50 protein-coding genes and 5 tRNA genes (2 of these 55 cut by a window edge) are annotated in these 57671 nt (G+C 55.1%); 31 read left to right on the forward strand and 24 right to left on the reverse strand.

The genetic code is table 11. The annotated features are described in order from the left end of the window. A protein-coding gene (locus P8S54_RS05125; protein WP_281443501.1) for an efflux RND transporter permease subunit crosses the window boundary here: on the forward strand, nt 1-1427 show its 3' portion. The gene continues 1672 nt to the left of window position 1, outside the view; 1427 of the gene's 3099 nt are visible here — the last part of the coding sequence; the start codon falls outside the window, past its left edge; it ends in the stop codon at nt 1425-1427. Nucleotides 1428-1461: 34 nt separating this feature from the next. Here the strand turns inward: P8S54_RS05125 and fdhF are convergent, their stop codons facing one another. Both fdhF and P8S54_RS05135 read right to left on the reverse strand, forming a co-directional pair. Then, entirely contained in the window at nt 1462-4260 is a 2799-nt protein-coding gene (gene fdhF, locus P8S54_RS05130) for a formate dehydrogenase subunit alpha (RefSeq protein ID WP_281443502.1), read from the reverse strand. Then, nucleotides 4257-5990, reverse strand: coding sequence for an NAD(P)H-dependent oxidoreductase subunit E (locus tag P8S54_RS05135; protein ID WP_281443503.1), 1734 nt, complete (start codon nt 5988-5990; stop codon nt 4257-4259). Before P8S54_RS05135 ends, fdhF begins: the two co-directional genes overlap by 4 nt. Before the next feature lie 317 nt (nt 5991-6307). On the opposite strand from P8S54_RS05135, the gene P8S54_RS05140 reads away from it, so the two are divergent. Next, complete coding sequence (locus P8S54_RS05140) at nt 6308-7222, forward strand: zinc ABC transporter substrate-binding protein (protein ID WP_281443504.1); 915 nt, start codon at nt 6308-6310, stop codon at nt 7220-7222. 52 nt (nt 7223-7274) lie between these two features. On the opposite strand, the gene P8S54_RS05145 is transcribed toward P8S54_RS05140, so the two are convergent. After that, the gene (locus tag P8S54_RS05145; protein ID WP_281443505.1) at nt 7275-7943 is read right to left on the reverse strand and encodes a phosphoglycolate phosphatase; all 669 of its coding nucleotides are present in this window, start codon (nt 7941-7943) and stop codon (nt 7275-7277) included. A 140-nt stretch (nt 7944-8083) separates the two neighbouring features. On the opposite strand from P8S54_RS05145, the gene P8S54_RS05150 reads away from it, so the two are divergent. Next, a complete protein-coding gene (locus P8S54_RS05150; protein WP_281443506.1) occupies nt 8084-9382 on the forward strand; it encodes an NAD(P)/FAD-dependent oxidoreductase in 1299 nt (432 codons plus the stop codon). Nucleotides 9383-9500: 118 nt separating this feature from the next. On the opposite strand, the gene rpe is transcribed toward P8S54_RS05150, so the two are convergent. Further along, entirely contained in the window at nt 9501-10202 is a 702-nt protein-coding gene (rpe, locus tag P8S54_RS05155) for a ribulose-phosphate 3-epimerase (protein WP_281443507.1), read from the reverse strand. 205 nt (nt 10203-10407) lie between these two features. On the opposite strand from rpe, the gene cysP reads away from it, so the two are divergent. The 5 genes from cysP (at nt 10408) to P8S54_RS05180 (ending at nt 14950) form a co-directional block, all read left to right on the forward strand. Beyond that, nucleotides 10408-11445, forward strand: coding sequence for a thiosulfate ABC transporter substrate-binding protein CysP (gene cysP, locus P8S54_RS05160; RefSeq protein WP_281443508.1), 1038 nt, complete (start codon nt 10408-10410; stop codon nt 11443-11445). 9 nt (nt 11446-11454) lie between these two features. Next, nucleotides 11455-12309 carry a sulfate ABC transporter permease subunit CysT gene (cysT, locus tag P8S54_RS05165; protein ID WP_281443509.1) on the forward strand — a complete coding sequence of 285 codons (855 nt, stop codon included), beginning with the start codon at nt 11455-11457 and terminating at the stop codon, nt 12307-12309. Further along, nucleotides 12309-13136: a sulfate ABC transporter permease subunit CysW gene (cysW, locus tag P8S54_RS05170; protein WP_281443510.1), complete on the forward strand. Its 828-nt coding sequence runs from the start codon at nt 12309-12311 to the stop codon at nt 13134-13136. Before cysT ends, cysW begins: the two co-directional genes overlap by 1 nt. After that, complete coding sequence (locus P8S54_RS05175) at nt 13133-14227, forward strand: TOBE-like domain-containing protein (protein WP_281443511.1); 1095 nt, start codon at nt 13133-13135, stop codon at nt 14225-14227. Before cysW ends, P8S54_RS05175 begins: the two co-directional genes overlap by 4 nt. A gap of 129 nt (nt 14228-14356) precedes the next feature. Further along, nucleotides 14357-14950, forward strand: coding sequence for a YajG family lipoprotein (locus P8S54_RS05180; RefSeq protein ID WP_281443512.1), 594 nt, complete (start codon nt 14357-14359; stop codon nt 14948-14950). 112 nt (nt 14951-15062) lie between these two features. Here the strand turns inward: P8S54_RS05180 and P8S54_RS05185 are convergent, their stop codons facing one another. From P8S54_RS05185 to P8S54_RS05195, 3 genes are all read right to left on the reverse strand, one after another. Then, a complete protein-coding gene (locus P8S54_RS05185) occupies nt 15063-15695 on the reverse strand; it encodes a thiopurine S-methyltransferase (protein WP_281443513.1) in 633 nt (210 codons plus the stop codon). A gap of 40 nt (nt 15696-15735) precedes the next feature. Beyond that, nucleotides 15736-16371 (reverse strand): TIGR04211 family SH3 domain-containing protein, encoded by a 636-nt coding sequence (locus P8S54_RS05190; protein ID WP_281443514.1) that lies wholly within the window; start codon nt 16369-16371, stop codon nt 15736-15738. 84 nt (nt 16372-16455) lie between these two features. Beyond that, complete coding sequence (locus tag P8S54_RS05195; RefSeq protein ID WP_009100748.1) at nt 16456-16785, reverse strand: DUF1820 family protein; 330 nt, start codon at nt 16783-16785, stop codon at nt 16456-16458. A gap of 211 nt (nt 16786-16996) precedes the next feature. Between P8S54_RS05195 and P8S54_RS05200 the strand changes: the two genes are divergently transcribed. The 3 genes from P8S54_RS05200 to P8S54_RS05210 are packed head-to-tail and all read left to right on the forward strand — an operon-like array spanning nt 16997 to nt 21075. After that, complete coding sequence (locus tag P8S54_RS05200) at nt 16997-18220, forward strand: carboxylate--amine ligase (RefSeq protein ID WP_281443515.1); 1224 nt, start codon at nt 16997-16999, stop codon at nt 18218-18220. A 30-nt stretch (nt 18221-18250) separates the two neighbouring features. Further along, nucleotides 18251-20293 (forward strand): hypothetical protein, encoded by a 2043-nt coding sequence (locus P8S54_RS05205; protein ID WP_281443516.1) that lies wholly within the window; start codon nt 18251-18253, stop codon nt 20291-20293. Nucleotides 20294-20322: 29 nt separating this feature from the next. Beyond that, nucleotides 20323-21075: a TlyA family RNA methyltransferase gene (locus P8S54_RS05210; RefSeq protein ID WP_281443517.1), complete on the forward strand. Its 753-nt coding sequence runs from the start codon at nt 20323-20325 to the stop codon at nt 21073-21075. A gap of 24 nt (nt 21076-21099) precedes the next feature. On the opposite strand, the gene mscK is transcribed toward P8S54_RS05210, so the two are convergent. Continuing rightward, complete coding sequence (gene mscK / locus P8S54_RS05215) at nt 21100-24456, reverse strand: mechanosensitive channel MscK (RefSeq protein ID WP_281443518.1); 3357 nt, start codon at nt 24454-24456, stop codon at nt 21100-21102. Between the two features lie 146 nt (nt 24457-24602). Here mscK and P8S54_RS05220 point away from each other — a divergent pair, with 146 nt between their 5' ends. The 4 genes from P8S54_RS05220 to P8S54_RS05235 all read left to right on the forward strand — a co-directional run bounded on the left by P8S54_RS05220 (nt 24603) and on the right by P8S54_RS05235 (nt 26718). Further along, nucleotides 24603-25634: a phospholipase A gene (locus P8S54_RS05220; protein WP_281443519.1), complete on the forward strand. Its 1032-nt coding sequence runs from the start codon at nt 24603-24605 to the stop codon at nt 25632-25634. Nucleotides 25635-25710: 76 nt separating this feature from the next. Next, nucleotides 25711-26043: a DUF883 family protein gene (locus P8S54_RS05225; protein ID WP_281443520.1), complete on the forward strand. Its 333-nt coding sequence runs from the start codon at nt 25711-25713 to the stop codon at nt 26041-26043. Beyond that, nucleotides 26043-26444: a phage holin family protein gene (locus P8S54_RS05230; RefSeq protein ID WP_281443521.1), complete on the forward strand. Its 402-nt coding sequence runs from the start codon at nt 26043-26045 to the stop codon at nt 26442-26444. The genes P8S54_RS05225 and P8S54_RS05230 overlap by 1 nt, the downstream gene beginning before the upstream one ends. Next, on the forward strand, nt 26416-26718 hold the full coding sequence (locus P8S54_RS05235) for a YqjK family protein (RefSeq protein WP_281443522.1): 303 nt from the start codon (nt 26416-26418) through the stop codon (nt 26716-26718). The genes P8S54_RS05230 and P8S54_RS05235 overlap by 29 nt, the downstream gene beginning before the upstream one ends. Nucleotides 26719-26828: 110 nt before the next feature. Here the strand turns inward: P8S54_RS05235 and P8S54_RS05240 are convergent, their stop codons facing one another. After that, the gene (locus P8S54_RS05240) at nt 26829-28013 is read right to left on the reverse strand and encodes an NAD(P)/FAD-dependent oxidoreductase (protein ID WP_281443523.1); all 1185 of its coding nucleotides are present in this window, start codon (nt 28011-28013) and stop codon (nt 26829-26831) included. Between the two features lie 185 nt (nt 28014-28198). Between P8S54_RS05240 and P8S54_RS05245 the strand changes: the two genes are divergently transcribed. Both P8S54_RS05245 and P8S54_RS05250 read left to right on the forward strand, forming a co-directional pair. After that, entirely contained in the window at nt 28199-29269 is a 1071-nt protein-coding gene (locus P8S54_RS05245) for an efflux RND transporter periplasmic adaptor subunit (RefSeq protein WP_281443524.1), read from the forward strand. Then, a complete protein-coding gene (locus tag P8S54_RS05250) occupies nt 29269-32409 on the forward strand; it encodes an efflux RND transporter permease subunit (protein WP_281443525.1) in 3141 nt (1046 codons plus the stop codon). The genes P8S54_RS05245 and P8S54_RS05250 overlap by 1 nt, the downstream gene beginning before the upstream one ends. A gap of 182 nt (nt 32410-32591) precedes the next feature. Here the strand turns inward: P8S54_RS05250 and P8S54_RS05255 are convergent, their stop codons facing one another. Then, nucleotides 32592-33017, reverse strand: coding sequence for a DUF3617 family protein (locus tag P8S54_RS05255; protein WP_281443526.1), 426 nt, complete (start codon nt 33015-33017; stop codon nt 32592-32594). 124 nt (nt 33018-33141) lie between these two features. On the opposite strand from P8S54_RS05255, the gene P8S54_RS05260 reads away from it, so the two are divergent. Beyond that, nucleotides 33142-33351, forward strand: a complete 210-nt coding sequence (locus tag P8S54_RS05260; protein ID WP_281443527.1) for a CPXCG motif-containing cysteine-rich protein — start codon at nt 33142-33144, stop codon at nt 33349-33351. Between the two features lie 22 nt (nt 33352-33373). Here P8S54_RS05260 and P8S54_RS05265 read toward each other — a convergent pair whose 3' ends face one another. The 4 genes from P8S54_RS05265 to P8S54_RS05280 all read right to left on the reverse strand — a co-directional run bounded on the left by P8S54_RS05265 (nt 33374) and on the right by P8S54_RS05280 (nt 37537). Then, nucleotides 33374-34216, reverse strand: coding sequence for an ABC transporter permease subunit (locus P8S54_RS05265; RefSeq protein WP_009100714.1), 843 nt, complete (start codon nt 34214-34216; stop codon nt 33374-33376). Further along, nucleotides 34213-35124, reverse strand: a complete 912-nt coding sequence (locus tag P8S54_RS05270) for an ABC transporter permease subunit (RefSeq protein ID WP_281443528.1) — start codon at nt 35122-35124, stop codon at nt 34213-34215. Before P8S54_RS05270 ends, P8S54_RS05265 begins: the two co-directional genes overlap by 4 nt. A gap of 31 nt (nt 35125-35155) precedes the next feature. Continuing rightward, nucleotides 35156-36337 (reverse strand): polyamine ABC transporter ATP-binding protein, encoded by a 1182-nt coding sequence (gene potA, locus P8S54_RS05275; protein ID WP_281443529.1) that lies wholly within the window; start codon nt 36335-36337, stop codon nt 35156-35158. 96 nt (nt 36338-36433) lie between these two features. Further along, nucleotides 36434-37537: a polyamine ABC transporter substrate-binding protein gene (locus P8S54_RS05280; RefSeq protein ID WP_281443530.1), complete on the reverse strand. Its 1104-nt coding sequence runs from the start codon at nt 37535-37537 to the stop codon at nt 36434-36436. A 330-nt stretch (nt 37538-37867) separates the two neighbouring features. Here P8S54_RS05280 and ahpC point away from each other — a divergent pair, with 330 nt between their 5' ends. Beyond that, nucleotides 37868-38431: an alkyl hydroperoxide reductase subunit C gene (gene ahpC / locus P8S54_RS05285; protein ID WP_009100710.1), complete on the forward strand. Its 564-nt coding sequence runs from the start codon at nt 37868-37870 to the stop codon at nt 38429-38431. Between the two features lie 224 nt (nt 38432-38655). After that, a complete protein-coding gene (gene ahpF / locus P8S54_RS05290) occupies nt 38656-40212 on the forward strand; it encodes an alkyl hydroperoxide reductase subunit F (protein WP_281443531.1) in 1557 nt (518 codons plus the stop codon). 89 nt (nt 40213-40301) lie between these two features. Here ahpF and moeB read toward each other — a convergent pair whose 3' ends face one another. From moeB to hemA, 5 genes are read right to left on the reverse strand one after another with little or no spacing between them, the layout of a single operon-like run. After that, the gene (gene moeB, locus P8S54_RS05295) at nt 40302-41057 is read right to left on the reverse strand and encodes a molybdopterin-synthase adenylyltransferase MoeB (protein ID WP_281443532.1); all 756 of its coding nucleotides are present in this window, start codon (nt 41055-41057) and stop codon (nt 40302-40304) included. 4 nt (nt 41058-41061) lie between these two features. Continuing rightward, nucleotides 41062-41562, reverse strand: coding sequence for an Lrp/AsnC ligand binding domain-containing protein (locus P8S54_RS05300; RefSeq protein ID WP_009100707.1), 501 nt, complete (start codon nt 41560-41562; stop codon nt 41062-41064). 32 nt (nt 41563-41594) lie between these two features. Then, a complete protein-coding gene (gene prmC / locus P8S54_RS05305; RefSeq protein WP_281444066.1) occupies nt 41595-42440 on the reverse strand; it encodes a peptide chain release factor N(5)-glutamine methyltransferase in 846 nt (281 codons plus the stop codon). Between the two features lie 17 nt (nt 42441-42457). Then, nucleotides 42458-43546: a peptide chain release factor 1 gene (prfA, locus tag P8S54_RS05310; protein ID WP_281443533.1), complete on the reverse strand. Its 1089-nt coding sequence runs from the start codon at nt 43544-43546 to the stop codon at nt 42458-42460. Continuing rightward, on the reverse strand, nt 43543-44853 hold the full coding sequence (hemA, locus tag P8S54_RS05315) for a glutamyl-tRNA reductase (RefSeq protein WP_281443534.1): 1311 nt from the start codon (nt 44851-44853) through the stop codon (nt 43543-43545). Before hemA ends, prfA begins: the two co-directional genes overlap by 4 nt. A gap of 223 nt (nt 44854-45076) precedes the next feature. Between hemA and P8S54_RS05320 the strand changes: the two genes are divergently transcribed. The 9 genes from P8S54_RS05320 to P8S54_RS05360 all read left to right on the forward strand — a co-directional run bounded on the left by P8S54_RS05320 (nt 45077) and on the right by P8S54_RS05360 (nt 52441). Beyond that, the gene (locus P8S54_RS05320; protein ID WP_281443535.1) at nt 45077-46852 is read left to right on the forward strand and encodes a tetratricopeptide repeat protein; all 1776 of its coding nucleotides are present in this window, start codon (nt 45077-45079) and stop codon (nt 46850-46852) included. Between the two features lie 75 nt (nt 46853-46927). Further along, nucleotides 46928-47590: a lipoprotein insertase outer membrane protein LolB gene (gene lolB, locus P8S54_RS05325; RefSeq protein ID WP_281443536.1), complete on the forward strand. Its 663-nt coding sequence runs from the start codon at nt 46928-46930 to the stop codon at nt 47588-47590. Between the two features lie 24 nt (nt 47591-47614). After that, on the forward strand, nt 47615-48475 hold the full coding sequence (gene ispE, locus P8S54_RS05330; RefSeq protein WP_281443537.1) for a 4-(cytidine 5'-diphospho)-2-C-methyl-D-erythritol kinase: 861 nt from the start codon (nt 47615-47617) through the stop codon (nt 48473-48475). 31 nt (nt 48476-48506) lie between these two features. Beyond that, nucleotides 48507-48581: transfer RNA gene (locus P8S54_RS05335), tRNA-Gln, on the forward strand. Between the two features lie 58 nt (nt 48582-48639). Continuing rightward, nucleotides 48640-49581: a ribose-phosphate pyrophosphokinase gene (locus tag P8S54_RS05340; protein ID WP_009100696.1), complete on the forward strand. Its 942-nt coding sequence runs from the start codon at nt 48640-48642 to the stop codon at nt 49579-49581. Between the two features lie 97 nt (nt 49582-49678). Beyond that, nucleotides 49679-50320, forward strand: coding sequence for a 50S ribosomal protein L25/general stress protein Ctc (locus tag P8S54_RS05345; protein WP_281443538.1), 642 nt, complete (start codon nt 49679-49681; stop codon nt 50318-50320). Nucleotides 50321-50530: 210 nt separating this feature from the next. Beyond that, nucleotides 50531-51112, forward strand: a complete 582-nt coding sequence (gene pth, locus P8S54_RS05350) for an aminoacyl-tRNA hydrolase (RefSeq protein ID WP_281443539.1) — start codon at nt 50531-50533, stop codon at nt 51110-51112. A 98-nt stretch (nt 51113-51210) separates the two neighbouring features. After that, entirely contained in the window at nt 51211-52302 is a 1092-nt protein-coding gene (ychF, locus tag P8S54_RS05355) for a redox-regulated ATPase YchF (RefSeq protein ID WP_281443540.1), read from the forward strand. A gap of 62 nt (nt 52303-52364) precedes the next feature. Next, a tRNA-Met gene (locus tag P8S54_RS05360) sits at nt 52365-52441 on the forward strand. A gap of 96 nt (nt 52442-52537) precedes the next feature. On the opposite strand, the gene P8S54_RS05365 is transcribed toward P8S54_RS05360, so the two are convergent. Then, nucleotides 52538-53842, reverse strand: coding sequence for a M18 family aminopeptidase (locus P8S54_RS05365; RefSeq protein ID WP_281443541.1), 1305 nt, complete (start codon nt 53840-53842; stop codon nt 52538-52540). A gap of 138 nt (nt 53843-53980) precedes the next feature. On the opposite strand from P8S54_RS05365, the gene P8S54_RS05370 reads away from it, so the two are divergent. Beyond that, complete coding sequence (locus tag P8S54_RS05370) at nt 53981-56065, forward strand: carboxy terminal-processing peptidase (protein WP_281443542.1); 2085 nt, start codon at nt 53981-53983, stop codon at nt 56063-56065. 185 nt (nt 56066-56250) lie between these two features. On the opposite strand, the gene P8S54_RS05375 is transcribed toward P8S54_RS05370, so the two are convergent. From P8S54_RS05375 to P8S54_RS05390, 4 genes are all read right to left on the reverse strand, one after another. Further along, a complete protein-coding gene (locus tag P8S54_RS05375) occupies nt 56251-56613 on the reverse strand; it encodes a metalloregulator ArsR/SmtB family transcription factor (protein ID WP_281443543.1) in 363 nt (120 codons plus the stop codon). A gap of 182 nt (nt 56614-56795) precedes the next feature. Next, a tRNA-Asn gene (locus P8S54_RS05380) sits at nt 56796-56871 on the reverse strand. Between the two features lie 39 nt (nt 56872-56910). Next, a tRNA-Asn gene (locus P8S54_RS05385) sits at nt 56911-56986 on the reverse strand. Between the two features lie 67 nt (nt 56987-57053). Then, nucleotides 57054-57129, reverse strand: a tRNA-Asn gene (locus tag P8S54_RS05390). Nucleotides 57130-57314: 185 nt separating this feature from the next. Between P8S54_RS05390 and miaB the strand changes: the two genes are divergently transcribed. After that, nucleotides 57315-57671, forward strand: the start of a protein-coding gene (gene miaB, locus P8S54_RS05395) for a tRNA (N6-isopentenyl adenosine(37)-C2)-methylthiotransferase MiaB (protein ID WP_009096895.1). It continues 987 nt past the right edge of the window; the window shows 357 of its 1344 coding nt (coding positions 1-357); it begins with the start codon at nt 57315-57317; its stop codon lies beyond the right edge, outside the window.

Below are 57671 nucleotides of genomic sequence, written 5' to 3' on the forward strand. Positions count from 1 at the left end.
TCTTTCCCAACGTGGAACCAGACAGCGCCCAGGTATTAGTGCGCGCCCGGGGTGACTTTTCGGCTTTGGAAGCCGATGCCATCCTGCAGCGCGTGGAAAACCGCCTGGGTGGCATGAGCGAAGTAGAAGCGCTTTATGCCCGTTCATTTGCAGTACCTGACCAGCAGATGGGCAGTGATGTGGTGGGCGTGCTGCAGTTTCAGTTTGTGGACTGGTACCAGCGCCGCCCCGCACAAGCGATATTAGACGATATGGCCGAGCGCACCCGGGATATTCCTGGCATAACAATGGAGTTCCAGGAGCAGGAGATGGGCCCCGGTGGCGGCAAACCCATTGTGCTAGAGATAAGCGCCACCGACCCGGACGTTGCCGATGCGGGGGTTAATCAACTCGTGGGGCTTATGCGTGAGCTGGGCGGGTTCACCGACATTCAGGACAACCGCAGCCTTCCGGGGGTGGAGTGGCGGGTGAACGTTGATCGTGAAGCCGCCGCCCGCATGGGCACCGACATTACGACCATTGGCAGTGCGGTACAGCTGCTGACCACGGGACTGCAGGTGGCTAGCTACCGTCCGCCTACGGTGAGCGATGAAGTGGATATTCGCGTTCGCCTGCCCGAGTCCTGGCGATCGCTGGATCAACTTGAGCGGTTAACTATTAATACCCAGCGCGGCCAAGTGCCTATCTCTCACTTTGTAACGCTGACCCCGGCACCCAAAGTTGGCACGCTGAACCGCATTGATGGGCGTCGGGCGATTACCCTTGAGGCAGACTTAGCCCCCGGCTACCTAGCCGACGAGCGCTTACGGGCGCTGCTTTCAGCGGGCGAAGGCCAACTGCCCGATGGCTTGATGGTGAATGTGGCAGGCGAGCAGGAAGACCAGCAAGAGGCGATGCAGTTTTTGATTAGCGCCTTTTTGATTGCCATTGGCCTCATGGCGCTGATCTTAGTCACTCAGTTCAATAGCTACTACCAAGCGGCACTGGTGCTCTCTGCCATTGTGTTCTCAACGGCAGGGGTACTCATGGGCCTCCTGATTACCGGCCAAGCTTTTGGCATTGTAATGGTAGGCATGGGGGTTATTGCCCTGGCAGGCATTGTGGTAAACAACAATATTGTCTTGATTGATACCTACAACGAGCTGCGGGGCAATGGCATGATGCCCGCAGAGGCGGCGCTGGAAGCGGGCTGTTTGCGACTGCGCCCAGTATTGCTGACGGCGATTACCACGGTACTGGGGCTAATGCCCATGGTGTTGGGCATTAACGTGAATCTGTTTGCCCCAGCCCTTGGCTTTAACGCCCCTTCCGCCCAATGGTGGACCCAGATGTCAAGCGCCATCGCCGGTGGCCTAACCTTCGCCACCGGGCTTACGCTCCTGCTAACGCCATGTATGCTGGTCATTGGCGGAAAGCTTAGGCGCTAGCCCAGCGCGCTCCTCAATGAGCAGCTTCGATCACTTAGGCCGGATTTAGCCGACAGGCAGCATACTTGAACTCGGGTATTTTACCGTAAGGGTCAAGGGCCGGGTTGGTAAGCAGATTAGCCGCCGCTTCAGCATAGGCAAACGGCACAAATACCATGCCATCGGGAATTTTTGGGTCCATGCGGGCGGTTAGCGTAATCGTGCCTCGTCGTGTCGTGATCGTCAGCTTTTCACCGGGGGAGACCCCTAACCGATAAAGCTCGCCGGGAGAAAGGCTGGCTACCGCTTCTGGCTCTAGCGCATCCAGCGCCTGGCTGCGCCGGGTCATAGAGCCAGTGTGCCAGTGCTCCAACTGCCGGCCGGTGGTGAGCACTGTGGGGTACTCGTCATCCACTGGCTCATCCGGCGGCAGCGGGCGCGTGGGGGCGAATTTTGCCAGCCCGCCAGCGCGCGGAAAGGCATCTCTAAACACCACATCCTGGCCCGGCGCATCCTCCGCCGGGCAGGGATACGTCACCGAACCCTCCCGTGCAAGCCGCTCCCAGCTAATGTGATTTAGCGATGTCATGCCCTGCTGCATCTCCGCGAACACCTCTTTAGGGTGAGCGTAGTGCCAGCCGAGCCCAAAGCGGTTGGCGATTTCTTGAATAATCCAACCGTCAGGCTTGGCATCTCCCGGCAAGGGCAGCGCTACACGACCTAGCTGCACCTGGCGGTTAGTGTTCGTCACGGTGCCCTCTTTTTCCGGCCAGGCGGAGGCAGGCAGAATCACATCAGCGAACTGGGCGGTTTCGGTGACGAACAGGTCCTGTACCACTAAATGCTCAAGCATACCCAATGCAGCCCGGGCGTGGGTCAGATCCGGGTCAGACATGGCGGGGTTTTCCCCCAAAATATACATACCACGCACGCTGCCTGCATGGATGGCATCCATCACTTCAACGACGGTTAGCCCCGGCTCATCGCTCAGCGGCGTGTTCCAGAGCTCCTCAAAAGCGCCTCGCAATTGGCTATCACCCACCGGTTGATAGTCCGGCAGCACCATGGGAATTAGCCCCGCATCCGAGGCGCCCTGGACATTGTTCTGCCCGCGCAGTGGGTGAAGGCCAGTGCCCGGGCGCCCCGTGTGGCCGCAGGCCAGCGCCAAAGAGATCAAGCAGCGGGCGTTATCAGTGCCGTGGGTATGCTGGGAGATACCCATGCCCCAGAAAATCATCGCTTTATCGGCATTGGCATAACGGCGTGCCACGTCGCGAAGGGTATCAGGTGCTACGCCGCACAGCGCGCTCATGGTCTCAGGTGTGCTGTGTGCCACGCTATTTTTAAGCGCCTCAAAACCTTCGGTATGGGCAGCGATGAACGCTTCGTCATACAGCTCTTCGGCAATAATCACATGCAAGAGCGCATTAAACAGCGAAACATCGGCGCCCGGCGTAAAGCGCACGCTTAGGCTGGCGTAAGCATCTAATGCCTGCCCGCGAGGGTCGAGGATAATAATCTCGGTGCCGCGTTTGGCCGCCTGCTTAAAGAAGGTGGCCGCCACCGGGTGATTCACCGCCGGGTTACAGCCAGTGAGAATCACTACGTCCGCATCAAGCGCCTGCATAAACGAGGCGGTAACCGCCCCAGAACCCAAGCACTCCATCAGCGCGGCCACGGAGCTGGCATGGCATAGCCGCGTGCAGTGGTCGACGTTATTGCTGCCAAAGCCGGTACGCACCAACTTTTGGAACAACCAAGCCTCCTCATTAGAGCACTTGGCACTGCCAAAGCCCGCTAACGCTGTTGGGCCGTGGGCGGTTTTGATGTTGATCAACCCGCCTGCTGCCGCGTCTAGCGCCTCCTCCCAGCTAGCTTCGCGGAAGTGGCTCAATGGATGGTTGGAGTCAAAGTTCGGGTCGAGGGTTTTGGGTATACCGGGTTTGCGCAGCAGTGGCTTGGTGAGCCGCGCTGGATGGCTGACATAATCAAATCCAAAGCGCCCTTTCACGCATAAGCGGCCTTGGTTGGCAGGGCCGTTGCGCCCCTCCACGTAAGCCAGGGAATCATGATTTATATGATAGGTAAGCTGACAGCCCACACCGCAGTAGGGGCAAACGGAATCCACCTGGCGCTGACTGCTCGTATCACCGCGCCCAGTCGCATCCACCAGCGTGGCGGGCATGAGTGCGCCAGTAGGACACGCCTGTACGCACTCGCCACAACCCACGCAGGTGCTGTCGCCCATGGGGTCGCTAAAATCAAAAACGACAGCGGTGGCTGCGCCGCGCTGCGCCAAACCAATCACGTCATTACTCTGCACTTCGCGGCAAGCCCGTACGCATAGGTTGCAGGTAATGCATGCCTCCAGATTAACGTGCATGGCCGGGTGGCTGGTATCCGGCTGCGCAATGGTAGGCGCGACCGCCGCATGGCTAACCGATGAGTGACGACGTGGCGGTAGCCAAGCTTTTACAGCATTTTCATTAACCGCCAGCTGGTCAGCCATGGCCCAAAAGTGGCTGGAGCGGTCGGGGCTTTCCGCTCGGCTGGGCTGGTCGGCCATCAGCAGTTCCAGCACGGTTTCCCGGGCTTGCACGGCGCGAGTAGAGCTTGCGCTACGCACCACCATACCGGGAGCCGCTTCACGTATGCAGCTGGCGGCCAGGGCGCGCTCGCCGTCGACTTCTACCATACAGGCTCGGCAGTTACCGTCGGAACGGTAGCCGGGCGCTTCTTTAAAGCACAGGTGGGGGATGGTTTCTCCGCTGCGCTTGGCCACCTGCCATAGGGTTTCACCGGGGTAAGCCGTTACCACATGGCCATCCAGGGTTAACGTAAAGGGGGCGGTCATGGCGTACTCCCTCTAGCAGCATCGCTGACGATAATCTGCTGCTGGCTAAGCTCGGCTCGAAAATCTTTAAGAAGTCCCAGCACCGGGTTGGGTGCCGCCTGCCCCAGCCCGCAAATTGAGGCGTCTTGCATCACTTGGGCCAAGCGGGTAAGCGCCTGAACATCCCAGTGGGGACTCTCCAGCAAGGTGAGCATTTTTTCGGTGCCCACTCGGCAAGGCGTACACTGTCCACAAGACTCATCGGCGAAAAAGGCCAGCAGGTTGGTCGCCACGGCCTGCAGGTTATCGTGATCGGAAAGCACCACAATCGCCGCCGAGCCTATAAAACAGCCATGTTCATGTAGCGTATCGAAATCCAGCGGAATATCCGCCTTACTGGCGGGAAGAATACCGCCCGACGCGCCACCAGGCAGGTAGGCAGCCAGGGTGTGGCCCTCCACCATGCCCCCGCAGTACTCTTCAAGGAGCTCACCCAAGGTAATACCCGCGGGCGCTAGGTAAACGCCAGGCTTTTTTACCCGGCCGGATACGGAAAAACTGCGTAACCCGCTTCTATCATTGCGCCCCTGCTCAGCAAACCACGCGGCGCCCTTTTTCCAAATACGTGGAATCCAGTACACCGTTTCGACGTTATTAACCAACGTGGGGCGGCCAAACAGCCCCTGCTGGGCAACGTAAGGGGGCCTATGGCGAGGCTTGCCGGGTTTGCCCTCAAGGGATTCAATCAGCGCCGACTCTTCACCACAGATATAGGCCCCTGCACCTCGGCGCAACACGATAAACCCTGGCACCACTAGCTCAGCTTTTTCCAGCTCATTAATTGCTTCGTTTAAAACCCGGTGAAGCCCCGGGTACTCGTCGCGCAGGTAAATATAGAGCTGCTCGGCCTCAATGGCCCAGGCGCTGACCAACGCCCCTTCCAAAAACTGATGCGGAGATTTTTCCAGGTAGTAGCGGTCTTTGAAGGTGCCGGGCTCGCCCTCATCAGCGTTAATCACGCAGTAACGCGGGCCCGGCTCTTGGTGCACGAAATGCCACTTCTTAAAGGTGGGAAAGCCTGCCCCGCCCAGCCCGCGTAGCATCGAGCGCTCAAGCAATGTCATAAGCGCCTCAACCGTCACCTGACCACTACGGCACTGGCTAAGTAGCTCAAAGCCACCGGCTTGGCGGTAAGCCTGCAACCGCTGCCAAACAATCGCTTCCGGGTGAAAATGGCCGGTGTCCACCACCGCTTCAACGCCGTCTGCAGTGGCATACCGCACATGGTGATGCCCTACTTCCACCACCGGCGCGCTGTCGCAGCGGCCCATACAGGGGGCACGAACCACCCGAACAGAGGCTGGGTCGACCCGAGCTTCCAAGGCGTGGTGCAGCTTATTTGCCCCCGCTAACTGACAGGAGAGCGAATCGCACACGCGAATAGTAGTGTCCGGTGGAGGCGCCTGGTGGTCGTGAACCACGTCAAAGTGAGCATAAAAGGTCGCGGTTTCGTACACCGCGGCCATGGGCAGGTTCATATAGGTCGCTAATGCGCGCAGCTCAACCACTGATAAATAGCCATGGGCATCTTGAATCGCGTGTAGGTGCTCAATCAGCAGATCGCGGCGTTTGAGTGCGGGGGTGGTGCGCTCATCACCCAGCAGGTCGCGTAGCGCTGCTAAGGCTATGGGGGCAACCTCGCGCCCTTGAGGGTAACCACGACGACGGCGATTAGGAGTATGAGACGGCATGGCACGCTATCCAAAGAGACTATTAAAAAACGGTGTACAAGCGCTTGATAGCCCATAAAGGGTTACGCTATCAAAAAAAAGTAATTCAACTAGCTTTTACAGCGAAACGTTTGCAACGAGCGGCCACTTGGCGGGTCGTAGTGTTGCGCAACAATGTTTTAAGCATAGAGGTTAACCCACGTTAGCGAAACCAAGGCGTTAGCCTGATGCAATGCGGCACGCTGCCAAACAGCGCCTGGATGCAATGTTACTGGCAACGTTTGTGGGTAATCTTTATTATCTGCTGTCTTTTTAATAGGTTAGGTTAGGAGCGTGACATGGATAAACGAGCACCCTGGATAATCACGCTCTTATTAGTAGCCGTTCTGAACGCGCCGCAGGCGTTTGGCGCTAACTCCTTCAAGATAATTACTTCATTTAGCGTGATCGAAGACCTCGTGAAGCGGGTAGCGGGCAGCGATATCACGATTACCAACCTTGTGCCAACGGGGAAAGATGTCCACCGCTGGGAGCTAACGCCCCCCAATGTGCTGGCCATTGAAGAAGCAGATATTATGTTTTACAACGGTTTTGGCTTAGAGCCTTGGATGCGCCACGTGGAAGCGATGGCTCGAGACAGCCTTACCCTGATCGCCCTTGCCGAAAATGCCGACTATGAGCCGCTGCCTATTTCAACAGGGCAGTTTAAAGGCAACCCTGACCCCCATATGTGGATGGACCCTAAAGGGGCCGCCGCTTATATCGACGTGATCGCGCAAACCCTAATCGAGCACTACCCCGAGAAAGCCGAAGCCTTTAACACCCGAGCCACAGAGGCCCATGAGGCGCTAGCAAAGCTGGATCGAACACTATTAGAGCGCCTACAAGGCATACCTCAAACCAATCGCCTGTTGGTGACCAGTGAGGCAGGCATGAGCTATTTTGCGCGCGCCTATGAGTTTGAGTACGCCGCTATTTGGGGTGTAAACCATGAAACCCTTGGCAGCGCCGAGGCAATGGCGTCAATGAGCATGCGTTTGGCGGAAAAACGCCCACAGGCACTGTTTTATGAAAGCACGGTGCCGTGTATTCATATGGACGCCCTTGCCCGGGAGGTCAACGTAAGCCTTAAAGGCCCGCTTTATGTGGATACATTGGGGGCAAGCGATAGCCCTGCCTATAACTACCCCGCTATGCTGCGCCATAACGTGGAGCAGCTTCACGAAGGCTTAGGCGGGGCCCGTGCCGACTAGTCAGCACCCTACTATTATTAGCAAACCGCGGACACGTAATAGCTAACGCGGATTACTCTGTTAGTACCCGCAATGAGTTAATCAACAGGTCAGGCTGGCTCTGCTCTATGGGCTCACCGTGGTTATAGCCGTAGGGCAACGCCACGGTGGTAAAGCCCGCGGCTTTGCCTGCCGCTATATCGTGACGGGAGTCCCCCACCATCACGCTGGCTGAAGGGGGAATATCCAGCGCTTGTGCGGCGTGCAAAAGCGGCGCCGGGCTGGGCTTTTTCTCGGCCAGCGAATCGCCGCCCAGACAAAGAGTAAACAATGGCAGCAGTTCGAAGTGGCTTAAGATTGGCGCAATAAAACGTTCGGGTTTATTAGTGATTAACACCAGCGCATAGCCCTTTTGGTGCAAAGCATTAAGTGTCGGCTGCACCCCTGGATACAGCTGAGTCAGCGCATTGGGGGCTGCACTGTAGTGGCGCATAAACGCGTCATACGCGTTGGCCTGCAAGGCTTGCCCTGGCGCCTGTTCAACCGCCCAGGTTAGCGCTCGCTCCACCAATACCGGCGCGCCGTTACCCACCCAGTCGCGCACGTGCTCTTCGCTAGGTGCTGCTAGGCCAACCTCATTCAGCGCTTTTTGTACGGCGACCGCTAAATCTGGCACGGAATCAATTAACGTGCCGTCTAAATCAAATGCAATTAACCGCTTTCCTTGCAAAATAGTGTGCACGCTGCTGCTCTCCTATAGGGCGCAATGAAGCCCTGCTGACTCAACGTAATATCCATTTCTTTTACTATCTTATCGTTTTTGCACATCGTAAGGCAGGCTAGAAGGTTCTATGCTGAGGCTATATTAGCAAGGAGAGCATAATGGCCATTCCACGAATTGTGATCGTTGGCGGCGGGGCGGGCGGGTTGGCTCTTGCCACACGCCTTGGACAGACGCTAGGCAAACAAAAGCGCGCGGAGATCGTACTGTTGGATCGCAACGCCACCCATGTATGGAAGCCGCTTTTACATGAACTGGCCACCGGAGCGCTTAACTCCAGCATGGATGAGGTAGATTACCGAGGGCACTCCTCCGCCCACCATTACCGCTACCAGCGCGGCTCATTGGATGGTCTTGATCGCGAGAAAAAAGTCATTCACCTGTCGCCCATTTTGGATGAAAACGGTGAGGAAGTACTGCCCGCCCGGGAGCTTACCTACGACTATCTCGTGCTAGCACTCGGCAGCGTTTCAAACGATTTTGGCACCGAAGGTGTTGCAGAACACTGCCACTTTATGGACTCGCCCCAGCAGGCCAAGGCGTTTCAGCACCACATGATTAACACCTTTTTACGCTATACCGACCCCTCGCTACGCCAACATACCCAATTAACCATTGGTATCGTGGGGGGCGGCGCTACCGGCGTAGAGCTTTCCGCCGAACTGTTAGACGCCTCGCGCCTGCTCAACGCCTACGGCGTTACCGCACTTGATCACCAGAATATCAGCGTGCATTTGATCGAAGGCGCCCCTCGCCTGTTGCCCGCCCTTTCCGAGCGCATTGGTCTCACTGTTCAGCAAGAGCTGGAGAGCATGGGAGTTCACGTGCATGTGAACACCACTATTAAGCAGGCGCAGCAGTACCAGCTAATCACGGGTGATGGGGACGTTATCGAAACCGACCTAAACGTGTGGGCGGCAGGGATTAAAGCGCCCCCTTTTTTAGCAGAGATTGGCTTGACGGCTAATAAGAAGAATCAAATCCAGGTTGCGCAAACGCTACAAAGTGTTGATGACCCGCATATCTTTGCCATGGGCGATTGCGCCAGCTGCCCACAAGGGGAGGACAGCACCGTTCCGCCCCGCGCCCAGGCAGCCCACCAGCAAGCCAAGCTGCTGGCTAAAAATCTAGTGAATGCGCTGGAGAGCAAGCCCCTAAAACCGTTTATGTACCGCGACCACGGCTCGCTGGTGTCACTGGCTCGCTATGACGCAGTCGGCAACTTAATGCGCAGCTCCGCTTCTCGCGGACTGTTTCTAGAGGGCTGGCTGGCGCGGCAAGCCTACGCTTCGCTCTACCGGATGCACCAGCTCTCTATTCATGGCGCACCTAAAACCGGGCTTGCCTGGCTAGTCGATAAGCTAAACCGCTACCTGAAACCACGCATGAAACTGCACTAAACCGCGCTTTAAGCCCTGTATCTTTTCATCCGGTACCTTTCCATCCGGTACTGTTTAACCCTGTACTTTGTTAACCCTGTACTTTGTTAACCCAGTACTTTGCCAACCCAGCACTTTGTTAACCCGGCACCTTGGCCAGTTCGTTACGCAGCTGCTGAATAACACTGTCGTAACCGTAGGGGTCACTTGCTTGATGGGCACTAAAAATGGCCGAGCCTGCGACAAAGGTATCGGCACCGGCGGCGGCGATATCGGCAATGTTATCTACCTTGACGCCACCGTCGATCTCTAGGCGGATCGGTCGGCCAGAGGCATCAATACGTGCCCGCGCTTCACGCAGCTTATCCAGCGTACCAGGGATAAATGACTGGCCACCGAACCCTGGGTTAACACTCATCAGCAGCACCATGTCGATTTTGTCCATCACGTAATCAAGGTACGAAAGCGGGGTCGCTGGATTAAACACCAGCCCCGCTTTGCAACCGCCGTCACGGATCAGTTGCAGCGACCGGTCGATATGCTCGGAAGCCTCTGGGTGAAACGTGATGTAGTTCGCCCCGGCCTCGATAAAGTCGCCAATCATACGGTCAACCGGCTTCACCATTAGATGTACATCAATGGGCGCAGTAACGCCGTGCTGCCGCAGCGCTTTGCACACCATGGGGCCAATGGTCAGGTTGGGCACGTAGTGGTTGTCCATCACGTCGAAGTGAACAATATCAGCACCGGAGGCCAACACGTTATCAACCTCCTCGCCAAGCCGCGCAAAATTAGCGGAGAGAATCGAAGGGGCAATCAGAAAATCGTGCGCAGCGGACATAATGCGTTCCTTGGTTACCAGGGGAAGTAGGCGCACATCTTACCAGAGCCATCCACGAAGCCCCATCTTGCTGAGCGGGCAGGCTGCACGAAGCCATACACTCATATTCTTAAAAAGAATATAAAACACAATTGTAATTCCACAATCACAGGTATAACCTTAGTGCCATTGCGACAAGATCGCCCCCGAATGTAAGGAGCTTGCTATGCCTTTGCCAACGTTTTCACGCCCCCTTTTCCGCCGCAGTCTGCTGTCGATTGCGCTGGGTGCAACAGTTGCCAGCGCCGCTTTATCCAGCACGGCGGCGGCTCAAGAGCGCGAGCTACTGAACTCCTCCTACGATATCGCCCGTGAACTTTTCAGCGCTATCAACCCCGAGTTCCAAGCGTGGTGGCAAGAAGAGCACGGTGAAGAGATTGATATTAACCAATCCCACGGTGGCTCTTCCGCCCAAGCGCGCGCCATCCTGCAGGGCCTGCGTGCAGATGTCGTCACCTTTAACCAGGTAACAGATGTTCAAGTGCTCGCTGATGCTGGTTTAGTCGCAGATGATTGGCAGGAAGCGTTTGAAAACAACGCCTCTCCTTACTACTCCACCACCGCGTTTTTGGTACGTAAAGACAACCCCAAAGGCATCGAAAGCTGGGATGATTTGGTTAAAGAAGACATTCAAATGGTCTTCCCTAACCCTAAAACCTCCGGTAACGGCCGCTACACCTACTTAGCCGCTTGGGGCTTTGCTGAAAACGAATTTGATGGCGATGAAGAGCAAATCCACGACTTTATGCGCACCTTCCTGCGCAACGTAGCGGTCTTTGATACCGGCGGTCGCGGCGCTACCACCAGCTTCATCGAGCGTGGTATCGGTGATGTCCTGATCAGCTTCGAGTCGGAAGTGAACAACATCCGTAGTGAATACGGCAGCGACGATTACGAAGTTATCGTGCCGCCGGTCAGCGTCTTGGCCGAGTTCCCAATCGCAGTGGTTGGCCCTAACGCAGAACGCAACGGCAATAGTGACTTGGCCCAGAGCTACCTTGAGTATCTGTACAGCGAAGATGCCCAGCGCCAGTTAGCAGGCTTTAACTATCGGGTTCATAACGAAACCGTGGTGGCAGAATTTGCCGACCAATTCCCTGAAACCGAGCTGTTTGAAGTTGAGGACGTGTTCGGTAGCTGGGAAGAAGCGATGGAAAACCACTTTGCCGGTGGTGCCCTACTTGACCAACTGCAGCGTCGTTAACGGTACCCCATGCGCCAATTAGCACTATGGCGGCCCGGCAGCACACGCGTGCTGCCGGGCTTTGGCCTTTCAATGGGTATCAGCGTGATGTTTATCTCGCTGGTACTGTTACTTCCGATCACGGGCCTTTTTGGCCAGTTGGCGGGGCTTAGCCTTGCTGAGTATTGGGCGATTATTACCGAAGGCCGCGTGGTGGCCAGCTACATGGTTACCATCGGCGCGGCCGCCGTCGCCGCACTGGTTAACGCGGTATTTGGCCTGCTGCTGGCCTGGGTACTGGTGCGCTATGAGTTCCCCGGTAAGCGTCTATTAGACGCCTTAATGGATTTACCCTTTGCGCTGCCCACGGCCGTGGCGGGTATCACCCTTGCCACGCTATATGCGGGCAGTGGCTGGATGGGCCAACTACTAGAGCCATTAGGCTTTCAAGTGGCTTATACCTGGGTAGGTATCGCCCTGGCCATGGCGTTTACCAGCATTCCTTTTGTGGTGCGCACTGTTCAGCCAGTGCTTGAAGACCTGCCTGCCGAGGTGGACGAAGCCGCTATGTCCCTGGGTGCAACCGACGGCGTAGCGTTTCGCCGGGTGATCATGCCGCACCTTTGGCCTGCGCTGGTCACCGGCACAGGGCTTGCCTTTGTACGCTCGCTGGGCGAGTTCGGGGCGATTATCTTTATCGCCGGTAATATGCCCTACGAAACGGAAATTACCGCGCTGATGATTTTCGTCAAGCTACAAGAGTATGACTACGCCGGTGCCTCTGCGATTGCCTCGGTGGTACTGATGGTATCGCTTGCCCTGCTGCTGGCGATCAACATTTGGCAAGGCCGCTTCGTGCGCCGCTTGCATGGAGGAAAAGGCTAATGCGCAGAATTGGTGATGCGCCCTCTGTGCGGCGCCTATTGATTGGCGCGGCGCTGATTCTCGCCGCGCTGTTTTTGTTGCTGCCGCTGGTGGCTATTTTTGCCCAAGCATTTTCCCAGGGCGTGATGGTGTTTTGGGCCAACGTAAGCAATACATTCACCTTGCATGCCATCGGCTTAACGCTGGTAATCGCGCTACTGACGATTCCTGTGTGCCTGGTTTTTGGTGTGGCGCTTGCGTGGCTGGTAACCCGCTTTAGCTTTCCTGGTCGGCGCATCTTGCAAACGCTGATTGATATTCCATTTGCCGTTTCACCAGTGGTCGCCGGGCTTATTTATCTGCTGCTCTATGGGCGCAATGGCTGGATTGGTAGCTGGTTAGATACCTATGACATCCAGCTGATGTTTGCCTGGCCCGGCATCCTCATGGTGACAATTTTCGTTACCTGCCCCTTTGTTGCGCGCGAGCTTATTCCGCTGATGCAGGCCCAAGGTTCGAAAGAAGAAGAAGCTGCGGTGACCCTCGGTGCTGGCGGCTGGACCACCTTCCGGCGTGTCACGCTCCCCAATATTCGCTGGGCGCTGCTGTACGGAATCATTCTCACCAACGCCCGAGCGGTGGGTGAATTTGGTGCCGTATCGGTGGTCGCAGGGGCTATTCGCGGGAAAACCAACACGTTGCCGCTGCATCTAGAGCAGCTTTATCAGGATTACAACACAGTGGGCGCGTTTGCCAGCGCCGCACTGCTGGCCCTTATTGCCCTGTTAACCCTTGCGGCCAAGGCAGGCCTGGAATGGCGCGCATCGCGCCGGGAGGCTTTCTTATGAGTATTCGCTTAGAGAATATTGCCAAGCACTTTGCCAATACCCAGGCACTGGAGCCCATCAACCTCGATATCCACGAAGGTGAGCTGGTGGGCTTGCTCGGCCCCTCTGGCTCAGGAAAAACTACCCTGCTGCGCATTATTGCCGGGCTTGAGAGTGCGGATCGCTCGCCTACGCCGGGTAAAATCATCTTTGGTGATCGCGATGTGACCCATGTCCACGTGCGCGACCGCCGGATTGGCTTTGTCTTCCAGCACTACGCGCTATTTCGCCATATGAGCGTGTACGACAACGTGGCGTTTGGCTTAACCGTCATGCCTAGAAAGCGGCGCCCTTCTAGCGGTGAAATTCGTGCGCGGGTGTTTAGACTCTTGGAAATGGTTCAGCTGCAAAATTTGGCTAACCGCCTGCCCGCTCAACTCTCAGGCGGCCAGCAACAGCGCGTATCGCTGGCTCGCGCCCTGGCCGTTGAGCCGGATGTGCTGCTGCTGGACGAACCGTTTGGGGCGCTGGATGCCAAAGTACGCCAGGATCTGCGCCGCTGGCTGCGCCGCCTCCACGAAGAGTTAAACTTCACCAGCGTGTTTGTCACCCACGACCAAGAAGAAGCATTAGAGCTATCAGACCGCGTTGTGGTGATGAGCAACGGCCGCATCGAGCAGATTGACACGCCGGACACGCTCTATCGCTCACCGAAAAACCGCTTTGTGTTTGAGTTTCTGGGCGATGTAAACCACCTAGAAGGCCGCGTGCGCGACGGCGTACTTACCTGCGGCGACGCCCACTTAAACGTTGACCTACCCGATGGCGATGAAGAGCTGCTGCTACGCCCCCATGAGGTGCGCCTTTCGGAGCAGCCTAGTTCAGAGGGCCACTTGCCGGTGACGGTTACTGCTATTTCCCCGGTAGGGGCAGAAGTGCGTGTTGAACTGGAAGCCGACTGGCTGGCTAAACCGTGGCTTGCCACCGTGCGCCATGCGGATTTCGAGCGGCTAGAGATGCGTCGCGGGCAACGTCTGTTTGCCCACCCCCGCCAGTGGCATCGATTTAAAGAGGACGTACCCACGTCCGAGAAGCAAACGCGGGCGGCATAAACCGTTATACTGGCGTGGTTTTGCGTTTAAAGATGCGCCAACGTGTTGTCGGCCAAGCTTTTTTTGCATATTGTGGCTTTACGCCCTAACGGGCGATAACTATTCATCACGGTGACTGCGGAGAACCCTATGCGTCGGCGCCACTTTTTACGCTTTTCTGGGGCACTACTGGCCGGTATTTTACTAGCAGGCTGTGCCAGCCCTCAATATCTTCAGCTTAGCCCCGAACGCAGTGCTAACGTGCCACAAACGGGCTCCGGACAGCAGGTGACCGTTATTGCGGCCGATGCGCGAAGCAGTGAGGTTATTGGCACTCGCTCGGGTGGCACGATGTCCACCGCGCAGATTACCGTCAATAGCCATGAGCTGATACCGCGTTTGCAGGCAGAAGCCGAGCGCGCTGTACGCGATATGGGGTTCAACCCAACCCGTGAAGCCGCACAAGGACGCCCGACGCTGAAGCTCGAGCTTGCCAGCCTAAACTACGTCCGCGGCGATAGCGGCCAGCCGCTGGTGGATGAAGCACGCATTGAAGGGGTATTCCGGGCCATCGCCGAAAATAAAGGCTCCACCTATACAGGCACTTATACGTCCCGTCGCACCCAGGGCTATGCCATCAAACCCGGCGAAGACGCTAATACGCGTATGTTAAATGACCTGCTAAGCGATGGTTTGAACCGCGCGTTCAGCGACCCAGAGCTGGGCCGCCTGCTTGCTCGCTGAATCTTGCTAGCAACAGCGATTCACAATACCGACTCGTAAAAGCCGGTTAGCAGAAAATACGATAGCTCTCGTTAGAACGGCTTTAGTCAGAACGCTACCGGGCGCGGACACACTAAACGTGTGGACCGCGCCTTTTTAATGCCCATACGCTTTCACTGCACCCTCGCTCGTCGGCCTCACCGTTTTCTAACAGCTCGACCTGAAAGTTAGGCGCCAGCAAGCGTTCAACTTCTCTGCTGGGAACGCTAAAGGGCGGCCCAGCCTCCTGATCCCCGTGGGATAAGCTGACGAGCAGACCTTGAGCCCCAGGCGGAACTAGCTGAGCTAAATGAAATGCATAGCGCTCGCGGGTGGCCGGTGGCAAAGCAATCAGCGAGGCGCGGTCGTAAAACGCCCCCACTTCCGCCGCCTGCTTGATATGCAGATGAAAGAAATCTCCGCACCACAGCTCAACGCTACCCTGACGAGACACATCAAAGCCTGCCTGGGTATAGCGGGAGACTCCGGCGCTCCGCTGGGCAAAAAACTGCTCAATTGCTTCCGGCGCCAGCTCAATACCCAGCACCGGATGCCCCTGTTCAGCCAACCAGCGCATATCTAGACTTTTGCCACATAGCGGCACCAGCACTTTGGCGCCGGGCGTTACCCCTAGCGTTGACCAATAGCGAGCCAACGCCGGATGAGTGTCGGATAAGTGAAAGCCGATACGCCCCTCTTGCCAGCGCTGTAGCCATGGGTTTTCCATCGCTATACCCTCGTTCAAAGCCCTCGTTTAAGGCGCTCGTTTAAAACCAGCGGTCGCGCTTTTTACGACGGCGAGGCAAATGGGGAACAATCAACCCCACCAGCAGGCCAGCGCCCGCCACACCACCGCCGTACATGAAGTAGCGCATTAGCAGGTCTTCTTCCTGGGTATCCAAACGCGCCTGGAGTGCCCGCACCTGCTGGCGAGACTGTTCTGCTGCGCTATCAAGCTCGCGGTTGCGTGCTTCTAGCTCGGCAATACGCTGCTCACGCACTTCCAGGGTTTCCCGCATGGAGCTAACCCGCTGCTCCCAGGTAGCGTTGATACCGTCCAGCTCTTCGGTCAGCTCACCCACTTGGCTCTCAAGCACCGGCAGCTGTTCACGGGCGCTGGGGGTTTGCTGTAACTCGCTGCTTAACACCCACACCGTATCACCGCTGCTACTGCGCACGCGGGTGTAATTACCGCTGGTTTCAAGCGTTTCTACCTGCTCACCAGCATTCAGCGTTCCCACGATGCGGTAACCATCAGTAGGGCCGCTGCGTACATAGGTGTTTAACTCATCGCTGACCCAGGCCTGACTATCAGACTGGGCAAACGCTGAGGTGCCGCTAACGCTTAACAACACACCTACGGCAGCGGCATAACAACTCAAACGAAATTTTTCTACTGGCATGACGTCATGTCCTGATCGTAAAACGGGCGGTGGCCGACGAAGTCACCCGCACGTACCGCTAAGCTTTGCGCTTGTCTTAGGCGCTTACCCTTCTCCGCGGGGAGGTAACGGAAAGGGACGAGGAAACTCCGCAACACGGGCATCGCTTTTTACTGCCTTTAAAGGACCTTCGCGCTCTACTTCATCAATGCGCACAATGGCATTGAGAGGCAGATAACTTCGCTTCACTCCCTCAAAGGTTCGCTGTAGTTTTTCAGCTCCTGGATCAACGACTACCCGCGATGCATCGTCAAAGACAAACTCCTCGACTTCAATAAAGCCCCAGAGTTCGCTTTGAAAGATCTCTCTTACATATAAATCCCAAATTTCACCCTGTTGGTGAACCACTACACGGTAAATCGGCTTGGCCGCCATCTTGGCCTATTCCTCTTGCCACTTGAAGGTAACGTTATCCCGCCTAGCCTACCATATTCCAGGGTAGCGCCTTTAGCAGACATCATCGAAAACAGCGCTTTCATTGTTTATCAGCCTCAAAGGGAAGTGATTAGCCGGTGGTAGCGCCCTTCGTGTATGGTGAGTTCGTGGTAAGGCAATTTTTTTCACCCACCCACAGGAGTTACCATCTATGCAAAAAGATCCCAATAAGGGTTACATCGCCCTATTAGGTTGGAGCCTCAATGCGATCGAAGCCGCAGAGACGTTTGACCGACGCTACATAGTGGTGGCACCCGATTGGGCAGAAGAGCATTGCCAAAAACATGACATTCCTTACGTACCTTGGAATTTTGAGCGTCTCAACGACCGCTCAATGGAAATCGCTGAAACGCTAAAAGAGAAAGGCGTTGATGTTGCCATCCCACTGTATGAAGAAACCGTTGAGTGGGCCGGAGCGATTAACTCGTTACTGCTGGATAACCCGCGCATTTATGGCCAGTCACTGCTGCTACGCGATAAAGCACTGATGAAGCGTCGTGCACAGCTAGGCGGCATTCGTGTCGGCATTTTCGAAGAAGCCCACGATAAAGAGGACGTTGTTCGCTTCCTCAAACGGGTTAATCAGACCCTACTTAAGCTGGACGGCGACCCCAACGACCCGATCCACCTCAAAGCATTTGATAAAGCTGGCTGCCTCGGCCACCGGGTTATTCGCACGCCGGATGAAGTGGATTCTATCCCCGATGAAGAATTTCCGGTATTGATGGAATCCCACTTGGACGGCTGGGAATTTGCCGTTGAAGCATGGATTCACAATGGCAAGATTGCCTTTTTGAATATTTCGGAGTATGTGACTCTCGGCTATTCAGTATTTGTGCCTGCGTCACCAGAACTTGAACAGTATCGCGAGCAAATTGTTGCGCAGATCGAAAAACTGATTAAGGCGTTTGATATCGAGTTTGGCCTGATTCACCCCGAGTATTTTGTTACTAGTGATGGTGAGATGTACTTTGGTGAGGTTGCTTACCGTCCGCCAGGCTTTAAAGTCTTTGAGCTACTGGAGCGTGTTTACGGCTTCAACGCCTACCAAGCAACAATGCTTGTCTTTGACCCGAAAAGTACCCAGGAAGAGGTGTCCGCCTTCTTCCCCAAAGAGATTGAAGATGCAAACGGCTTCGCAGGCTGCTTTGGTGTTTACCCACGCCGTCGCGTTGTCAGCCGCCTGGAGATTCCCGAAGAGACCGAGGATCACCCCTATTTTGAATCTCATGAGCTAAGCACCCCTATAGAAGAGACCGTCACTAAACGCACCGCGTTTGGAACCCACTGGGGCTTGATCTATTTTAAAGGTGACGATGCGCATACCATCCGCGATCTTTTAAAACGCCAAGAGGCTCTCGACTTCTATGTATAATCCCCGCTACGGTAAGGGTAAGGAGTCTATGTGACGAACCACCAAGAGGCCTCTTCACCTGAAGATGCCAAGCTCAACGATCTATTGAGCAACTTTGATGACGCGGTGCGCCTGCTTTTGCAGGCGCCTGATGTCTCCAAAGTAGCGAAACTCCCCCGGGTAATGGATACCGCGCGACGTGTCTTGATGGTAGACGGCGGCTGCGCCGCCCTTGAGGCGCGCGCGGCGGATTTTGAATCCGCCGGGATATTTGAAGGGTCTGATTGGGCAACTCCCCAGTATTTAATCCCTACGCTGACCCCCTTTGCGCTGAAAAGTGCCGATGCAAATGTCGTGGTGATCGAAGCATTGAGCGAACTGCGACTTCTGGCCGTTGCTAAGGGCGATTATCTGCATTCGCTGGTCTCCCAGGAGCATGCTCATCACTATTTAACCCAAGTGATGGCCATTAACCTGTGGCTGCTGTTCAACGCACCAAGTGAAGCAGAACGTGAAACCCAGGGTCGGTTAGCTAACATCCCCCGCCAGCTCTTCCAGCACTTGGCCGAGCGTATTGGCTACGAACATGTTATTGACCAGCTAATTGATGAAATCTGGCGGATCCTTAAGCAGCGTCCGATTCAGGTCGATGCCATTAAGCAGATGATTACCCAAATCGCCTTATGCCAAGCCAACCCAGAGATAGACCTGGGCTCAAGTGGCCAAGGCGCCGACAGGCTGGTCAGCTCGCTTTACGGGCCGACCCAAGCCTGCCGAGAGGACCCAGGCGTTGCGCTTTACCGAGAACGACTGGAGCGGATGGACAGCGCTGCATTGCAAGCGGAATCCACCGGCTTCGCCCGTGCCATGCACGATACGGGGCTAGTATCACCCTACCATGCCGTACTGATGCGCTATTTGCTGGAAGAAGGCGACCACCTGCTCTCCGAGGCATTAGGGCTATCGGCCACTGGCCGTGACTGCCTGTTATGCTATCGCGAGCTGGTACACGCGCTAATTCGTAGCGGCGTGTATCCAGCTACCGCCCAGGCAGTTTATGGCCTGGCACTGCTACTTGAGCGAGGCATTCTCTATCAACCTCCGGTAGCACCCGCCATGTGGCGCCAACTTAACCTGCAGCTGTCTGAGTGGTCAGAGGCGCGGCTTACCATTGCCTACGGCGATTATGCGTCTCCGCGGGCACGCCTAATTGAGGGCGTACTCTGTATGCTGGGGCTTCCGCTAGGCGTTGGCCAAGGCAACAATCCCACGTGCCAGTCGGCTCGGGCACTTTCCATGTGGGCCTATAACGACCCCGACTACCTGCTGCAAATGGTGACCTGGGCGGCGCGTGACGACGAAATTATTATGCATTTCGAAGGCCAGCCCATCTCTTCCATGGAAAGCGCGCTGGGCGTTGCCGCCGAGCTGCCCATGGATCTAGATCCGGTCTCGCTGATTGTTGTGCCCCACCTAGATCGTATTTATGCCGAAATGGGCAGGCGCTGTATTGGCCGTGAAGGCGACCCCCACCGCTGGGTAAATCCCGAGTTTCACGGATGGTGGTCTGGTCGTGGCTTTAGCATCAATGTCGACGTTGCAACAGGTCAACTCTGTAACGTGGATGACTTTGTGCGCCACTTCTACGCAAGCTACCACCCTTACTACAATGGTAATCAACCGCTTATTCACCCGCAGCCAGCTGGCATTGCGGTGACCGACAGTGCCGCCCGCTTTATTGGCTGGCATGCGATTACGATTTTACGCGCGTCACTCGACCCAAATGATGTCATGCGTATCTACTTCTACAACCCCAATAACGATAGCGGGCAAAACTGGGGTGATGAGGTAAAAGTCGGCACCTCCGGTAACGGCGAACGGTTTGGCGAAGCTTCACTGCCCTTCGACCAGTTCACCTCCCGGCTGTATATTTACCACTACGACCCACTGGAACGGGGCGAGCTTGCCAAAGTATCGGATGAAGAGCTTGAAAGCGTTAAAGGCTATCTTCACCGTAGCTGGGGGGCTGCTCGACTGCCGCCTACCGAGCTTCAGGCAAACGAAGGCCCCAACACGCCGCCAGAAGGGCTCTAATAGCTGCCATTAATAACCCCATAGACGCCATGATTCGACTCGATCAATTGTTGGTCAGCCAAGGGCTGGCCAACTCACGTACCCGCGCCCAACGGCTGATCCGTAATGGACGCGTTCACCTTGCCGATGGGCGCGCGCTTATCAAACCTTCGGAAAAGTGGCCCGCCGATACCCCGTTACAGGTAGAAGATGATCCGGAGGAGCGCTATGTTTCCCGGGCGGGTTTAAAGCTGGAAGGCGTACTTAAGGCACTTGAAATGCGCCTGGATGGGCGAGGCGTGCTGGATATTGGCCAGTCCACGGGCGGCTTTACCGACTGCGCGTTGTCGTTTGGTGCGCAACATGTAGTGGGCGTTGAGGTGGGCCACGGCCAATTAGCAGACACGCTGCGTGCCGACCCAAGGGTAGCCTGCCTGGAAGGTTTGAACGCTCGCCACATGAGCACCTCGAAAGCCCTTCTGCAGGCGCTCACAGAGCACCCCATTGACCTTGCCGTCATGGATGTCTCATTTATCTCGCAAACCCTTATCTTACCCGAGATTGCTGCACTGCTGCCCCAGACAGGCCAGCTTCTCTCACTGGTAAAGCCGCAGTTTGAGCTGGAGCCCGGCGCGTTGGATAAACGCGGCGTGGTGCGCAACCGCAGCCGCTATGCCGAGGTAGAGCAGAAAATTCGTGGCGCCTGTGAGCAGTGCGGGCTGCATATTAGCCATTGGCAAGAGAGCCCGATTACCGGCAGTGACGGTAATCGGGAGTTTTTACTGCTCGCCAGTAAGCGATAGGCAATGTATTGAGTTTGAGGTTAATTAGCTTAAGTTAGCGGGCGGTAGCCGCTTGGCGGACTGCACTTTGACGGACTTCCCATCATCGGGGTGCAGCCACACATCCATCTGCTCAAAGGCTACCCGCACGCCCGCTTCCCGAAATAGCTCATCAACCCGGCAGTTAACCTCATCGGCGGCAAACAGCCGGTCAACCAAGTCATTAACAAAGATACGCAGTTCAAAGTTCAGGCTATGCTGCCCATAGCTTAGGCAGAACACTTGAGGCTCCGGGTCTGTTAGTACTCGCTCATTCTCATCGGCGGCTTGGCGCAGTAATTGGTGTACTAACGGCAGGTCAGACCCGTGGGATACACCATAAGTGAGCACCACACGGGTAACGTTATCCGACAGCGACCAGTTGATAAGCTGATCGGTAACAAAGGTTTTATTAGGAATAATAATCTCTTTGCGATCAAAGTCGGTAACCGTGGTGGCCCGAATGCGTATTCGGCTGACGGTGCCATGAAGGTTGCCAATGGTAATCGTGTCACCAATCCGTATGGGGCGCTCAAACAGAATAATCAGGCCGGAAATAAAGTTGGCAAAGATCTCCTGCAGACCAAAGCCCAAGCCGACACTCAGCGCCGCCACCAGCCACTGCAACTTATCCCAGGAAACGCCCAGGGTGGCCAAGGCCATCACCACCCCCGTACCGACGATGGTGTAGGAAAGCAGCGAGCTAATCGCATAGGCACTGCCCTGCTTAAGCGCTAGGCGCGAAAGCACCATCACTTCTAGCAAGCCCGGTAGGTTACTTGCCATAATAAACGTTAGCGCAATAACCAGCAGCGCGGCGAACACATCCGAAATCGATAGCGTATCGCCAACTAAGTCGCCCTCCTGGGCATCCCATAGCGCTACGTGATCTAGATAGCCCAACACCGTGAGCAGATCCGCCCACACCAAATACAGCAGCGCGCTGAACCCAATTAACAAGATAAGTTTAGAGAGCCGCAGCGACTGGGTATTGATCTTCTCCATATCCAGCGGCGGCTCCTCCACAACCTCCAGCCCGCCTTCAGCACCTTCTTGCACCATGGCGCGGCGCCGGGCCAGCGCGCGACGATACGCAAGCCTGCGCGCCGCCACTGCTAGGCTACGCACGACGGTAGCTTCAACCACTACCCATAGCCCTAAGAGGTAGAGCGTACTGGCAAAACGCCCGACTAGGCGCAGCGCAGTATACTCGTACCCCCAGGCGACTAAGCCCAGCAGCATTAGCGGCACCGAGGCCATCGTTAACCCGAGTATCAAACGAAAGAGCCTTACGCCAAAAAATGGTACATGGGATAAGATCAATTGCCCCAGCCACCAGCTCATGGCGAGTAGCCCCATAGAGAATAACCCCATGGCCACTGGTCGCAGCGCCAGGGGTGTTTCCATCTGTTCTGACATGGCGGCAATGGCTACCACGGGGGCCAGCGCGACACCTAATCCGCCAAGCAGCTTCCGCAGCCGAGCGTTATAGCCGGGAGACCAGGTAAAATGGCGCTCGGCTACCCCATCAGATATGAGCAAACGGCGCCCGAGCGCCACTACGCCCCAGCTTAAGCCTAGCTGCAACAGCGCTGGCGCCACGCTATTTGCCAACGCGCCTTGCCCCGCCTGCAGCCCAACGCCGATGCCCGCTAACGCCAGCGGGCCAGGGATGGCCAGCAAAGCATTGAGCAGCACCGCTTTAGGCGTATGGAGCTGGGTATCGCTTTTTAATCGCCCAATTTGCGAGTGGATAAGCGCTAGTCGGGTTTTAATGCGACGACGCAAGCCGACGAGTAGCAGGCCAATCAACACCAGCGGCGCTCCGCCAAGCATTTGCCAAGAAAGCCCCTCCCACCGGTTCGGCAAAATAGCGCGCCATTCGCCCTCCCGCCATTCAGCACGGACATTGTTAGGCAACTGACGCAGCCAATTCAAATCTAACGGGCGGCTATTGGCGACCCAGAACAACTGCTCATCAATCGTGGCGCGTAAGCTACGCGTAGTCATTAATAGCTGCTGCTGATTGAGCTGCAATTCGATGGCAGCACTTAACAAGCTGCCATAAGACTGTTCAAGCTGTTCGACCAGCTCGCGACGGGATTGATACAGCCGTGTGAGGGAGTTAACCAAGCCCGGTGTAACCTCTACCCCCGCTTCTTGCAGCCGCTGGGTGGCTAGGCGCTCGCCTTGGCGTAGCTGGTCACGTTGGCGGATTAAATCAAACTGCTTTAGGCGCAGGTCTGCAATTTCGTCCTGTAAATCGCGTCGGGGAGCGATAGTCGGCAACGACTGACGCTGCTCGCGAAGGATGCGTGAGAGCAGTTGGCTGCCGCGAATCGCATCTAGCTGTTCATTTAGGCTGCGCTGCAGTTGACGCACTTGGTCTAGCTGCCGATGGGCTTCAATGTTTTCTCGCACTATGCCGTTGGCGCGATCGGTAGCACGCAGGAGTTCAAGGCTCAGCTCTTGGTTAATTTGCTGAGCGCGCAGCACCACAGGGTGACCTTCAGCTATTAACGGGTCGTCTCGGGCGGCATCGGCAATCGCCTGCTCAGACTGCAGGCGCCGCTGGCGATCAATCACCCCTCGTAGCAAGTTGAGCTGCTGCTCTTGATGCTCTATTTGCAACGACAGCAAATCACGGCGCTGCTGGGCTAGCTCGCGTAATCGACTGTTAGCACTTAGCTCGCGCTGATTTAAGTTTACTTCGCGCTCTGCCAGAGCCCGCTCAAGGCGCAGCTGAATCAGACGCGGGTCGTTTTGAGCGGAAAGCTGCCGCCCTTCAAGCAATGATTCCCGTTCGTCGTAGTCGCGTCGTAAGGTCTCAGCGCGCTGCAAGGCGTCGGAGATTGATTGTTGAGCACGTTCTGGTAGCGTTTGGGCGGCAAGCAGCTGGGAATTAACATCAGCCAGCTGGCTCTCCAACTGCTGAAGCTCTACCACGGACTGCGCCTGCTGAGCCTCCAGCGCTTCAAGCGGCATATCACTTAGATTATCTACCGAGAGCTGCAGGCTCTCCTCTTCGGCTTCGTTTAACTCTCGCTCTAAACGCAGTAATAACTCCGGCGCTTGCGCAATACGTTGCTCAAGGGCGTTAAGACGCTCATCAACAGCGCTCAAGCGCTCGTAGGTCTGAAGCGCGGCCTCTAAGGTTTCTTTGTCTCGAAGCTGCTGAGCGCTTAACTCGCTTTCCTGAGCCACCAAGTCGGCCAAACGCTCAGAAAGCTGCTCCTTGGGCGGCACCCCGCTGGGAATATTCGCGTATACGGCAGTGACACCGATACCCATAATAAACGTTAATGCCCAAACGGTTTTTATAACCACCTTTACCGCGAATTTCACCACGCTTATATGCCTCATCGACACCAAAATCCCGCGACTGCGGGAAACAGCGCCATTGTCAGACGTTCTTTCCCCCAGCGCAATCTAGAGTAGTTGACTTAGCCCTACAGCCTGTATAGAAACAAGCCTGACAACTGCTTTTTCTCTATTTGCGAGCCACCTTGATGGTCATCCGAAAATTATTATGTACCGGCGTTATGGCACTCTTAGGCGCACAAACGTTCACAACCAGTGCGCTAGCGGAATCCCGCGAAGACGTCGAAGCGCGTATTCGTGCGTTAAATACTGAGCTTCACCAGCTCCGCCAACAGCTGCAACAAATTGACGCACCTGAAGAGGCGGCGATGGGCCTACCGGTGGAGTTGCTTCCTGAAGAAGTAGCGCTTGAGGATCTTAGCGACCGACGCCAGTTAGAGCAGGAGTCCTCGCGCAACCCCTTCTCGATCACCACACACCGCCTCAACTATTTATTGCCAGTGAGCTATAACGCCAACCAGAATGCTGAGAACTTTCGTAATGTTACCGAAGATAGCTCTCCGGACAGTGCAGAAGTGAAGTTTCAGTTCAGCGCAAAGTTCAACTTAGCTCAGGGTCTCTTCGGTGATGTCGGCGATATTTATTTTGGCTATACCCAGCGTAGCTGGTGGCAAGCTTACAATACTGACGCCTCCTCCCCCTTCCGGGAGACCAATTATGAGCCAGAAATTTTCATTGATTTTGACAACGCCTGGAGTGCCTTAGGTTGGGTGAATACCCGTAACCGACTCTCCTTTAACCACCAGTCGAACGGCCGCTCAGACCCGTTATCACGTAGTTGGAACCGGGTGTATATGGAAAACACCTTTCAGCGTGGCGACTGGGCGCTTACATTAGCGCCCTATTGGCGCGTGCCTGAATCCGACAACAGCGACGATAACCCAGATATTCAGCGGTTTATGGGCTACGGCGACATCCGTCTAGCGAAACGTCTTAATAATAACCATGAAGTAGAAGGGTTAGTACGGGGCAACCCCAGTGCCGGCAATTATGGCACTCAGATCGACTACAGCTGGCCTGCGTTCAATAGTGTACGAGCCCACCTGCAGTACTATTATGGCTATGGCGAGAGCATGATTGATTACGATAACCGCGTACACCGGCTAAGCATCGGCTTCAGTTTAAATCCTCTGTTCAGCGCTACCGGACTGAACCGCTAAGGTTTAGGGGTTGTCTACTGAGCGACGACTGCTATGCTTGAAGTCGTCACTTATCACTTCGTCAAAGGAAGACATCATGGCTAAACGTAATACTGACTCCTCTGCTCGCGCTGATCAGCTTAAAGAAGATCTGCGTTATCTCAGCGAAACCGTTGAAGAGCTAGTCAATGCCACCTCAAAGGATGCTAGCGGCGAAATGCGCGATCTTCGTGAGCGCGCCGAACGTCGCCTGAAAGATACCCGCGCACGGCTTGAAGCAAAAGGCGAGCGCATTTATGACGAAACCCGCGAGTCCCTCTCTCATCAAGTGGACTGTTGCGACCGTTACGTTCACGACAATCCCTGGACCAGCATTGGTATTGGCGCTGCTGCAGGCTTAATCGTGGGTATGCTGCTCGGTCGTCGCTAATGGCTTTGGGGCCAACCCAACGCGTATTCTCTGCCGCTAAACGCCTGCTGAAGTCACTGATAGCGAATGGTGAAACCCGCCTGCGTTTGGCGGTGTTGGAACTTGAAGAGGAGCGCGCACGTTTACTCACGCTGCTGTTATTAGCGGGCGCAAGCCTTTTGCTACTACTTCTAGGTGTGGCAACGTTAACGGCGCTTGTGGTCGTGCTTTTTTGGGATACGTATCGCCTTACGGCTATCAGCGTAAGCGCCTTTGTGCTGATCGCCTCAAGCTTCCTGTTGGCGGTTGTTGCGCTTCGTCAAGCTAAACGACATACGCTGTTGAAAGAGACACTAAAACAGCTAGCCGCTGACCGTGCGCTGTTGGAGGCAAATGAAGATGACATCACCCACCGTCGATAAGCCACTTACCCGTGCTGAGCGAAAAGCGGCTCTGCTTGCGGATTTAGAGCAGCAACGCGTGGACATGCTGGTCAATAGTGATTACTTACTTCGGGCGACTGCCCCGCTGGATAAGCACTGGAACAGCTTAAAACTGCCCCTATACGCTGTTGGCGGCATAGTGGCATTTCGACTGATACGCCACCCTGGCGGGATGATGGCAGCAGGCCGCAAAGCATTGGCAGGCTACATGTTGTTCCGTAAGTTTAAGCTGCTGGCGAAAGTGGCCTCTTAAACAACGACTTAAAAAGCCACCCATGGCTTGAAAACGATGAAGGCCGCATCAAGGGTTATCCAACCGATGCGGCCTTCATCGTTTTTGCTTAGGGCTTTTTCATCCAAGAATCAACACGACTCTCCGCAGGCCACGCCACTTGCCCATGCCCACTGGAAGTTGTACCCCCCAAGCTCGCCGGTAACGTCCAGCACTTCACCAATAAAACGCAGTTGCGGTAGATCTTTTACTGCAAAGGTTTTTGAAGAGATCGCCTCAGTACTGACGCCTCCCATAGTCACTTCAGCTGTCCTCCACCCTTCTGTACCTGCGGGCTTGAGCTGCCAGCGATTTAGCCGTTCCGCCCAGCTGTCCAGAGCATCGTTGTTATAGTGAGCCAAGGGACGAGTCGGGTCATTTTCGGGCATCCACTCAAGCAGCGCCTGGGCAAATCGTTTAGGAAAACGCTCCCCCAGCCATGTGGAGAGCTGCCGTTTCGGCGTCGCCGCCCGGGCATCTCGCAGGGATGCTGCAACGTCTTCCTCTGGCAACAGATTAATTTCAATAGGTTCACCGGGCTGCCAAACGCTGGATATTTGCAGCATTGATGGCCCCGATAACCCTCGATGGGTAAATAGCATCGGCTCGACAAACTGGCGCCCGTTGCAGCTCACCGCTGCCGGCAAGCTCATACCTGAAAGCTCAGCAGCCCGGACTTTCCAGGTATCGCTTAAGGTAAAGGGCACCAAACCAGGCCGGGTAGGCAATACCTCTAAACCAAATTGCCGAGCAAGTTCATAGCCAAATCCCGTTGCGCCCATAGTAGGAATGGAAAGCCCTCCCGTCGCCACCACTACCACGCCAGCATCAACGCGGCCTAGGGAAGTAACTAAGCGCATTCCCTCCCCGACTTGCTCAACGGACGTAATATGAGTGCCCAGAGCAATCTCTGCACCTGCCCATTCGCACTCGGTGAGCAGTACTCTTACGATCTCTTTGGCAGAAGATGCACAAAACAGCTGCCCCGGCGCCTTTTCTACGTACTCGACACCGTGGCGCTCCACCAGAGAAACAAAGTGCTCTGGTCGATAACGCTTTAGCGCAGAAATACAAAAATACGGATTTTCCGCGTAAAAGTGCTGAGGTGTGGTGCCAAGGTTGGTAAAGTTGCAGCGTCCGCCGCCTGACATAAGAATTTTCTTGCCTGCTTTTTTGGCATGATCCAGCACCAGCACACGCCGCCCTGCGTAGCCTGCCTGGGCCGCACACATTAACCCTGCGGCACCAGCGCCAATTACTACGACGTCGTAGACCATAAAAGAGGTTCCCAACAAGTAAAGCCAAACATTTTAACAGGTAAAGCGGAACAATTTGCTGTACTTTAAAATCACACTGTACAATTAAAGTACAAAAAACATCTGTTCCAAAGCACAGAAATAGCGTCCTATTGGGGCTTTTTAACGCGCTGCTACTTATAATAGCTAACTACGCTGAGACACTGATGCACGTTTATAGACGTATCGTACTTATTTTTCTGGTGGCACTACTGTGCTCCACCTCACTCTACGCCCAGTCGCTCCCTTCCGTTATTGGAAGTCGCGCCGAACTCACTACTTGGTCTGACCCCCTGGAAGCCCTTGGCACCCTGAGTGCTGACGAGAGTGTCACACTCTCTGCCACGGTTACCGAAACAATTGCCGAAATCAACTTTCAAGATGGTCAACAGGTTGAGCGCGGTCAGTTACTTATTCGCTTGCAAGACGCCGAAGAGCAGGCTCAGTTAAGGGCCGCACAAGCGCTAACCGATGAGCGTCGCAATGCGTCAGAACGAGCGGCACAGCTGCAGCAGCGCAACCTGGCCGCCCGGGCGGATGTGGAAGATACTCAAGCGCGGCTTCGCCAAGCAGAGGCCGATGCGCAGGCACTAGAAGCGCGACTAGCCAATTATCAAATACAGGCCCCTTTTAGCGGGCGCGTGGGTTTTCGCAACGTCAGCGTCGGCGCACTAGTCACGCCAGGCATGGAACTCGTCACCCTGGATAAGCTCAACGTAATGAAGCTTGATTTCAGCGTTCCCGAGGTGTTTTTGGGGCGTTTATCCTCCGGGCTTTCATTAAGTGCCAAAACCGCTGCCTTCCCCGATGAGATTTTCAGCGGTCAAATTGCCAGTATCGGCACCCGTATTGACCCTGTCTCGCGCAGCGTGAGCGTTCGTGCAGAGCTTGATAACCCTGGCCTACGGTTACGTCCCGGCATGCTGATGGAAGTTATCGTACAGCAGCGCGCTCGTGACGCAGTGGTACTTCCTGAAGCTGCGTTTGAGCCCAGCGGTGACCGCCACTACGTAATGCTAATTCATGAACAGGACGATGAATCTTTGCGCCTTGAGCAGCGGGAGGTCTCCATCGGCGAACGACGCCATGGGGAGGTGGAAGTTCTCGAAGGCATCGAGTCAGGTGACTTGGTCGTCGTTCATGGCCTACAGATGGCTCGGGATGGCCAGGAAGTTCGCTTGCTAGGCGTCGTCGATAGCGACACCAGTATCCGCGCACTGCTGGAGGCTGATCGCTAATGCGCTTATCCGATATTTCGGTTCAACGGCCCGTACTAGCCATGGTAATTGCAGCGCTTATCGTTGCCTTCGGACTAATGGCGCTCAACCGGTTGCCGCTTCAGGAATACCCTACCGTTGATCCCCCCATTGTCAGTATCGACACCCGCTATCCCGGCGCCTCTGCAAGCGTTGTAGAAACCCGTATTACCCAGGTGTTGGAAGACCGCATCGCAGGGGTTGAAGGCATTGAGCTAATCACCTCCCAAAGTGAAGACGGCCGCTCACGCATTGAGATCGAGTTTGCCCTTACCCGCGATATTGACGCCGCCGCCAACGATGTGCGCGACCGCATTTCCGGGGCGTTGCGAAACCTACCTGACGACGCCGACAACCCTGAAGTCACGAAAGCAGACAGCAGCGAAGAGATCGTCATGTGGTTGAGCCTTTCAGGGGCAGACTACACCATTACCGAACTTACTGATTACGCCAACCGGTTTTTAGTAGATAGCCTATCCGTGCAAACCGGCGTGGCTAGGGTACGGGTAGGCGGTGGCCGCGATTACGCGATGCGCGTCTGGTTAGACCGCAACGCCCTCGCCGCCCGGGGATTGACCGTCGGTGATATCGAAGACGCGCTACGCGCTGAAAACGTTGAGTTGCCGGCCGGTTCAATCGAGTCTGTAGACCGCCAGTTTATCGTTCGCCTTCCTCGCAGCTTTGCCACTGCAGATGATTTTAAGCGCCTGGCCCTAAGCCAAGGGGATAACGGCTATTTGGTGCGATTAGCCGACGTTGCCAGGGTAGAAGTTGGCTCGGTGGAGGACCGTTCGGTATTCCGCGCCAACGGCGTTCCCATGGTGGGCCTGGGCATGATTATGCAGTCCACCGCGAATGTGGTTGAGCTATCTGAAGCCGTCCAGCAGGAGCTTGAACGTCTACAAGGGACGCTGCCCGAGGGCATGACGCTTAGCTTAAATTACGACGCTTCACTCTTTGTGTCAGGCGCCATCAAGCAGGTGATCATGACACTCTTCATCGCCATGGGGCTGGTGGTGGTGGTAATTTTCCTCTTTTTGGGCAACCTGCGTACTACGTTAGTCCCCGCAGTGACAGTGCCTATCGCAGTGATTGGTGCCTTTACAGCCCTTGCGGCCATGAACTTTTCGATCAATCTGCTGACACTGCTGGCATTAGTACTAGCGATTGGCTTGATTGTCGATGACGCCATTGTGGTGCTTGAGAACATTAACCGACGCATGCACGACTACGGCGAAACACCGCTGGTCGCGGCGTTTCGCGGTACACGCCAAATTGCTTTTGCGGTGATCGCCACCACCCTGGTGCTGGTAGCCGTCTTTCTACCCTTAAGCATGTTACAGGGCGATATTGGTCGGCTGTTTTCAGAGTTCGCGCTTACCATGGCAGCGGCAGTGGTAGTATCTACGCTGCTGGCGCTAACCCTCACGCCCATGATGGCGTCCAAAATCCTCAAGCCCGGCATGCACGACAGCCGCATTGGCCAAGGCGTGCAGTGGGTGCTAACCGGCACCCAGCGCCGCTACCAACACGGTTTAGAAGCGGTACTGCGATTTAAATGGATCGTTGTTGCACTGTTTGTGTTGCTGATTGCGGCAACGGCGTGGCTAGCATCCGAATTACCCAACGAGTACACCCCCCAGGAGGATCGTGGCAATTTTATCGTGCTAGTGAATGGCCCTGAAGGGGCAACGTTTGACTACATGATGGACTACATGGATGAGATCGAGGCTCGCTTAACGCCTTTCGTTGAAAGCGGCGAGCTGGAGCGTATCGTGGTACGCGCCCCGCGTGGGTTTGGCAACATCGAAAACTTTAACAGCGGTTTTATCATCATCAATATGGCGGACTGGGGTAGCCGTCGCAGCGCATGGGAGATTATGGCGGATGTTCGTCAAACCTTAGGCACTTTACCCGGGGTCCAGGCGTTTCCTGTGATGCGGCAAGGCTTTGGTCAGCGTACCCAGAAGCCCGTCCAGTTTGTACTGGGCGGCGGCACCTATGAAGAGCTCGCTGGCTGGCGAGACACGCTACTTAATCATGTGCGCGAAGATAACCCTCGGCTAACCGCCCTAGAGAGCAATTACGACGAAACACAGCCCCAGCTTCGTGTAGATATCAACTACGAGCGCGCTGCCGATCTTGGCGTTACCGTAACGGAGATAGGCCGTACCCTTGAAGTGTTGCTGGGTGGGCGCAATGTCACCCGCTACGTGGATGACGGCGAGGAGTACGATGTCATTTTAGAGGGCGACCGGGGGCGGCAAAACAGCCCCCGAGCACTGGATAGTATTCAGGTGCGCTCAGCCCGCTCTGGTGAGCTGATCCCGCTGGCCAGCTTAGTGACACTCTCAGACTTTGCTGGCGCTAGCACGCTTAACCGCTTTGACCGGGTTAGAGCAATTACCATTGAAGCTAACCTAGCCGATGGTTACCCGTTGGGCGAAGCGCTTGCCTACCTTCAGCAAACCGCTGACGACATTCTGCCGGAGGAGGCTCAAACCAACCTAGCAGGACCATCGCGGGACTTCCAACAGGCCAGCGGTGCCACTACCTTTTTGCTGGTGCTTGGCGCGGTGGTGGTCTTCCTGGTGCTTGCTGCGCAGTTTGAAAGCTTAATCCACCCCTTTGTGATCATGCTCACCGTGCCGTTAGCCATGAGCGGCGCGCTGCTTGCACTGCTACTAACGGGCCAGTCGCTTAATATCTACAGCCAAGTGGGGCTTGTGCTGTTGATCGGCCTGGCGGCTAAAAATGGCATCTTGATAGTGGAGTTCGCCAACCAGCTGCGCGATGAAGGCCAAGCGTTTCGCTCTGCGCTTATTGAAGCCTCGGTAACGCGGCTAAGGCCCATTCTAATGACCGCCATCACCACCATGGCCGGTTCAATTCCGCTGATTTTATCAAGCGGCCCAGGTGCGGAATCGCGCTTGGTTATCGGCACCGTGATTATGGCGGGCGTTGGGGCAGCCACGATCTTCACCCTGTTTGTCGTGCCCGTGGCGTATGACCTGCTAGCACGCTATACGGGTTCGCCGGGGGCAGTGAAACGCAGGCTTGAAGATGAGATCGCAAGCGCTCCGACAGCACCCCACGAGCCCCTTGAAACGCCGGATCGATAGCACCGTTTGGCGCTTTATGGGTGGCGCCACTCCTAAACACCCTGTGAAATACAGCTATTGTGCAAGCTATTAATGACTGCGGTTAAACGCACAGCGCGCCCCTTATTAGGGGCGCGCTGTGCGTTTGGCGATACGGCTGGTTTACTTGATACTGCTCGTTAGCCAGTGCCGCATTTCACTTATTAGCAGTCGCCAATACGCTCGCCTTCAATCACAGTCTGCATGGTTAGCTCACCCATGGGCGACTGCGTAAAAATATCAACGGTGCCTTCAATCTGCTCGCCCATAAAGCGCATTTCACCATCGATAGTGGCTTCGCCACCTTCAGCACGGCACACCATGCTGTAGGAGAGGCCGTCGGCATTCATGTCCTGATTAAGCAGCTCGCAGCCCGCCTCTTCTTCGATAAACCCAAACTCAGCGCTGTCTAACTCATCTTGAGTAATGCACTGGCGCTCGGTTTCGGTTTGATCCGGAATCTGCATTTCGCCACTCATCGTGGTCACGCTGACGAACTCCCACTCGCCAGGCGTTACGTTAGGTGTTTCTGCCAGGGCGACCATCGGGAAAGCCAAAAAGGCTGCTACTGCCATGTTACGTATCATCATCGTTATACTCACTGCGTTGCTTTAGAAAATCTTTATTATCCTACCTGATTCGGCACAGCGATGCCCGCGCAAGAGAAGCACTGCTACACTCAAGCCTTAAAGTATCCGCTTAAGAGAAGCCGCTATGCAAGACGATGCCTTAGTGAATCACACCTTTGACTGCCCCTACTGCGACACAACGCTTACTTTCGTCATCGACACCTCCCAAGGGAGCCACGACACGTGGGAGGACTGCCACCAGTGCTGTGCGCCCATTCAATTGCAGGTGATTATCTCGCCCATAACCGGTGAGCTTGAAGCCGTCGTCACCGGCCGTGACGACGACGTGCTATGAGCTATGAGCCGGGCACTATGAACTAGGCGCTATCCGTCTGCTTTAAGAGCATTAGGCGTTTGGCCTCGTTGCGGCGCATAAAGTACCACGCCAATAGCGTTACCAATGAAACGGTCAATATAATCAGCGTGGCTAACGCATTGATCTTCGGCGACACCCCCATACGCACCGATGAAAACACCACCATAGGTAGGGTATTTGCCCCTGGGCCAGAGACAAAACTGGCGATAACCAAGTCGTCTAACGACAGGGTAAACGCCAGTAGCCAACCGGCAGCCAGCGCAGGCGCAATGACCGGCAGAGTCACAAAGAAGAACGTTTTCACCGGCGGAGAGCCAAGGTCCATGGCCGCTTCTTCTATCGAGCGATCAACTTCGCGCAGACGTGCGGCGACCACCACCGCTACATAAGCACTACAGAAGGTAGTGTGAGCAATCCAAATAGTCGCCATACCGCGATCAGCGGGCCAGCCGATTAGCTGTGCCATCTGCACAAAAAGCAGCAGCAACGACAGCCCCGTAATGACTTCCGGCATGACCAGTGGTGCGGTCACCATGCTCGAAAGCGCTGTTTTACCCCGAAACTGACCATAGCGCGTCATTACAAACGCGGCGACAGTACCCAGACACACCGCCATGCTGGCCGCAAAGAAAGCGATTTTGAGACTGGTCCATACCGCTGCCAATATCTGTTTGTCGCGGAATAACTCCCCGTACCACTGAGTGGAAAACCCAGCCCACACGGTGACTAACCGTGAGGCGTTAAAGGAGTAAACCACCAACACCACCATAGGCAGATAGAGAAACAGCAGGCCCAGCACCAGCATCACAGTGGTAAAACTAGGACGACGGCGAGCGCTGATCATTTTTCAAGCTCCCGTGATTGGTAACGGTGAAACCACACAATAGGTATTAGCAACAGCAGTAGCATTACCATTGCCAGTGCGGAGGCGACCGGCCAGTCGCGGTTTAAGAAGAACTCTTCCCAAAGCACTTTACCGATCATCAGTGTATTAGGCCCACCCAGTAGCTCCGGGATGACGAACTCACCCACAGCAGGAATAAACACCAGCATAGAGCCTGCCACAATCCCTCCCATAGAGAGCGGTAGCGTGACCGTTATAAAGGTATTGAGCTTGCGCGACCCAAGATCAGATGCCGCTTCTAATAGAGAATTGTCCAATCGTGTTAGGTGGGCATAAAGCGGCAGCACCATAAACGGTAGGTAGGCATAGACAATTCCAACAATGACCGCAAACTGGGTATTCATCATCCGTAGCGGGGAGTCAATCAACCCGACCCCCATTAGGAAGTTATTGATTAGCCCGCTATTGCTCAAAATCCCCATCCAGGCATACACCCGAATCAAAAACGATGTCCAGGAGGGCAGCATAACCAGCAGCAGCAAGATAAGCTGCCATCGCCCCGGCGCCCGTGCCATGGCGTAAGCCATTGGGTAGCCAATCAATAAACAAACCGTGGTGGAAATAAACGCGGTTTTAATCGAGCCCCAGTACGCGGCAAGGTACAAAGAGTCTGAGAGTAAGAAAAGGTAGTTCCCCATGTTGAGAAACACATGCAGCGTTTGGTCAGCGTACTCTACCAGCGGCCCATAGGGCGGAATGGCGATGACTGACTCAGACAAGCTGATTTTAAGCACCAACGCAAACGGCAACAAAAAAAACAGCGTCAGCCACACCAGGGGAAGCGCAATCACCCCCCGGCGGCCTAGCTGCAGGCGCTTCATAAAACCAGTCACACGAGATGGCATCATTTAAGGCGATCTCCTAAGGGCCAACAGGGCATTAGCGATTCAGCACGATAGCGCTATGGTCTTCCCAATAGACGTAGACGCTATCCTCCCAGGTTGGACGGTCGCCTCGACGCTCGGTATTGGCCATGCTGACTTTTATCCGTTGCCCCGATGCGGTGCGCACGTAGTAGAGCGAGTAGCCGCCTAGATAAGCGATATCGTCTACCGTCCCCTCTTCCCAGTTGTGCTCCGTGGCGGGCTTTTCACGGGTTAGCCAGATTTTTTCTGGGCGAAGCGCGGCCCACACCCGACGATCTACCGCTTGAGTGGTAATGCCGTGGTCAATATAGAGCGGCCGAGAGAGAGCAGGCGAGCTAATACGGCAGTGGTCGGCAGCATCTTCGACGATCTCTCCTTCAAACAAATTTACGGTGCCAACAAACTCCGCCACCATGCGGCTGGCTGGGCTCTCGTAAATGTCCACCGGCGAGCCCACCTGCTCAATCCAGCCATCGGCCATAATGGCCACGCGGTCCGCCATGGTCATGGCTTCTTCTTGATCGTGGGTCACCATGATGCAGGTCACCCCAACTTGCTCAATAATTTCGACCACTTCCAGCTGCATTTCGGTACGTAGCTTTTTATCCAACGCCCCCATGGGCTCATCGAGCAACAACAGTTTGGGCCGCTTAGCCAGCGACCTTGCCAATGCCACACGCTGGCGCTGGCCGCCGGAAAGCTGGTGCGGCTTACGCTTGGCAAACCGCTCCATGTGCACCAGTTTGAGCATTTGGGCCACACGTGCCTCAATGTCCGCTTTGGAGAGCTTGTCTTGCTTCAGCCCAAAGGCAATATTTTGCGCCACGGTCATATGAGGGAACAGCGCATAGGACTGGAACATCATATTGATCGGGCGTTTATGGGGCGGCATATCGGTAATATTTTCACCGCTCAATAAGATTTTGCCTTCACTGGGCGTTTCAAAGCCTGCCAGCATGCGTAGCAGCGTTGATTTACCCGACCCCGACCCACCCAGCAGCGCAAAAATCTCGCCACGCTTTACCGTAAGGTTAACGTCATCCACCGCTAAAGCATCGTCAAAACGCTTACTGAGTCGCTTTACCTCCAGCACGATATCCTCGGCAAACCGCGGGGTTTTTCCCTGGGGCCGCGGAGCCGACGAGGTTTCCGATGGTGAAGAAGACGACGCGTTCGACAGGGGCGTAGTGACCATTCGCCACTCCCATCAAAAGGCCCGACAAACCGGGCGTTAAAAAGACAAACAGCGAGCCAGGCACACGACCTGGCTCGCCATCAGACGGTGGATAAATTAACGGCCGGACTTAACGCGGTTCCAGATACGCGTGCGGGCACGCTGAACTTCCTGGGGCTTTTCTACCGCGACATAGAGGTTCTGCAAAACGTCCGTTTCAGGATATACAGCAGGATCGTTTAACAGCTCTTCGGAGACAAACTCGTTAGCCGCTGCGTTCGGGTTAGCATAGCGCACGTATTCGCTAATTTCGGCGGCAATTTCAGGTTCAAGAATAAAGTTAATAAAGGCATGGGCATTTTCAGTATTAGGCGCATCTGCCGGAATCGCCATCATATCAAACCACAATGCCGCCCCTTCCTTAGGAATGCTGTAGCCAATCGTAAAATCACGGCCCGCTTCTTCGGCACGGTCAGCTGCCTGAAAAATATCGCCGGAATAGCCCGCTGCCACACAAATATCGCCATTAGCTAAGTCAGACACATAGCGCGAGGAGTGGAAGTAGGTGATGTTGCCACGAATAGCCGCAATCAACTCGCCGGCGGCTTCTAAATCTTCAATGTTTTCACTTAGGGGGCTAAGACCTAGGTAGGCCATAGCGGGTGACAACATTTCATCACCAGAGTCGAGCATGGCTAATCCACAGCCCGCATCGCTGAGCTGGGTCGTAATTTCAGGGTCAAACAGCAGCGCCCAACTATCCAGGGGAGCATCGTCACCTAGTATCTCAGTAACGCGATCGACGTTATAGCCAAGACCGTTGGTTCCCCACATGTAGGGCACTGAGTATTCGCTACCCTGGTCAATGGCTTCTAAATTGCTCATCAAGTCAGGGTCTAGGTTGCCTAAATTGGGCAACAGGTCATGATCGAGCGGCTGGTAAACGCCGGCTCTCAATTGGCGAGTGAAGTAGTGGGTTGATGGAACGACGACATCGTATCCTGAGCGCCCTGATAACAACGCAGCATCAAGAATTTCATTACTGTCATAAACATCATAAGTGACACTAATACCGGTGCGCTCGGTAAATTTCTCCAGGGTTTCCGGTGCAATATAGTCTGACCAGTTATACACCCGTACTTCATCAGCATGGGCAGCAGTGGCCGCTACGGCAAAAGAGATGGCCGCAACGGCCCCGGAAAGTTTGTGGATGTTCCTCATGTCACTCCTCCTCGTCAAAACAATTATTGCAAACATTCAATGGTCAGTTACGCGCGTCAGCCCCTACGTCACCACCCGCAATAGCTTAGGCGATTCTGCAAACCGTGCGAATTTTGCGGTGCAGTGCAGACAACCGCAAGTCAATGTGAAAAATTCTTGTCTTATGCCATCAGTGCCCCCATCTCACAGTCTGTGTCGCTAGCAACCACGTCACTATATAAGCTCACTATCAATAAGATTGTTTTTTTCAATTTTAGCTATTAGTAGTAGAGCGTTATCATGCGGGACAAATTATTCCCCTACCAATCACTTAACACGGAGATTATTTAAATGTCTTTGATCAACACTGAAGTAAAACCGTTTAAAGCGACTGCCTACCTGAACGGTGAGTTTGTTGACGTAACCGAAGCAGATCTTAAAGGCCAGTGGTCAGTATTTTTCTTCTACCCCGCTGACTTCACGTTCGTTTGCCCCACTGAGCTTGGCGACCTGGCCGACAACTACGCAGAATTCAAGAAGCTGGGAGTTGAAATTTACAGCGTTTCAACCGATACCCACTTCACTCACAAAGCGTGGCACGACAGCTCTGAGACTATCGGCAAGCTGCAGTACCCAATGATTGCTGACCCGACGCTGCGCATTTCGCGCAACTTTGAAGTCCTCATCGAAGAAGCCGGTCTTGCTGAGCGCGGCACCTTCGTTGTTGACCCAGACGGCAAAATTCAGATCGTTGAAATTAACGCTGGCAACATCGGCCGTAATGCCGAAGAGCTACTGCGTAAGGTGAAAGCCGCTCAATACGTTCGCGCTAACCCGAACGAAGTTTGCCCGGCAAAATGGAAAGAAGGCGAAGAGACGCTAGCACCTTCTCTGGATCTAGTAGGCAAAATCTAACTCGCCCTTAGCTGCCAGCCTAGGCTTGCCAGCGCTAAGCTGCCAAACCAGGGTGGCCCTATAGGCAGTATGACACCCGGGCATAGTTCCGGGTGTTTTTCTTTAAGCACCATTTTTACGCAACTATCGTTTTCCCTTACGCCATTATTTGCGCTGAATGTTTTTTAGTGAGCGGCGTTTAAGGTCGAGAACATTGACAAGCAGATCGCGAGGAAACCACTGTCATGCTGGACGCTAATTTAAAAAACCAGTTGAAAGCTTATCTGGAAAAAGTGACTCAACCGTTCGAGATTGTTGCGTCCCTCGATGACGGTGCCAAGTCACAAGAACTGCTGGGCCTGCTGGAAGACATCAGTAGCCTAAGCGACAACATTACCCTACACAGCGATGGCCAAGATAGCCGCAAGCCATCCTTTGCTATTAATCGCCCCGGTGAAGAGACCGGTGTGGTGTTTGCTGGCATCCCCATGGGCCACGAGTTTACCTCGCTGGTTCTTGCGCTGCTGCAAGTGGGCGGCCACCCGCCTAAAACCTCAGAAGAGATACTTAATCAAATCAAGTCCCTGGACGGCGACATGCTGTTCGAGACTTACTACTCGCTTTCGTGCCAGAACTGCCCTGATGTCGTTCAAGCGCTCAACTTAATGGCGATCTTTAACCCGAACGTGCGTCACGTCGCCATTGATGGCGCGCTGTTCCAGGATGAAGTAGAAGCGCGGGAAATTATGTCGGTGCCCAGCATCTACTTAAACGGCAAGCCTTTTGACCAGGGTCGCATGACACTTGAGCAAATCTTAGCCAAAGTAGACACTGGCGCTGCCGAGCGTGAAGCGAAAAAGCTTAGCGAAAAAGCCGCCTTTGATACGCTAGTGATTGGGGGTGGCCCCGCCGGTGCATCAGCAGCCATTTACTCCGCCCGCAAAGGCATTAACACCGGTGTTGCTGCAGAGCGCTTTGGTGGCCAAGTGGCCGACACTATGGGCATTGAGAACTTTATTTCAGTTTCCCATACCGAAGGCCCAAAGCTAGTTAGCGCATTGGAAGAGCACGTCAAAGAGTACGAGGTTGACGTAATGAACCTTCAGCGCGCTACGTCGTTCAAGGCTGCTGAAGCGGAAGGCGGTTTGCATGAAGTCACCCTGGAGTCCGGCGCGAAGCTAAAGAGCAAAACACTCGTGCTAGCCACCGGCGCACGCTGGCGTGAAATGAATGTTCCCGGTGAGCAGCAGTACCGTAACAAAGGGGTGGCTTATTGCCCCCATTGCGATGGCCCACTGTTCAAAGGCAAGCGCGTTGCCGTTATTGGTGGCGGCAACTCTGGCGTAGAAGCGGCCATTGACCTTGCGGGCATCGTGGGTCACGTAACGCTGGTAGAGTTCATGGGTGAAATGCGCGCAGATGCAGTGCTGCAGAGAAAACTCAAGAGCCTGCCCAACGTCGATATTATCTTGAACGCGCAAACCACCGAAGTAACCGGCGATGGCAGCCGCGTTAACGGCCTAACCTATAAAGACCGTACTACCGATGACATCAAAACCATCGCGTTAGAGGGTATTTTTGTTCAGATCGGCTTAGTACCTAATACCGAGTGGCTGAAAGGCTCACCGATTGAGATGACGCCCCGCGGAGAGATTATTGTCGATGCCCATGGCATGACCTCGGTACCCGGTGTGTTTGCTGCAGGGGATGTCACCACCGTGCCCTACAAACAGATCATTATTGCCATGGGCGAAGGCGCAAAAGCCTCGCTAGGCGCCTTTGATTATCTGATTCGCAATTAACTAGCCAAAGGGCGGGTTACCGCCCTTTGGGATCGTTCTTTTGACGTATAAGACCGTGACGTCACGCCCGCTACTTAGCGGGCTTTTTTTTACTCTCTTTTCCCACATACCTTACAGGCGGGATCGCGGGGCACCTGGAAGTGGCGCCATTGTCCACTCATGCCCTCAAAGGTCGAAAGCCCTTGGTGGGGCTTTCCAGCACCGCTTAACAGTTTGAAGGCTTCCACCGCTTGAAAACAGCCAATTAAACCAACGAGCGGTGCCATCACCCCGCTTTCAGCACAGCTAAGAGCTTCATCATCGCTATCATCAGGGGGATAAAGGCAGGCGTAACAGGGGGCATCTGAGTTTCGGGGGTCAAATACCGCCAGCTGCCCGGAAAAGCGTATCGCCGCGCCAGAAACAAGCGGCACACCCGCCTGCTGTGTGGCGGTATTAATCGCGTAGCGGCTTGAAAAACGGTCGGTGCAATCAAGCACAACATCTGCCGAAGCCACTAACGTCTGTAACTGCTCGCCTGCTGCGTGCTGCTCCACAGCCACTACCTGGCACTCAGGATTCAGCGCTTCCATGCTGGCTTTCGCTGAGCATGCTTTATTAACGCCAATGCTTGCCTGCTGATGGGCGATTTGCCGCTGCAGGTTAGAAAGCTCAACAACATCTGCATCGGCAATGGTTATACGCCCAACGCCCGCGGCCGCTAAGTAGAGTGCTGCCGGCGAGCCCAACCCACCTGCACCTATAATCAGCGCATGGGCGCCTCGCAGGCGCTCCTGGCCGTCGATATCAACCTCGGGCAGCATGATTTGGCGGCTATAGCGCAGCAGCGCCTGATCGTCCATCATCGGCTTACTTATCCTCAAATTCCTCGAAGTCGGGTATGTGCAGGCTGAAGCTCTCTTTCACCTCTTCCATGACCACGTAGCTTTTCGACTCTTTTACCCCGGGCAAGGTGAGTACCACATCGCCGAGTAACTGGCGGTAGGCCGCCATCTCAGGAATCCGGCACTTCAAAATATAATCAAACTGACCAGAGACTAAGTGGCACTCTTGTATCTGCGGGAGCGTTTCCACCGCGCGGCGGAACTCATCAAATACTGCAGGCGACTGAGTTTCCAGACTGATTTCTACAAACACCAGCAGGTTAGCTTTTAAGGCTCGTGGATCGAGAATCGCTTGGTAGCCGCGAATGATACCGGCTCGCTCAAGGCGCTTGACGCGCTCTAAGCAAGGGGTTGTGGATAAGCCAACTTCTGAAGCAAGGTCCACGTAGGAAATACGCGCATTCTCCTGCAGACATCGCAAAATTTTAAGATCGATACGGTCCAGCGTTCTATTTTTAGGTTTCATGGCAGGATCCATTACTGATGAATCAGGCAGTTTTAAAGGTGCCCTAGGGTAACCCGTTCATGACCGCCGACGTCTCGCACACTTTCAACGTTCTGATAGCCGGCCAGTACAAGCGCTTCTCGCACCTGACCAGCCTGAGAATAGCCATGCTCTAGTGCCAGCCACCCTTCGGCGGAGAGATACACACTGGCGGTATTGGCTAAATGAATTAAATCAGCCATACCATTGGCCTCGGCTACTAATGCAGAACGCGGCTCAAAGCGCACATCGCCTTGGCATAAGTGGGGGTCGTCAGCCGCAATATAGGGCGGGTTACTAACAATGATATTGAATTTATTAGCGTATTCAGGCGCCGAAAAAGCGCTGAACCAGTCACTTTGTACAAACTCTGCATTGGCAATCGCCAGCACCTGGGCGTTGCGAGCCGCAAGGCGAACCGCTTCCAGGCGAATATCCGCGCCCATCACATGCCAGCCAGGTTTTTCACTGGCAAAGGCCAGCGCAATAGCGCCTGTGCCGGTGCCTAGGTCAAGCAGCCAACCGGCTTCTGCCTGCCCACGACCCAGCACCGCTTCTACCAGTGTTTCCGTATCAGGCCGGGGGATAAGCGTATCAGCCGACGTGGCCAATCGCAGGCCCCAAAACTCACGTTCACCGGTTAAATAGGCCACTGGTTGCCCCTGAGCGCGAGCAGCAACCAGAGCATCAAACCGCGCATGTTCCCAGGTAGGACATTCACGGTCGCCCCAGGTATAAAGCCAGGTGCGGTTATACCCCGTTGCATGGCTAAGCAGCACTTCAGCATCTATTCGCGCTGAGGGCGAACCCGCGGCTTGCAGACGCGGCACTGCAAGCCGCAGTAGAGCATCGTAGGTCATGACAGACAACGCACCCATTAGGCTTCCTGAAGGGCGGAAAGCTGCTCTGCTTGATACTCGTGGATCAGCGGCTCAATGACTTCATCTAGCTGCTCACCGCTAACAACTTCCGTTAGCTTATAGAGCGTTAGATTGATGCGGTGGTCAGTAATGCGACCTTGGGGGAAGTTGTAGGTACGAATACGTTCGCTACGATCCCCGGACCCCACCAGCGAGCGGCGGGTGTCGGCTTGCTCTTGTCGCTGGGAATCCACCGCATTGCGCTTGAGCTTTGCCGCCAGTAACGACATCGCTTTGGCTCGGTTTTTATGCTGGCTTCGCTCTTCCTGGCACTCCACCACTACGCCGGAAGGCAAGTGGGTAATACGAATAGCAGAATCGGTGGTGTTAACGTGCTGACCACCCGCACCGCTTGAACGGTAGGTATCCACGCGCAAATCGGAAGGGTTAATGTCGATATCGCCCACGTCATCCACTTCCGGCATCACTGCCACGGTACAGGCCGAGGTATGAATGCGCCCCTGGGACTCGGTGGCCGGTACCCGCTGTACCCGGTGGGCACCTGATTCAAACTTCAAGCGGGCATAAACACCCTCACCTTTAACCCGGGAAATGACCTCTTTATAGCCGCCCTGCTCGCCGTGGCTGGCACTAATCACTTCAACGCGCCAGCCACGCTTCTCGGCATAGCGGGAATACATACGAAACAGGTCACCGGCAAAGATCGCTGCTTCATCGCCACCAGTGCCCGCGCGCACTTCTAGAAACACGCCACGGCCGTCGTCAGGGTCTTTAGGCACCAGCAAGCGCTTAAGCTCAACGTCCAGGTTTCCAAGCTGCTCGCGCCCGTCGCTGATCTCCATTTCTGCTAGTTCACGCATTTCTGGGTCGCTGTCGCGGCTGAGTTGTTCAGCCTCTTCAATACTGACCTCAACCTCACGATAACGCTGCCAGGTGGCAACCAGCTCCTCCAGCTCAGCGTATTCACGGGAGTAGTCACGGAAACGCTGCTGGTTGTTAATCACCTCAGGATCAGACAACAGCATTGCCAGCTCTTCAAAGCGTTCGGTAAAGCTATCTAAGCGTTGGCGCAAAGTCTCTTTCATGCGGGTGTATCATCCTTCTGGCGTTTTACCGGGCGTGCGGGCTGCTCAAACGCAGGTTTAGCGGGAAGCAGTAACTGCGGCATGGCGTTCAGCAATTCGTGGTTTTCCTGGGAGGCCGCTTCTCGCAGCGCAAGCGTCGGGTGGTGCATCAAACGGTTGGCTAATTGATGCGCCATTCGCTCAATCACTTTAGCGGGGTCTTCCCCACGCGCTAAACGCTCAAGCGCTTGCTCTCGAGAGTGGTCGCGTATCGCTTCACCGTGACGACGGTAGTCGCGAATCAACTCACCGCCTTTGCGAATACGGCGCTCGTGAAGCCAATTGCCGACACCATGCTCAATTAGCGATTCAGCCTGGTCAGCGGCCACTTGGCGATGGCGCCGGTTCTCTTGAATAACCTCTTCCAGGTCATCAACGGTGTAGAGGAAAACATCGGCAAGCTCGCCTACCTGCGGCTCAATGTCTCTGGGCACCGCAATATCCACCATGAACACAGGACGGTGGCGGCGTTTTTTCAGCGCCCGCTCCACCATGCCTTTGCCTAGGATTGGCAGCGGAGAGGCCGTCGAAGAGATGACGATATCGGCATACTCTAGCGCATCAGGAATCTCAGACAGCGTAATGGCAGTGCCCCCAAGCGGTGACGACACCTGTTCCGCCCGCTCACGAGTACGGTTTGCCACCGTGAGCTGACGCACACCGGCTTCATGGAGGTGGCGCGCTACCAGCTCGATGGTCTCCCCTGCACCAATCAGCAGCGCACGAGCTCGGCTAAAGTCATCAAAAATACGGCTGGCCATACTCACCGCGGCATAGGCGACCGAGACGGGGTTTTTACCAATACCGGTTTCTGTACGCACCTGTTTAGCTACCGCGAAGGTATGCTGAAACAGACGCTCCAACTCGCCGCCTAAGCCTTTGGCCTGGCGCGCTTGTTGGTAGGCATCTTTTAATTGCCCAAGAATTTGCGGCTCGCCCAGCACCATAGAGTCCAGGCCAACGGCGACGCGCATCAAATGGCGTGCCGCATCGTTGTCTAGATAATGGTAGGCGCAACGGGAGAGGTCTTCGACGCGCAAATTATGGAAGCGTCCAAGCCAATCCAGCACAACCTGCTCACCGGCAGCATCCGTCACGCAGTAAAGCTCGGTACGGTTACAGGTCGAGAGCACGGCTGCTTCGTTGATTTGTGGCAGGCTACGCAGTTCAGCCAACGCACTTTCCAGCTGCGTCGGCGTAAAGGCCACCTGCTCACGCACGGCCACACTGGCAGTACGATGATTTATTCCCAGGGCAAGAAGCGTCATGCGATATGCGTCTTCGCTAGTGGATCGGTCGTCACGTCACTCGTCTATGTGTCTGGCTTGCTAAAGCAAGTCTATCGGGCGCCGCCGTTAAGAAATTGCGCTGACGCTACTCTTTTTCAAGGTGAGATATCCTACCACAGCAGAGCATGATCTGGCCCACACCACTTTGCCGCAGGCAGCCAAGCCGCTATGCTGAGCACTCGGCCACTTGATCGAGAGACGCATGCCCCTTCGCGCACCACTATCGGGTTTATCCCTACTGCCATTGGCCACCACGCTATTCTTAATGAGCGGCTGCCAATCTTCAGCCTCTTTTACCGAGGGCGGCTTACCTACCCATACAAGCGACCCCATGCAGTCGGCGCCGCCGATTACCCGCGGCCTTGATGCGGACGGGCTTCGTACTTTGCTGACAGCTGAGTTTGCTGGCCAGCGGGGTGATTACCGCTCCGCTAGCCAAGGCTATTTAGAAGCGGCTCAACGCTATAGCGTACCGGCACTTGCTGAACGCGCCACCTTTGCTGCCCGGTTTGGCAACGATATCGCGTTAATTGAGGCATCTGCCCTGCGCTGGCGTGAGCTAGCCCCAAACGCAGAAGCCCCTAATCGCCTGCTCGCGGCGCTCTCTTTACAGCGCGGCGATTGGTACGACAGCCTAGAACAGCGCCTGGCGATTACCCAGGCAGGTGGCAATGGCGAAATAGCCGCCTTTGCTGAAATAGCGGTAGCCGAAGAAGCTCCTCTAAATCTGCTTATTCAGCCACTGCGGGCGCACCTTGCCCAACCCAACGCTGACCAGCTTGAGTTTCATAGCGACGTATTGCTCGGCACCGCTCTTATGGAAGCTGCCCTTGGCGATACACATCAAGCACAGCAGCGCCTTGACCAAGTTGCCCAGCGAGAACCCGCCTCTGCCCAGCTATGGCTTGCCAAGGCACGCCTTGCCTTGGAAACCGGCAATCACCAAACAGCGCAGCGAGCGGCCCAAGCGGGGCTTGAACTCGCACCTGATGATGTCCGCTTTGTGCTAATGCTGGCTCAGGCGGAAATTCGCCTAAACAACATTGCCGCTGCCGAAGTACAAACTAATACGCTGCTGGAAAACCACGGCGGCAATCAGGATCTGCGCATTGCGCTGGCTCAGCTGTATCTGGAAGAGGGCCACAGCGAACCTGCTTACCGGCTACTCCAGCCGCTAATTGGCCAAGACACCGTTCCCAACATTGCCTACTACCTGCTCGGCGCCATTGCCCAATCCCAGGGTGAGGTTGATGATGCCCTGCTTTACTACCGCCAGGTACACGATGGCGATGAGTTTCTTCCCGCCCGTGCGACCGCGGCGCGTATGTTGATTGAAGACGACCGTTTGCTAGACGCACGCGCCCTACTGCGCATTGAAAGGATGCGTCACGATGACTATTTCGGCGACCTAGTCATGCTTGAAGTACAGCTATTAGACGAGCTAGGTTTGCAAGAAGATGCCACCACATTGCTAAACCGGGAACTCACCCGCACCCCCGACGACACCACACTGCTCTATTTACGGGCAATGCGCTTTTGGGAGCTGGGCGACGTTGACGCTATGGAACAGGATTTGCGCCAGATTTTGCGCACTGAGCCCAATGACGCAATGGCGCTTAATGCGCTGGGCTACACCCTCGCGGATCTCAACGTACCAGGACGCCTGGAAGAAGCTCGCGAACTCATAGAGCGCGCCTACGAAGTTGACCCGGAAAACCCTGCAATACTCGATAGCATGGGCTGGGTCTACTTTCGGCTTGGCCAACCTGAAGATGCGCTTGCCTGGCTAGAAAGCGCCTATGCTCAAATGCCCGATCAAGAGATCGCCGCACACCTCGCCGAAGTTCTGCATGCGCTCGGGCGCAGCGATGAGGCGCGCCGTATCATTAGGCAAATACGCCAGCGCACTACTCAGCACCCACAAATCGATGAGCTACTGGAGCGTCATCCTGAACTAACGCCAACAGATACGCCCTAACGCTTGTCTTTAATTGCAGTGACTCACCGCACCTATTAACTGCCCCTATACGCAGTACTGACATGGAGTTTGTTTATGTTGACCACACGCCCCGCCGCTTCACGCTTACCCACACCCTATCTTGTTAAGGCAAAACGTAGCGCTCGCCTGTGGGTAACCAGCATTGCCCTGCTGGCACTTGCTGGCTGTGCCAGCCAGGCACCGGTTGACGAGAGCGGCCGTCAAGCAGGTCAGTGGGAACGTCAGCAGGCCGACGTTGAAGCCTTCGACACTTGGACAATGGTAGGCAAAGCGGGACTAAGAACCCCCGACGAAAGCACCAGCGCTAATTTAGACTGGAACCAGCACCCCCACTATTTCCGCATGCTGATTAGCGGGCCATTTGGCGGCGGCCGAAGCGTACTGGAAGGTCGCGAAGGACGTTTTTCGCTTACCACCAGCGACGGCCGCTTTGAGGCAGAGACACCCGAAGCCTTAATGGAAGAGCAGTTAGGCTGGTCGCTGCCGGTAAGCGCCATGCCCGACTGGGTACGTGGCCTACCCGGCGACCACGCCAGCTACCAAATGGAAACCGATGAGCTTGGCTACCCCAACTTCCTCCAGCAAGATGGCTGGGAAATTGATTACCGCGACTGGGAGCAAGTAGAAGGCATGTGGCTACCCCGCCGATTGGTCATGAACTATGGGGATGTGCGCATTACCTTGGTGGTCAACCAGTGGCGCCCTACAAATAGTTAATTGATGAATTGATTGAGACCTTGAATGCCTGCCTCAACCTCTTTAACGCTTCCCGCACCAGGGAAGCTTAACCGGATGCTGCACATTGTGGGCCGTCGACAAGACGGCTACCACGAGCTGCAAACCATTTTTCAGTTTATTGATCTGTGCGACCAGCTACACTTCACCCCGCGTCAAGACAGTAAGATTGAAATGGCTAACCATGTGATGGGCGTTGCCCACGATGACAACCTAATCGTCCGCGCGGCACGGCTGCTTCAAAAGGCATGCGGCACCCACTACGGTGCCACCATAACCATTGATAAGCGCCTGCCCATGGGCGGCGGCTTAGGCGGCGGCAGCTCAAATGCGGCAACCGTACTCCTGGGACTTAACCATGTATGGCAGCTTGGCCTCACCAACACTGAGCTAGCCACGCTCGGGCTTACCCTGGGTGCCGATGTTCCGGTATTTATTCATGGCCACAGCGCGTGGGCAGAAGGTGTGGGTGAAAAACTAACCACCGTCACCCTGGACACTCCCTGGTTTGTGGTCATCCACCCCCATGTCAGCGTCGCTACCGGTGCGGTCTTCCAAGACCCAGAATTGACACGCGACAGCCACCCCATTACTATGGCGCGCGCATTGCAGGGGGGAGCGCCGGAGTGGCGTAACGACTGTGAAGCCATCGTAAAAAAACGCTACCCGCCCATTGCGGAAGCGCTTGATTGGCTCACGCAGTATGCACCTAGCCAGCTGACCGGTACCGGCGCCTGTTTGTTTGCGGCCTTTGATTCACAGCAAGCCGCACAAGCTGTCGTCGCTGAACTGACCGGCCAACACTGGCACGCATGGGTAGCACGCGGGCTCAACACCTCTCCCCTACAAGATGCTCTGGGCTGCTGAAAGCGCCCGGTCATCGCATTAGGTTTATTGCTGGGGTATCGCCAAGTGGTAAGGCACCGGTTTTTGGTATCGGCATTCCCAGGTTCGAATCCTGGTACCCCAGCCAACCTGATTATGATCTGCGTTTTCTCCCCTGATCCCCAACACTGCAAAGGTGGCTGCGCGTGTCAAAATTGATGGTTTTCACCGGGAATGCCAATCCCGAACTCGCTCAAAAGATTGCCGAGAGCTTGGACAGCCGTATGGGCAATGCCACGGTTGGTCAATTTAGCGACGGCGAAATCGCGGTCGAGATCAATGAGAACGTGCGCGGTAAGGATGTATTCATCCTTCAATCCACCTGTGCACCTACGAATGACAACCTGATGGAACTGATTCTGATGGTCGATGCCCTGCGTCGCGCCTCAGCCGCTCGTATTACCGCGGTAGTTCCCTACTTTGGCTATGCTCGCCAGGATCGTCGTGTACGCTCCGCCCGCGTTCCCATCTCAGCAAAAGTCGTTGCTGATATGATGGTGAAGGGGGGCGTTGACCGCGTTATGACCATGGACCTGCATGCTGACCAAATCCAAGGTTTCTTCGATGTGCCGGTTGATAACGTCTACGGCTCGCCTATTTTGCTTGACGACATCGAGCGCCAAAACTACAGCGATCTCGTTGTTGTTTCCCCCGATGTTGGCGGCGTTGTGCGTGCCCGCGCCATTGCCAAACAGCTAAACGCTGACTTGGCCATTATTGATAAGCGTCGTCCACAGGCTAACCAAGCCCAGGTCATGCATATCATCGGTGAAATCGAAGGCCGCACCTGCGTGGTCGTTGATGACATGATCGATACCGCTGGCACGCTGTGCAAAGCGGGTGAAGCGTTAAAAGACCATGGCGCCGCGCGCGTTGTGGCCTATGCGACGCACCCGATTTTGTCTGGCCCTGCGGTCGACAACATCACGAACTCTGTACTGGACGAAGTCGTCGTGACCGACACTATTCCACTCTCTGACTACGCACGTCGGAGTGGAAAAATTCGTCAGTTGAGCGTTGCTGGCCTGATTGCGGAAGCGATTCGCCGGGTGAGCAACGAAGAATCTGTCAGCGCGATGTTCCATTAATCGCCTGACAACATAGCCCCCACCTTGGGGGCCCTGGAAGCGTCATCGCCTGGTCGCGGTCGGCGGCGCTTCCTTACTTAAACTAAGAGGCAATTCCATGTCTGATTTTATCCTGAAAGCCAGCGTTCGTAACGACCTGGGGAAAGGTGCGAGCCGCCGCCTGCGTCGTGCGAACCAACTCGTACCGGCCGTTGTATACGGCGGCGAGAAAGGCGCTCAATCAATCTCTGTAGAAAAAACTGCTTTCTACAAAGCCATTGAAGATGAGTCCTTCTTCTCCTCAGTAATCAAGCTGGTTATTGATGGTACCGAAGAGCAAGTGGTTGTACGTGACCTTCAGCGTCACCCCTTCAAGCCACTTCTGACCCACGCTGACTTCATGCGTGTTGATGCTACCCACGCCATCACCATCAACGTGCCACTGCACGTAGTGAATGAAGAGAAGTGTGTAGGCATCAAAGACCAAGGCGGCGAACTGCACGTCCTGGCTAACGAAGTTGCTATCAGCTGCTTGCCGAAAGACCTTCCGGACTTCCTGGAAGTTGACATCAGCAAAGTTGAACTCGGTACTACTCTGCACTTGTCTGACCTGACCCTGCCGGCCGGTGTGACGTCTGTCGACCTGTCCCACGGCGAAGAACACGACAACGCCATCCTCAACATCACCAAAGTGAAAGTACGCGGCGGCGATGACGAAGAAAGCGAAGGCGAAGGCGAAGAAGAGTCCAGCGCTGAGTAAGCTCTGGTTAATTAACGCTGCTTTGCTGGGTGCCACTTAGCGACCCACCAAGCAGCGTTGAGCTTGGGCTGCCCTTATGGCCCAAGGATGTTAAAATCAAGCGCTTAGGCGCTTGATTTTTTTTGCGGCCTGCCAGCCGTGGCAGCTGCTTTTAAAGCTGCCGCTGACACGATGTCAAAATTTCTCCCAGACGTTTTTGGAGGTGGGAAAATGAGCCAGGTAACGGCCATTATCGGGCTGGGCAACCCCGGCGCAGAGTATGACGCCACGCGCCACAACGCTGGTTTTTGGCTAGTAGACGCCATTGCACGCAGCGCCCATACGGAGCTTCGCCCTGAGAAAAAATTCTTAGGCCTCTATGCCAAAGCACGTATTGGCGACCAAGACGTGCACCTACTCAACCCCTCCACTTTTATGAATCGTAGCGGTGCTGCTGTCGCGGCCCTCACTCAGTTTTTTAAACTGACCCCTGAGAACCTGCTGGTCGCTCACGACGAATTAGACCTGCCGCCAGGGCAAGCACGTTACAAAACCGGCGGCGGGCACGGCGGGCACAACGGCCTGCGAGACATCATTAGCGCACTCGGCAATCAAAATACATTTCACCGGGTTCGCGTGGGTATCGGCCACCCCGGCGAAGCGCGCCAAGTCACTAACTATGTGCTTGGGCGCCCAGGCAAAGCAGACCAGGAAGCCATTGAGCACGCCCTGGATGAGTGCCAAGCCACCCTACCTTTTGTGTTAAAAGGCGAATGGGCCAAAGCCATGAACCGCCTACATAGCGTAAAATAAGGGCAAACGCTTAACAGTACGCGCTTTTAGCACTCTCTTTTTTCAATTACGGCACGCGCCTCGTTAATGGCGCTGCCCTAGCGGCCAGGAAGTTATTTATGGGCTTTAACTGCGGCATCGTCGGCCTACCTAATGTAGGTAAATCCACGCTTTTCAATGCGCTGACAAAATCCGGCATTGATGCGGAAAATTTCCCGTTCTGCACCATCGAACCCAACGTGGGTATCGTGCCGATGCCTGATCCACGCCTGGACAAACTGGCGGCGATCGTTAAACCACAGAAAATCCTGCCAACCACCATGGAGTTTGTGGATATTGCTGGCTTAGTGGCCGGCGCCTCCAAAGGTGAAGGCTTAGGCAACAAGTTCCTGGCTAACATCCGCGAAACTCAGGCGATCGCCCACGTGGTGCGCTGCTTTGATAACGATAACGTTATCCACGTCGCCAACCAGGTAGACCCTCGGGCAGATATCGAAACCATTAATATTGAGCTAGCGCTTGCCGACTTAGATACCGTCGAAAAAGCCAGCCAGCGCCTGCTTCGCTCAGTTAAGGGCGGCGATAAAGACGCCACCGCCACCAAAGTAATACTCGATAAAATCCAGCCTCACCTCGCCGAAGGGCAGCCGTTGCGTAGCTTTGAGCTAACCGACGATGAAAAGCACCAGGTTAAGAGCTTTGGTTTCTTGACGCTTAAACCCACCATGTACATTGCTAACGTCAATGAAGATGGCTTTGAAGACAATCCTTACCTGGACATCGTCAAAGAAATCGCCGCCGAAGAAGGCGCCGTAGTGGTGCCGGTGTGTAACCAGCTTGAGGCAGAAATTGCCGAGCTTGAGGACGAAGAGCGCAGCATGTTTTTGGCCGAAATGGGCATGGAAGAGCCGGGGTTGGATCGCGTAATTCGTGCCGGCTACGCTCTGCTTGGCCTGCAAACTTACTTTACTGCCGGAGTAAAAGAAGTTCGCGCCTGGACAGTGAAGCAAGGTGCCAGTGCACCAGAAGCAGCAGGCGTGATTCACACCGACTTCCAGAAAGGCTTTATTCGAGCCGAAGTGATCGCCTATGACGACTACGTTACTCTTGGTGGCGAGCAAGGCGCCAAAGATGCCGGCAAATGGCGCCTGGAAGGCAAAGAGTACATCGTTAAAGATGGCGACGTTATCCACTTCCGCTTTAATGTCTAGAAGTAACCACAGAAGTTCTTGACGGGCGGCAATACAGTGAGTATCATTCGCCCCCGTTGAATGGCTACGTAGCTCAGCTGGTTAGAGCACATCACTCATAATGATGGGGTCCCCTGTTCAAATCAGGGCGTAGCCACCAACCTCTCGCAAATAAAGACTGCGAGCATACAGACACAGAAAAGCCCGCTGACATGTCAGCGGGCTTTTTCGTTGGAGCTAGGCTCAGCTCAGCGCATCAGCGCAACTCAGGACGGTCTAAAAACGCCGTTAACGCTCGGGTTAGATACTCAACGTCTTTCGTACCCGCTGTTTCACGAATCGAGTGCATCGCCCATTGGGGTAGCCCCACATCAATGGTCGGCACCCCCACTTCTGTCGCGGTAATTGGCCCAATAGTGCTACCACACCCCATATCTGCCCGGGTCACAAACGACTGCACCGGCACCTCTGCTTTACGGCACATGTCGCGGAACAGTGCGCCTGTGACACTATTCGTTGCATAACGCTGGCTGCTATTTACTTTGATAACCGGGCCACCGTTGATTGCCGGGCCGTGTCGCTCGTCGTGCTTATCCTGGAAGTTAGGGTGCAGCGCATGGGCGTTGTCGCACGAAATCATCAAGGACGCTTGAATCAGCTGTATCAGCGACTCCTCTGAACCGCCCCCCACTTGGGCATTTAAGCGCTTTAATACATCCCCTAAAAATGGCCCCTGGGCGCCACAGGCGCTCGCACTGCCCACTTCTTCATGATCATTTGCGACCAGCAACGCACCTTGGCTTGCATCACAATCAAGCAGCGCCTCTAGCCCGACAAAGCACGACAATAGATTATCCAAGCGAGCACTAGCCACCAGCTCCTGGCGCAACCCTATCAACGACGGGGGCTGAACATCGTAAAAACTCAGTTCAAAATCCACCACTTCAACCGCACGCAAGCCATGCTGCTGCTCCAGCCACTCCCCCAGCAGGTCGCTGAGATTAGCCGTGTCGCTCTGCATCAACACCGGCGACATTTGCGTTTGTGGGTTAATCGCGCGACCTGCATTCACATCGCGATCTAAATGTATCGCCAAGCTAGGGATCATCGCGATAGGACGGTCGACATTTAACAGCACGCTCTCCAGCCGCCCATCTGCGTGACGCACATGAACGCGCCCCGCCAAGCCCAAATCTCTGTCAAACCAAGGGGTTAACAGCACGCCGCCATACACTTGCACCCCCAACTGTAGCCAGCCAGCGGCATACTGAGTGGCATTTGGTTTTAAGTGCAGCCCGGGGCTGTCGGTATGAGCACCCAGCATACGCAGGCTGGTTAACTTGCCTGCAGGCAGTTGAAAAGCGATAACCGAGGAGTCGTTACGCGTCACGTAGTAGCGTTTTCCCGGTGCAAGCTGCCAATTCGCTGCTTCATCCAAGCGCTGAAAGCCCGCCTGCTCCAAACGCTGCGCCATACTACGCGTCGCGTGCCATGGCGTAGGCGACTGGTGCAGAAAATCACATAGTCGCGTTAAACGTTCTGCGTTGAAAGCTTCGGACATGGAAATCCTCATAACAGTAATGATTGAGTCTCACAGGCTAAATGACCTGCTACAATGCTCCCTCGGCCTACGCAACTCATAGGCTATCTGCGGGTCTAGGGAAGAATGAGTTTACACAAATCCGGGAGAGCTTGACTGATGAGCTTGTTTGCAACGCTTTCACGCTCGGTCGCATTTGCCGTCATGCTGGTCATCACCAGCCCGGCAGCGCTGGCGCAACTCGCGCCGACCGACGAACAACGCCAAGCGGCAGTAGAAATTGCGGACTCGCTCCGCTACGGCCACTATGCTGATATTACCTTCGACGAGCAGTGGTCTCAGGAAGCTTTCCAGCGCTATCTAGATATTTTAGATGGCCAGCGTTCATATCTTCTAAGCCGCGATATTGAACCCTTCCGTCACCTGGAAACCAGCATGGTGGAGGTACTTTTCGACGGTAATCTAGACGACGCATTTGAACTTTACAACCGCCTGAGTGATCGCCATGTAGCGCGCCTTGAGTGGCTTTTAGCGCGCCTTGATGCTGGCCTCTCTTTCGAGTTCGACAGCGACGAGCGCCTGGAAGTAGACCGCGAAGATGCGCCCTGGGCTAACCGCGAGAGTGAACTGGATGAGCTGTGGCGCAAACGGCTTAAAAACGATGCGCTCACCCTGGCCTTGACCGACCAAGACGATGAGCAAATTGAAGCCAACCTGCGCCAGCGTTACGAAGGGCAGCTTACACGACTGCGCCAAACAGAGGCTGAAGACGTATTCGGCTTATTGATGGCTTCTGTTGCAAGCACCATCGATCCTCACACAGGCTACCTCTCGCCCCGCCAAGGAGAGTCGTTCGATATTCAAATGAGCCTTTCCCTTGAAGGCATTGGCGCACTGCTGCAAGCCGACGGCGAATACGTCAAAGTATCTAGCCTGGTTCCTGGCGGCCCTGCTGATCGCGCCGGCGTACTAGAGCCTGCCGACCGCATTATTGCAGTGGGCCAGGAAGAGGGCGAGATGGTCAATGTGGTGGGCATGCGCCTGGATAACGTCGTAGACCTGATTCGCGGCCCCAAAGGCTCAGTTGTGCGCCTTGATGTTGTGCCCGCCCAAGCAGTTGATATGACTCGTTCGCAAATTGTCGAAATTACCCGTGACACGGTAAGCCTGGAAGATCAGGCCGCCAAGAGCGAAATTGTCGAAGTCAATCGAGATGGCAAACCTCACCGTATTGGTATTATCAATATCCCCACTTTCTATGTGGATTTTGATGCCTGGCAGGCTGGTGAAGAGGAGTACCGCAGCACCACGCGAGATGTTGCCCGCGAAGTTGAGAAACTCAAGCAGGAAGGCGTAGAAGGCATTGTACTCGACCTGCGTAACAACGGCGGTGGCGCCCTCCAGGAAGCTAACTCACTCATTGGCCTGTTTATCGACCGCGGTCCCACGGTGCAAGTACGCGACGCCCAGGGGCGCATTCAGCTCTATGGCGACACCGAAGCAGGCACACTATACGACGGCCCGCTAACCGTTCTGGTCAATCGCCTTTCCGCCTCTGCCTCTGAAATTTTTGCCGGTGCTATTCAAGACTATGGCCGTGGCATCGTGGTAGGCACCCCTACGTTTGGTAAAGGCACTGTACAAACCTTAAACGACTTAAGCCACGGCCAGATCAAGCTGACCCGCGCTAAGTTTTACCGCATTTCTGGCGACAGCACGCAAAACCGCGGCGTCATTCCGGACATCACCTTCCCCAGCTTGATCGACCCCGAGCGCATTGGTGAAAGCAGCTTGGATAACGCTCTGGCCTGGGACACGGTACAAAATGTCCAGTATCGCCGCTACGGCTCTCCTGAGGATGTCCTCGCCACGCTGCTTTCCCAGCATGAAGTACGGGCCGAAGAAAACCCCAACTTCCGCTACCTTGAGCGCCAATCTACGCTTTCCCGTCAGCTACGCGAGCAGCATACCAGCGTGAGCCTGAACCGCGAACAGCGCCAGCGCGAGCTGGAAGCCCGGGAGGCCGAGCAACTCTCTCTTGAGAACCAACGCCGCCGCGCCCTGGGCTTACCTGAACTGGAAGAGTGGATGGACGCACGGGGTGATGGTACTGAGTCAGGCAGCCCAGACGAGGACGATAACAACGACGATATGCCCGTTGATCGCGCCCACGCCCTAGAAGCTGCCGAGATTTTACTCGACTACGCTCACCTGAAAGCTATCCAACGGATGGCCAAGCGCTAAACGCATCCTGCCTACATGCTAGGCAGGCGCACTACCCAACGAAAACGCCAGCCCGCTTATTCAATCGCAGGCTGGCGTTTTTGTGTGTGTGCTTATTTTTTATGTGCGCTTACAACCCACGCTGGCTTACGCCACACGAGTGTTTACAAGGAAAGTGTCGACCGAAAGTTTTCTAAAACGCTTAACTAGCAGAGGGCTGCTCGACGCGCAGGCCGGTCACCCATCTTAGCAAGCCGCTGGCTAAGCTCACTGACCCGCAAGGCACTACCATCACTACCGGCCTGGATAATGGCTTGCGCCCACTCAGGCAGCTGTGACGCCAAGCGGTAGTACACCCACTGCCCTTCTCGCTGGTCGCTAAGCAAGCCACATTGACGCAGCTGAGCCAAATGACGCGACACCTTTGGCTGTGACTCGTCCAGCGCATAGGTCATCTCACAGACGCACAACGACTGCTCTTTGGCGATCAGCAATACCAGCATTAGCCGTGTCTCATCGCTTAAACACTTAAACACCTGCAACGCTTCCAGGCTCGCTACTTTGCCCACAACACTCTTCCTAACCAGTGAATAATGCACATAGTTTACGCTACTAAAATAGCCAACGGTAAGGCACAAAAAATCACCCAAGATGCTAATCGCAACGGGTGTTATGGCTTATCAGTAATAACGGTGTAAAAAACGGGCAGTCTTAAAGCAGAAGGGTATAAAAAAGAGTGTAAGATGCTTATTGGCTCCCCGAGCAGGACTCGAACCTGCGACCCAATGATTAACAGTCATTTGCTCTACCAACTGAGCTATCGGGGAATGTTTACCGTAAACAGTAATTGTAGCAGAACAGCAATTTGGCTCCTCGAGCAGGACTCGAACCTGCGACCCAATGATTAACAGTCATTTGCTCTACCAACTGAGCTATCGAGGAACATTACATATTGCTGATGTGTTAAGAGCGAGGCCACTGAAGCTACAAACGACTTACTTCAGAATGTTGGCTCCTCGAGCAGGACTCGAACCTGCGACCCAATGATTAACAGTCATTTGCTCTACCAACTGAGCTATCGAGGAACTGCTCAAACACGGTGCGTAGTATACTGATTGAAACGCTTAGGTCAAGTATCGTTTCCTGGTGAACGCTAGCCCCTGGTTTCTTGTGCCCGTATAATGCCCTTCATTCTACGGCAGCCAATTAGCTGCTCATGAGTTTTCATTCATCCCTCGTCCCCCCGACGACCCATAGACGACAGGTACCGATGGCGAAGAAGCTTTTTATCAAAACGCACGGCTGCCAAATGAACGAGTACGACTCCTCCCGTATGGCGGATATGCTCGGCGAATCTCATCAGCTGGAATTGACCGATAACGAGAAAGAAGCAGACGTGATTCTGCTGAACACCTGCTCGATTCGCGAAAAGGCTCAAGATAAGGTCTACCACCAACTGGGTCGCTGGAAAAAGCTTAAAGACGCCAACCCAGACCTAGTGATTGGCGTAGGCGGCTGCGTGGCTAGCCAAGAAGGTGAAGCGCTGCGTAAGCGGGCCCCCTTTGTGGACATGATATTCGGCCCACAAACGCTACACCGCGTGCCCAAGATGCTGGACGCCCGCAAC

This window comes from Halomonas sp. M1 (genome assembly GCF_029581375.1).
Classification (GTDB): domain Bacteria; phylum Pseudomonadota; class Gammaproteobacteria; order Pseudomonadales; family Halomonadaceae; genus Vreelandella.

Bases quoted from the DNA above. Each gene is read 5' to 3' on its own strand.
- fdhF (WP_281443502.1), bottom strand. From the start codon at position 4,260: ATGACCGCCCCCTTTACGTTAACCCTGGATGGCCATGTGGTAACGGCT.
- P8S54_RS05135 (WP_281443503.1), bottom strand. From the start codon at position 5,990: ATGCCGTCTCATACTCCTAATCGCCGTCGTCGTGGTTACCCTCAAGGG.
- P8S54_RS05140 (WP_281443504.1), top strand. From the start codon at position 6,308: ATGGATAAACGAGCACCCTGGATAATCACGCTCTTATTAGTAGCCGTT.
- P8S54_RS05150 (WP_281443506.1), top strand. From the start codon at position 8,084: ATGGCCATTCCACGAATTGTGATCGTTGGCGGCGGGGCGGGCGGGTTG.
- rpe (WP_281443507.1), bottom strand. From the start codon at position 10,202: ATGTCCGCTGCGCACGATTTTCTGATTGCCCCTTCGATTCTCTCCGCT.
- cysP (WP_281443508.1), top strand. From the start codon at position 10,408: ATGCCTTTGCCAACGTTTTCACGCCCCCTTTTCCGCCGCAGTCTGCTG.
- cysT (WP_281443509.1), top strand. From the start codon at position 11,455: ATGCGCCAATTAGCACTATGGCGGCCCGGCAGCACACGCGTGCTGCCG.
- cysW (WP_281443510.1), top strand. From the start codon at position 12,309: ATGCGCAGAATTGGTGATGCGCCCTCTGTGCGGCGCCTATTGATTGGC.
- P8S54_RS05175 (WP_281443511.1), top strand. From the start codon at position 13,133: ATGAGTATTCGCTTAGAGAATATTGCCAAGCACTTTGCCAATACCCAG.
- P8S54_RS05180 (WP_281443512.1), top strand. From the start codon at position 14,357: ATGCGTCGGCGCCACTTTTTACGCTTTTCTGGGGCACTACTGGCCGGT.
- P8S54_RS05185 (WP_281443513.1), bottom strand. From the start codon at position 15,695: ATGGAAAACCCATGGCTACAGCGCTGGCAAGAGGGGCGTATCGGCTTT.
- P8S54_RS05190 (WP_281443514.1), bottom strand. From the start codon at position 16,371: ATGCCAGTAGAAAAATTTCGTTTGAGTTGTTATGCCGCTGCCGTAGGT.
- P8S54_RS05195 (WP_009100748.1), bottom strand. From the start codon at position 16,785: ATGGCGGCCAAGCCGATTTACCGTGTAGTGGTTCACCAACAGGGTGAA.
- P8S54_RS05200 (WP_281443515.1), top strand. From the start codon at position 16,997: ATGCAAAAAGATCCCAATAAGGGTTACATCGCCCTATTAGGTTGGAGC.
- P8S54_RS05210 (WP_281443517.1), top strand. From the start codon at position 20,323: ATGATTCGACTCGATCAATTGTTGGTCAGCCAAGGGCTGGCCAACTCA.
- mscK (WP_281443518.1), bottom strand. From the start codon at position 24,456: ATGAGGCATATAAGCGTGGTGAAATTCGCGGTAAAGGTGGTTATAAAA.
- P8S54_RS05220 (WP_281443519.1), top strand. From the start codon at position 24,603: ATGGTCATCCGAAAATTATTATGTACCGGCGTTATGGCACTCTTAGGC.
- P8S54_RS05225 (WP_281443520.1), top strand. From the start codon at position 25,711: ATGGCTAAACGTAATACTGACTCCTCTGCTCGCGCTGATCAGCTTAAA.
- P8S54_RS05230 (WP_281443521.1), top strand. From the start codon at position 26,043: ATGGCTTTGGGGCCAACCCAACGCGTATTCTCTGCCGCTAAACGCCTG.
- P8S54_RS05235 (WP_281443522.1), top strand. From the start codon at position 26,416: ATGAAGATGACATCACCCACCGTCGATAAGCCACTTACCCGTGCTGAG.
- P8S54_RS05240 (WP_281443523.1), bottom strand. From the start codon at position 28,013: ATGGTCTACGACGTCGTAGTAATTGGCGCTGGTGCCGCAGGGTTAATG.
- P8S54_RS05245 (WP_281443524.1), top strand. From the start codon at position 28,199: ATGCACGTTTATAGACGTATCGTACTTATTTTTCTGGTGGCACTACTG.
- P8S54_RS05250 (WP_281443525.1), top strand. From the start codon at position 29,269: ATGCGCTTATCCGATATTTCGGTTCAACGGCCCGTACTAGCCATGGTA.
- P8S54_RS05255 (WP_281443526.1), bottom strand. From the start codon at position 33,017: ATGATGATACGTAACATGGCAGTAGCAGCCTTTTTGGCTTTCCCGATG.
- P8S54_RS05260 (WP_281443527.1), top strand. From the start codon at position 33,142: ATGCAAGACGATGCCTTAGTGAATCACACCTTTGACTGCCCCTACTGC.
- P8S54_RS05265 (WP_009100714.1), bottom strand. From the start codon at position 34,216: ATGATCAGCGCTCGCCGTCGTCCTAGTTTTACCACTGTGATGCTGGTG.
- P8S54_RS05270 (WP_281443528.1), bottom strand. From the start codon at position 35,124: ATGATGCCATCTCGTGTGACTGGTTTTATGAAGCGCCTGCAGCTAGGC.
- potA (WP_281443529.1), bottom strand. From the start codon at position 36,337: ATGGTCACTACGCCCCTGTCGAACGCGTCGTCTTCTTCACCATCGGAA.
- P8S54_RS05280 (WP_281443530.1), bottom strand. From the start codon at position 37,537: ATGAGGAACATCCACAAACTTTCCGGGGCCGTTGCGGCCATCTCTTTT.
- ahpC (WP_009100710.1), top strand. From the start codon at position 37,868: ATGTCTTTGATCAACACTGAAGTAAAACCGTTTAAAGCGACTGCCTAC.
- ahpF (WP_281443531.1), top strand. From the start codon at position 38,656: ATGCTGGACGCTAATTTAAAAAACCAGTTGAAAGCTTATCTGGAAAAA.
- moeB (WP_281443532.1), bottom strand. From the start codon at position 41,057: ATGATGGACGATCAGGCGCTGCTGCGCTATAGCCGCCAAATCATGCTG.
- P8S54_RS05300 (WP_009100707.1), bottom strand. From the start codon at position 41,562: ATGAAACCTAAAAATAGAACGCTGGACCGTATCGATCTTAAAATTTTG.
- prmC (WP_281444066.1), bottom strand. From the start codon at position 42,440: ATGACCTACGATGCTCTACTGCGGCTTGCAGTGCCGCGTCTGCAAGCC.
- prfA (WP_281443533.1), bottom strand. From the start codon at position 43,546: ATGAAAGAGACTTTGCGCCAACGCTTAGATAGCTTTACCGAACGCTTT.
- hemA (WP_281443534.1), bottom strand. From the start codon at position 44,853: ATGACGCTTCTTGCCCTGGGAATAAATCATCGTACTGCCAGTGTGGCC.
- P8S54_RS05320 (WP_281443535.1), top strand. From the start codon at position 45,077: ATGCCCCTTCGCGCACCACTATCGGGTTTATCCCTACTGCCATTGGCC.
- lolB (WP_281443536.1), top strand. From the start codon at position 46,928: ATGTTGACCACACGCCCCGCCGCTTCACGCTTACCCACACCCTATCTT.
- ispE (WP_281443537.1), top strand. From the start codon at position 47,615: ATGCCTGCCTCAACCTCTTTAACGCTTCCCGCACCAGGGAAGCTTAAC.
- P8S54_RS05345 (WP_281443538.1), top strand. From the start codon at position 49,679: ATGTCTGATTTTATCCTGAAAGCCAGCGTTCGTAACGACCTGGGGAAA.
- pth (WP_281443539.1), top strand. From the start codon at position 50,531: ATGAGCCAGGTAACGGCCATTATCGGGCTGGGCAACCCCGGCGCAGAG.
- ychF (WP_281443540.1), top strand. From the start codon at position 51,211: ATGGGCTTTAACTGCGGCATCGTCGGCCTACCTAATGTAGGTAAATCC.
- P8S54_RS05365 (WP_281443541.1), bottom strand. From the start codon at position 53,842: ATGTCCGAAGCTTTCAACGCAGAACGTTTAACGCGACTATGTGATTTT.
- P8S54_RS05370 (WP_281443542.1), top strand. From the start codon at position 53,981: ATGAGCTTGTTTGCAACGCTTTCACGCTCGGTCGCATTTGCCGTCATG.